Source organism: Nostoc sp., assembly GCF_036917655.1.
Lineage (GTDB): Bacteria > Cyanobacteriota > Cyanobacteriia > Cyanobacteriales > Nostocaceae > Nostoc.
Genome location: NZ_JBALCY010000039.1, coordinates 1 through 57,671 on the forward strand (window position 1 = coordinate 1; position 57,671 = coordinate 57,671).

The 57,671-nt window shown below is 42.0% G+C and carries 51 protein-coding genes, 1 tRNA gene and 1 pseudogene; 21 read left to right on the top strand and 32 right to left on the bottom strand.

Annotated features, from left to right (window positions below):
- Positions 1-2,979: hypothetical protein (locus V7K30_RS15320; protein WP_335000542.1), on the top strand; the 2,979-nt coding region annotated here is incomplete at its 5' end.
- Positions 2,980-3,048: 69 nt separating this feature from the next.
- Here V7K30_RS15320 and V7K30_RS15325 read toward each other — a convergent pair.
- Together V7K30_RS15325 and V7K30_RS15330 are read right to left on the bottom strand one after the other, a co-directional pair.
- On the bottom strand, positions 3,049-3,480 hold the full coding sequence (locus tag V7K30_RS15325; protein ID WP_335000544.1) for a hypothetical protein: 432 nt from the start codon (positions 3,478-3,480) through the stop codon (positions 3,049-3,051).
- Between the two features lie 1,085 nt (positions 3,481-4,565).
- The gene (locus tag V7K30_RS15330) at positions 4,566-4,973 is read right to left on the bottom strand and encodes a hypothetical protein (protein ID WP_335000546.1); all 408 of its coding nucleotides are present in this window, start codon (positions 4,971-4,973) and stop codon (positions 4,566-4,568) included.
- Between the two features lie 1,216 nt (positions 4,974-6,189).
- On the opposite strand from V7K30_RS15330, the gene ppk1 reads away from it, so the two are divergent.
- Both ppk1 and V7K30_RS15340 read left to right on the top strand, forming a co-directional pair.
- On the top strand, positions 6,190-8,370 hold the full coding sequence (ppk1, locus tag V7K30_RS15335; RefSeq protein WP_335000548.1) for a polyphosphate kinase 1: 2,181 nt from the start codon (positions 6,190-6,192) through the stop codon (positions 8,368-8,370).
- Positions 8,371-8,560: 190 nt separating this feature from the next.
- A complete protein-coding gene (locus V7K30_RS15340; RefSeq protein ID WP_335000550.1) occupies positions 8,561-8,977 on the top strand; it encodes a response regulator in 417 nt (138 codons plus the stop codon).
- A gap of 129 nt (positions 8,978-9,106) precedes the next feature.
- Here the strand turns inward: V7K30_RS15340 and V7K30_RS15345 are convergent, their stop codons facing one another.
- Positions 9,107-9,280: a hypothetical protein gene (locus tag V7K30_RS15345; RefSeq protein ID WP_335000552.1), complete on the bottom strand. Its 174-nt coding sequence runs from the start codon at positions 9,278-9,280 to the stop codon at positions 9,107-9,109.
- A 1,001-nt stretch (positions 9,281-10,281) separates the two neighbouring features.
- Between V7K30_RS15345 and V7K30_RS15350 the strand changes: the two genes are divergently transcribed.
- Entirely contained in the window at positions 10,282-10,851 is a 570-nt protein-coding gene (locus tag V7K30_RS15350) for a DUF2854 domain-containing protein (RefSeq protein WP_335000554.1), read from the top strand.
- 449 nt (positions 10,852-11,300) lie between these two features.
- Here V7K30_RS15350 and V7K30_RS15355 read toward each other — a convergent pair whose 3' ends face one another.
- Entirely contained in the window at positions 11,301-11,561 is a 261-nt protein-coding gene (locus tag V7K30_RS15355) for a chlororespiratory reduction protein 7 (RefSeq protein WP_335000556.1), read from the bottom strand.
- A gap of 597 nt (positions 11,562-12,158) precedes the next feature.
- Between V7K30_RS15355 and V7K30_RS15360 the strand changes: the two genes are divergently transcribed.
- Both V7K30_RS15360 and V7K30_RS15365 read left to right on the top strand, forming a co-directional pair.
- Positions 12,159-12,359, top strand: a complete 201-nt coding sequence (locus V7K30_RS15360) for a hypothetical protein (RefSeq protein WP_335000558.1) — start codon at positions 12,159-12,161, stop codon at positions 12,357-12,359.
- Positions 12,347-13,369 (top strand): PleD family two-component system response regulator, encoded by a 1,023-nt coding sequence (locus tag V7K30_RS15365; protein ID WP_335000560.1) that lies wholly within the window; start codon positions 12,347-12,349, stop codon positions 13,367-13,369. Before V7K30_RS15360 ends, V7K30_RS15365 begins: the two co-directional genes overlap by 13 nt.
- Before the next feature lie 52 nt (positions 13,370-13,421).
- Here V7K30_RS15365 and V7K30_RS15370 read toward each other — a convergent pair whose 3' ends face one another.
- Positions 13,422-14,627, bottom strand: a complete 1,206-nt coding sequence (locus V7K30_RS15370) for a histidine kinase (protein ID WP_335000562.1) — start codon at positions 14,625-14,627, stop codon at positions 13,422-13,424.
- Between the two features lie 573 nt (positions 14,628-15,200).
- Here V7K30_RS15370 and V7K30_RS15375 point away from each other — a divergent pair.
- Positions 15,201-15,377, top strand: a complete 177-nt coding sequence (locus tag V7K30_RS15375) for a hypothetical protein (RefSeq protein WP_335000564.1) — start codon at positions 15,201-15,203, stop codon at positions 15,375-15,377.
- Between the two features lie 614 nt (positions 15,378-15,991).
- Here V7K30_RS15375 and V7K30_RS15380 read toward each other — a convergent pair.
- Complete coding sequence (locus V7K30_RS15380; RefSeq protein ID WP_335000566.1) at positions 15,992-16,195, bottom strand: hypothetical protein; 204 nt, start codon at positions 16,193-16,195, stop codon at positions 15,992-15,994.
- Positions 16,196-16,208: 13 nt separating this feature from the next.
- On the opposite strand from V7K30_RS15380, the gene V7K30_RS15385 reads away from it, so the two are divergent.
- The 4 genes from V7K30_RS15385 (at position 16,209) to V7K30_RS15400 (ending at position 20,862) form a co-directional block, all read left to right on the top strand.
- Positions 16,209-17,603, top strand: a complete 1,395-nt coding sequence (locus tag V7K30_RS15385; RefSeq protein WP_335000568.1) for an S-layer homology domain-containing protein — start codon at positions 16,209-16,211, stop codon at positions 17,601-17,603.
- Positions 17,604-17,917: 314 nt separating this feature from the next.
- Positions 17,918-18,958: an SGNH/GDSL hydrolase family protein gene (locus V7K30_RS15390; protein ID WP_335000570.1), complete on the top strand. Its 1,041-nt coding sequence runs from the start codon at positions 17,918-17,920 to the stop codon at positions 18,956-18,958.
- A 13-nt stretch (positions 18,959-18,971) separates the two neighbouring features.
- Positions 18,972-20,015 carry a M42 family metallopeptidase gene (locus tag V7K30_RS15395; protein WP_335000659.1) on the top strand — a complete coding sequence of 348 codons (1,044 nt, stop codon included), beginning with the start codon at positions 18,972-18,974 and terminating at the stop codon, positions 20,013-20,015.
- Positions 20,016-20,493: 478 nt separating this feature from the next.
- Positions 20,494-20,862 (top strand): hypothetical protein, encoded by a 369-nt coding sequence (locus V7K30_RS15400; RefSeq protein WP_335000572.1) that lies wholly within the window; start codon positions 20,494-20,496, stop codon positions 20,860-20,862.
- Here the strand turns inward: V7K30_RS15400 and V7K30_RS15405 are convergent.
- Together V7K30_RS15405 and V7K30_RS15410 are read right to left on the bottom strand one after the other, a co-directional pair.
- The gene (locus V7K30_RS15405) at positions 20,859-23,843 is read right to left on the bottom strand and encodes a CHAT domain-containing protein (RefSeq protein ID WP_335000574.1); all 2,985 of its coding nucleotides are present in this window, start codon (positions 23,841-23,843) and stop codon (positions 20,859-20,861) included. The genes V7K30_RS15400 and V7K30_RS15405 overlap by 4 nt on opposite strands.
- On the bottom strand, positions 23,776-24,108 hold the full coding sequence (locus V7K30_RS15410; RefSeq protein ID WP_335000576.1) for a hypothetical protein: 333 nt from the start codon (positions 24,106-24,108) through the stop codon (positions 23,776-23,778). The genes V7K30_RS15405 and V7K30_RS15410 overlap by 68 nt, the downstream gene beginning before the upstream one ends.
- On the opposite strand from V7K30_RS15410, the gene V7K30_RS34260 reads away from it, so the two are divergent.
- Together V7K30_RS34260 and V7K30_RS15415 are read left to right on the top strand one after the other, a co-directional pair.
- Complete coding sequence (locus V7K30_RS34260) at positions 24,081-24,470, top strand: hypothetical protein (protein WP_442941069.1); 390 nt, start codon at positions 24,081-24,083, stop codon at positions 24,468-24,470. The genes V7K30_RS15410 and V7K30_RS34260 overlap by 28 nt on opposite strands.
- Positions 24,471-24,597: 127 nt before the next feature.
- Positions 24,598-25,035, top strand: coding sequence for a hypothetical protein (locus tag V7K30_RS15415; RefSeq protein WP_335000578.1), 438 nt, complete (start codon positions 24,598-24,600; stop codon positions 25,033-25,035).
- A 324-nt stretch (positions 25,036-25,359) separates the two neighbouring features.
- Here V7K30_RS15415 and V7K30_RS15420 read toward each other — a convergent pair.
- Positions 25,360-25,431, bottom strand: a tRNA-Thr gene (locus V7K30_RS15420).
- A 33-nt stretch (positions 25,432-25,464) separates the two neighbouring features.
- Between V7K30_RS15420 and V7K30_RS15425 the strand changes: the two genes are divergently transcribed.
- On the top strand, positions 25,465-25,758 hold the full coding sequence (locus V7K30_RS15425) for a DUF3493 domain-containing protein (protein ID WP_335000580.1): 294 nt from the start codon (positions 25,465-25,467) through the stop codon (positions 25,756-25,758).
- 137 nt (positions 25,759-25,895) lie between these two features.
- Here the strand turns inward: V7K30_RS15425 and V7K30_RS15430 are convergent, their stop codons facing one another.
- Both V7K30_RS15430 and V7K30_RS15435 read right to left on the bottom strand, forming a co-directional pair.
- Entirely contained in the window at positions 25,896-26,597 is a 702-nt protein-coding gene (locus tag V7K30_RS15430; RefSeq protein WP_335000582.1) for an ankyrin repeat domain-containing protein, read from the bottom strand.
- A gap of 129 nt (positions 26,598-26,726) precedes the next feature.
- Entirely contained in the window at positions 26,727-28,418 is a 1,692-nt protein-coding gene (locus tag V7K30_RS15435) for a DUF1565 domain-containing protein (RefSeq protein ID WP_335000584.1), read from the bottom strand.
- A gap of 784 nt (positions 28,419-29,202) precedes the next feature.
- Between V7K30_RS15435 and V7K30_RS15440 the strand changes: the two are divergent.
- Positions 29,203-29,672 (top strand): annotated as a pseudogene (locus tag V7K30_RS15440) (alpha/beta hydrolase).
- On the opposite strand, the gene V7K30_RS15445 reads toward V7K30_RS15440, so the two are convergent.
- From V7K30_RS15445 to V7K30_RS15485, 9 genes are all read right to left on the bottom strand, one after another.
- Positions 29,669-29,866, bottom strand: coding sequence for a hypothetical protein (locus V7K30_RS15445; RefSeq protein ID WP_335000588.1), 198 nt, complete (start codon positions 29,864-29,866; stop codon positions 29,669-29,671). The pseudogene V7K30_RS15440 and the gene V7K30_RS15445 overlap by 4 nt on opposite strands.
- A 183-nt stretch (positions 29,867-30,049) precedes the next feature.
- Positions 30,050-30,670 (bottom strand): low-complexity tail membrane protein, encoded by a 621-nt coding sequence (locus V7K30_RS15450; protein WP_335000590.1) that lies wholly within the window; start codon positions 30,668-30,670, stop codon positions 30,050-30,052.
- A gap of 105 nt (positions 30,671-30,775) precedes the next feature.
- Positions 30,776-33,928, bottom strand: coding sequence for a translation initiation factor IF-2 (infB, locus tag V7K30_RS15455; protein ID WP_335000592.1), 3,153 nt, complete (start codon positions 33,926-33,928; stop codon positions 30,776-30,778).
- Positions 33,929-34,063: 135 nt separating this feature from the next.
- Positions 34,064-34,372, bottom strand: a complete 309-nt coding sequence (locus V7K30_RS15460; RefSeq protein ID WP_335000594.1) for a hypothetical protein — start codon at positions 34,370-34,372, stop codon at positions 34,064-34,066.
- A gap of 36 nt (positions 34,373-34,408) precedes the next feature.
- Positions 34,409-34,678, bottom strand: coding sequence for a YlxR family protein (locus V7K30_RS15465; protein ID WP_335000596.1), 270 nt, complete (start codon positions 34,676-34,678; stop codon positions 34,409-34,411).
- Between the two features lie 148 nt (positions 34,679-34,826).
- On the bottom strand, positions 34,827-36,101 hold the full coding sequence (gene nusA / locus V7K30_RS15470; RefSeq protein WP_335000598.1) for a transcription termination factor NusA: 1,275 nt from the start codon (positions 36,099-36,101) through the stop codon (positions 34,827-34,829).
- A gap of 226 nt (positions 36,102-36,327) precedes the next feature.
- Positions 36,328-36,789: a ribosome maturation factor RimP gene (rimP, locus tag V7K30_RS15475; RefSeq protein WP_335000600.1), complete on the bottom strand. Its 462-nt coding sequence runs from the start codon at positions 36,787-36,789 to the stop codon at positions 36,328-36,330.
- Between the two features lie 678 nt (positions 36,790-37,467).
- A complete protein-coding gene (locus V7K30_RS15480; protein ID WP_335000602.1) occupies positions 37,468-38,922 on the bottom strand; it encodes a hypothetical protein in 1,455 nt (484 codons plus the stop codon).
- Positions 38,923-38,990: 68 nt separating this feature from the next.
- Positions 38,991-39,203 carry a hypothetical protein gene (locus V7K30_RS15485; RefSeq protein WP_335000603.1) on the bottom strand — a complete coding sequence of 71 codons (213 nt, stop codon included), beginning with the start codon at positions 39,201-39,203 and terminating at the stop codon, positions 38,991-38,993.
- Between the two features lie 388 nt (positions 39,204-39,591).
- Between V7K30_RS15485 and V7K30_RS15490 the strand changes: the two genes are divergently transcribed.
- Positions 39,592-40,269 (top strand): peptidoglycan-binding domain-containing protein, encoded by a 678-nt coding sequence (locus V7K30_RS15490; protein WP_335000605.1) that lies wholly within the window; start codon positions 39,592-39,594, stop codon positions 40,267-40,269.
- 31 nt (positions 40,270-40,300) lie between these two features.
- Here V7K30_RS15490 and V7K30_RS15495 read toward each other — a convergent pair whose 3' ends face one another.
- Together V7K30_RS15495 and V7K30_RS15500 are read right to left on the bottom strand one after the other, a co-directional pair.
- Positions 40,301-41,194, bottom strand: a complete 894-nt coding sequence (locus V7K30_RS15495) for an SDH family Clp fold serine proteinase (protein ID WP_335000607.1) — start codon at positions 41,192-41,194, stop codon at positions 40,301-40,303.
- Positions 41,195-41,330: 136 nt separating this feature from the next.
- Positions 41,331-43,220: a serine/threonine-protein kinase gene (locus tag V7K30_RS15500; RefSeq protein WP_335000609.1), complete on the bottom strand. Its 1,890-nt coding sequence runs from the start codon at positions 43,218-43,220 to the stop codon at positions 41,331-41,333.
- 289 nt (positions 43,221-43,509) lie between these two features.
- On the opposite strand from V7K30_RS15500, the gene V7K30_RS15505 reads away from it, so the two are divergent.
- The gene (locus tag V7K30_RS15505) at positions 43,510-44,418 is read left to right on the top strand and encodes a Tll0287-like domain-containing protein (RefSeq protein WP_335000611.1); all 909 of its coding nucleotides are present in this window, start codon (positions 43,510-43,512) and stop codon (positions 44,416-44,418) included.
- A gap of 46 nt (positions 44,419-44,464) precedes the next feature.
- Here V7K30_RS15505 and V7K30_RS15510 read toward each other — a convergent pair whose 3' ends face one another.
- From V7K30_RS15510 to radA, 7 genes are all read right to left on the bottom strand, one after another.
- Positions 44,465-45,718: a serine/threonine-protein kinase gene (locus V7K30_RS15510; protein ID WP_335000613.1), complete on the bottom strand. Its 1,254-nt coding sequence runs from the start codon at positions 45,716-45,718 to the stop codon at positions 44,465-44,467.
- A 601-nt stretch (positions 45,719-46,319) separates the two neighbouring features.
- Entirely contained in the window at positions 46,320-47,174 is an 855-nt protein-coding gene (locus V7K30_RS15515) for a Uma2 family endonuclease (protein WP_335000661.1), read from the bottom strand.
- Positions 47,175-47,547: 373 nt separating this feature from the next.
- Entirely contained in the window at positions 47,548-47,802 is a 255-nt protein-coding gene (locus V7K30_RS15520; RefSeq protein ID WP_335000615.1) for an HNH endonuclease, read from the bottom strand.
- Positions 47,799-48,032, bottom strand: coding sequence for a hypothetical protein (locus tag V7K30_RS15525; RefSeq protein ID WP_335000617.1), 234 nt, complete (start codon positions 48,030-48,032; stop codon positions 47,799-47,801). Before V7K30_RS15525 ends, V7K30_RS15520 begins: the two co-directional genes overlap by 4 nt.
- Before the next feature lie 106 nt (positions 48,033-48,138).
- The gene (locus tag V7K30_RS15530; protein ID WP_335000619.1) at positions 48,139-48,309 is read right to left on the bottom strand and encodes a hypothetical protein; all 171 of its coding nucleotides are present in this window, start codon (positions 48,307-48,309) and stop codon (positions 48,139-48,141) included.
- 485 nt (positions 48,310-48,794) lie between these two features.
- On the bottom strand, positions 48,795-49,523 hold the full coding sequence (locus V7K30_RS15535) for a Uma2 family endonuclease (protein WP_335000621.1): 729 nt from the start codon (positions 49,521-49,523) through the stop codon (positions 48,795-48,797).
- A 123-nt stretch (positions 49,524-49,646) separates the two neighbouring features.
- Entirely contained in the window at positions 49,647-51,173 is a 1,527-nt protein-coding gene (gene radA / locus V7K30_RS15540; protein WP_335000623.1) for a DNA repair protein RadA, read from the bottom strand.
- 170 nt (positions 51,174-51,343) lie between these two features.
- On the opposite strand from radA, the gene rpaB reads away from it, so the two are divergent.
- Both rpaB and V7K30_RS15550 read left to right on the top strand, forming a co-directional pair.
- A complete protein-coding gene (gene rpaB / locus V7K30_RS15545; RefSeq protein WP_335000663.1) occupies positions 51,344-52,072 on the top strand; it encodes a response regulator transcription factor RpaB in 729 nt (242 codons plus the stop codon).
- 91 nt (positions 52,073-52,163) lie between these two features.
- Entirely contained in the window at positions 52,164-52,802 is a 639-nt protein-coding gene (locus tag V7K30_RS15550) for a cofactor assembly of complex C subunit B (protein WP_335000625.1), read from the top strand.
- Positions 52,803-52,822: 20 nt separating this feature from the next.
- Here V7K30_RS15550 and V7K30_RS15555 read toward each other — a convergent pair whose 3' ends face one another.
- A complete protein-coding gene (locus V7K30_RS15555; protein WP_335000627.1) occupies positions 52,823-53,746 on the bottom strand; it encodes a M48 family metallopeptidase in 924 nt (307 codons plus the stop codon).
- Between the two features lie 539 nt (positions 53,747-54,285).
- Between V7K30_RS15555 and V7K30_RS15560 the strand changes: the two genes are divergently transcribed.
- Together V7K30_RS15560 and V7K30_RS15565 are read left to right on the top strand one after the other, a co-directional pair.
- Positions 54,286-54,804, top strand: coding sequence for a DUF456 domain-containing protein (locus tag V7K30_RS15560; RefSeq protein WP_335000629.1), 519 nt, complete (start codon positions 54,286-54,288; stop codon positions 54,802-54,804).
- 664 nt (positions 54,805-55,468) lie between these two features.
- On the top strand, positions 55,469-56,104 hold the full coding sequence (locus V7K30_RS15565) for a PEP-CTERM sorting domain-containing protein (protein WP_335000631.1): 636 nt from the start codon (positions 55,469-55,471) through the stop codon (positions 56,102-56,104).
- Between the two features lie 159 nt (positions 56,105-56,263).
- Here the strand turns inward: V7K30_RS15565 and nblB are convergent, their stop codons facing one another.
- Together nblB and V7K30_RS15575 are read right to left on the bottom strand one after the other, a co-directional pair.
- The gene (gene nblB / locus V7K30_RS15570; protein ID WP_335000633.1) at positions 56,264-56,932 is read right to left on the bottom strand and encodes a phycobilisome degradation protein NblB; all 669 of its coding nucleotides are present in this window, start codon (positions 56,930-56,932) and stop codon (positions 56,264-56,266) included.
- Between the two features lie 206 nt (positions 56,933-57,138).
- Positions 57,139-57,603, bottom strand: a complete 465-nt coding sequence (locus tag V7K30_RS15575) for a CBS domain-containing protein (protein WP_335000635.1) — start codon at positions 57,601-57,603, stop codon at positions 57,139-57,141.
- Positions 57,604-57,671 lie beyond the last annotated feature (68 nt).

Genomic DNA, 57,671 nt, shown 5'->3' on the forward strand with positions numbered 1-57,671 from the left:
TTACAAAAAACCAAACAGTTATCCGAATTAGCCACAATTAATGTCATCGGACAAAATCATACAGCTGCTAGTGATAATAGTTCGCCCAAGTCGGATAAAGTAGATAACATCCAAAGTAAACCTTTATTAAAAGAAACTTTAAAAGATCCTAACTCTCACTTACAAAAAACCAAACAGTTATCCGAATTAGCCACAATTAATGTCATCGAACAAAATCATGCAACTGCTAGTGATAATAGTTCGCCCAAGTCGGATAAAGTAGATAACATCCAAAGTAAACCTTTATTAAAACAAACTTTAAAAGATGCTAACTCTCACTTACAGAAAACCAAACAGTTATCCGAATTCACTATAGCTGATGTTATCCCAATTGAAGAGTATAAAATAGAGCCTATCAAGCCCCCTGATGAAGGTCAAGAAGAGACTAAACCGAATACAATTAAACCGAATACAATTAAACCATACACATCAACACAACAAATACTAATAGAAAAATTACGTAGTTCCAAAAAGCAACAACAAGCAAAACAAAAACAAATAATTCTTAATGCCCTTGCACTTAGTGCCAATAAGTATCCTTGGATTGTTAACCCAACAGATAACCTAACTTTTTCCACGGAATTATTTAAGCCAAATGAGGATGAAAATTATATAGATACGGATACAAGTGTAAGATTCTCTGGAGACAATCAGATTATTAATAAATTCACCTATGCTAAATTTCCAAAAGCTGACCAACTTTACTGGGTTCTCGATAACAATAGAATAGTAGTTGAAACTAAAGGCTCCCAAGTCGGTATTCTCTCTCAAGGAAGAGAAACTAACACTTATATCACCCAAAATGTTACCTCACAACAGGCATTCTGGGGATTACAAACTCTGTTCGCTATACCTACACATTTTCAGGATTTATTTGGACAAGTTGATACTACTAATTTTTCCATAACTTCAATAGCCGGACAATTGGTAAATCCTGAAGGGATACCTGCTGGCAGAGTTACTATTAATAGTGGAATTGACTTAAACAATCCTAATGTCACAGTTCTAACAAATCCTATTCCAAAGATTGGTAGTGGCTCTACTTTGAGTATTGATGGTGGGCAAGCTTTATTTCAAGCTTTAGATGCTGCCAATGCTCCTAAAATTCTGCAAGGCTTTCCAACCACGAATATACAGCCTTTACTAGATAATGGAAATGTCAAACTCAAGATAGGCGAAATTATTCCTAATAGTGCCCTAAAAGCTACTGGTATCTCCTGGGGAAATATCTTGACAGGAGAAGGTTTTGGTTTTACTGCTCCTGTCTCTTCTTTACCAGGTATTAAAGTTGCTCAACTTGGAAAATTTGATAACTTTGACTTGTTAAACGTAGCAGTCAATCCTTTTCTCTCTCAATCTGAGAAAGACTTTCATTATCTTAATTCTTTACAGTGGGTATCTTTAGGGAGAAGACAACCGGTATTTGAGACACTATCTCAAACTCAAGAAAGTTCTGATTGGCACAGGCTTTATGTTAGCCATCCTCATAATCGCAGCTTAATTCAATATGACCCAGTTGCAATTAAAGCTACTTACTCTAATATTTTCTCTGCTCCAGGATTATCTCTAACAGCTAAATTTAGCGATGCTAGTATTGATGCTATTCAATCAGTGAATTCTACATTAGGCTTGCTATTAGGTGGAGTTTTTGAAGCGATTAAAATCGATAATATTCAAAAAGGTCTAGAAGAAGCTAGACAAAAATTAAAGAATGGAGAAGGTTTTACTTCTTTAAATACAACTGCTACGTCTGAACAAAGAAGACAAATCAATAACAGGCTGAATCGCACTTTATCTTATGCCAATGCAGCCAGTGGACTAGAGCAGGTATCTGGAACTTACACATTTCCTAGTCAAGTAACTCCTAATAACTCTAGTATCTTGCAAATAAGAACGGGAAACCACAAACGAGCAGTTCAGTTTCTTGAAAGAGATATTTCTATTTTAAATGAAGGTAATACATTCTTTTCTGATCTCAGGCTCTCTAATAAAAAATTTGGACCTCTGACTTACATTGGTATTCCGATTCCTTTAAATGATACTTCGATTGTTCCTGTTAACGAATCCTCTGCTGCTGAAGTAATTTTGACAAACGCCCAAGGACAACAATTTGTAGAAAAATTTAATTCAGCAGATTCGACGATAGTACCGATACAGGTGCGAGCAGCCGATTTAGCATTCGATTATATGGAACTCACTAGAGTTGACAAAATAGGTGTTAGTTTTAATAGCTTTAATGGTTATCTTTCCTTGCCGACAGTTGAATTATTAGCAGCAGGTTCTTCTGGAAATTTTAACTATAGTGCCAATGTAGGAACTTGGTTTAATATAGATGCTAACTCGGCACCAGGCGTTTCTAATAATAATTTAGGCACGGAAGAACCAACTTTAGGTTTGTATACTAATATACTTCTTAACTATATTAAAACTGATGTACGGTTAAATTCAGCCAAAAAACCTGTAGCTATTAATACTTACGTACCATACTTGAGAGTTGATTGGAATAGTGCCTCTAATAAAAATAATCCTTTTTCTACTTATTTAAGTTATTTATATCAGCATCAAGAAAGGAATTTCGGTTTTTCTTTAGCTCCTGGCATCGCTTTTATTGAGAATAATAGTAATGGGGATTTTTTAGGTCTTTTCAATGGAGAATTTAGTACTAGTCATGGCTTGAATATTAAGACAAATTTAGAGATAGGGAAAGAGTGTTTCTTTGAATTTCAGGGTTTACATAGAGTCAGCAAAAATATTTCTGCTGGTGTCTATTTGAAAAATTATAGTATTAATAATCTGGGTTTGAGCAGCCGAGTTTCTGGCTTCAACTATGGAGTCATTATGAGGCATAATTTTCCAGATAATAGTGTGTTCATAGAAACTAAAGTTGGTACAGGCGAGAATGGATTTGACCTACAGCTTCAAGGTGGTTATCGATTTTGATAGCATCGTGAAAGATCCCTGACTTTTTTAGAAGTCGGGGATCTAAGGTTTTTAGTTTGTCAATTCTGTTTAATCTAAACCACCTAAGCCGTTATTACCAGTGCCCGCTCGGATTATAGTTGTTAAATCTTCAACAGAAGTAGTATTTTTTAATAAATTCGCTGTTGTATCAATAAATGAGCTTGGGTTAGAGAGTGTAGTAGTTTGAACTAATCCTGGGGTTATAGTCAGACTAGTTATGGTTTCGTTATTTCCACCTGCAATACCTCCATAGGTAGGAGAAATTGTTAAACCTCCGTTAAAGTAAGAGCCAGAAGGTAAAGTTACCTCACCACTGACACTGAGAAAAGTACCAGAAGGTCTAATAAGAGTAACAGCACCACGAGCAGTAGCCTGTTGTGCATTTGCTGGTGTGGCTAAAAAGTTTCCTACACTTATTAAACCTAATAGGCAGATACTTCCCTGAAGAATCATAGATAATTTGTTGGATAAGCTATTCATGTTTTATAAACTCCTCATCTTCTTCGCCTTAGCTTGTTTCCAGATTTTGCTTGGGAATGCAAAATTAACCTCGACTAGCAAAAGTAGAGGCGGAATCTTTCTTTATCTTTTTTTATTACTCTCGTCAGATAAAAATATAGAATCCCTGATATGAGCGTTTTGTTAACAATGAACATTTTGAGGGGTGGTATTGTTACGCAAGCGCTCGATTCATTATTTTCTGGGAGTTTCAGGGTTTATATTGATATCACCAAAGCTATGTAAAGGAGTGATGAGGAGTTTTAAAAGTCTTTGGCGAATAGAATTCGCTACTACTTACACAAATAAAGTCCACCTCCGTGGCAATACTTCTCGGATAAGGGTTGAGTCGTCCTAGATTCAGATCCCCCCGCCTCCTTTACCCCCTTTTTAAGGGGGTAAAGGAGGGTTATGAGCAAGCCTTTTTAAGGGGGGTTGGGGGGATCTGCAACAACTATTGCGCTAACCGAGAAGTATTGACCTCCGTGGACTAATGAAAAATCAAGAGTTTCATAACCTGCGGAGGCAGGTAAAGTCTCGTGTTGCCGCGACTTCTAGTCGCCAGGGCTAGTAATAAATTAGACTTTTCAAACAACCTCTTAGCTCGACTTTATCCATTTTCTATGAACGCGATACTTCTGCGGAGTCGTTACACGAACGCTAACGCTGAAACTTTTGTGGGACGGTAGTTTTACTTTTTCGATTTCACCGAGAATCAGAGACTTGGAAAAAATATTTGCGAAAAAGCCAGGGTTTTTGCCAGATAAATAAAACCGAGTTCTTAATTTTGGATAAAGTCGAGCTAAGAAGGAAATGTTCTTCATTTGCTACCGCGAATAATGGAGATGGAACCTCCCAATTGCCATTCCCAGTCGGAGACTCTTAACGAGGTACAAGACGAACAACAAGATTCCCGACTTTTTGAATAAGTCGGGAATCTGAGCCACAAAATAAATATAGGGAAGAGATATAGCATTGCTATTTCTCTTCCCTATGATCTATTGATTTATTCAACTGTTCTGTCAGTTGTTAAAAATTTTGTAAGTACTTAGGAGGCAAAATTCAATCTACTCTAGACCGCCACCAGCACCAGCTGCTCTGACAAGGGCTGCTAAATCTTCAACATTTGTAAAAGTACCAGCAGCAATCTGTGCTGCAATAGCTGCTGAAATTGTGGTAGGAGGTGTGGTTGAAGATGTTCCAGTTGTTGGGGTTAATGTGAGGCCTGTGACAATTTCTTGGTTTGTACCTGGAGCAGAATTACCATTAACGACAACATCTAATGCGGTAAAGTCCGTACCCGGAGCTGCAACCAACTCACCACTGACGCTGAGAGAAGAACCTGATGGTCTAACTATTGTAACCGCACCCCGAGCTGAAGCTTGATCTGCACTTGCTGGCGCAGCCAGGATATTACCAACGCCAACCAAACCTAGCAGACAAATGCTTCCTTTAACGATCGCAGAAATTTTCATGATTAACAAACTCCCCGTGTTTTTTTCTTTGCGTTCTCAATATAACTATTGCTACCAAGAAAAATATCAGTAATAATACCCGAATTTGTAAAAATCTCGACGGTCATAAATTAAAAAAACTAATAGACTAAATTTTTAATGCGTAACTGAACAACAGCAGCAAAATCATCATAAAAATAGAGATATAGCAAGGCTTGTATTTACTTAATATCTGTATTAAAAATGTGGCAATGCTTACCAAAGTTCGGATTTTGGAAAACCAAATCCAGAAGCATTTTAGGTAAGACTTTAGACCGATTAATACACCATAAATCCCTGTAAATACCGCTTAATAATTCATTAAATATTGTCATAAATGCCTATGTCATATCTTTGCTAAATCTTAAGTGCATCTTCATGGGTAATATAGCGCTTCTAGGTTGAGTAAGTTACAAGAACCCCACCCCCAACCCCCTCCCCGCTCTTCGAGAGGGGGCTATGATGTAACTTATCTGATTAGGAACCGCTATATGCTCTGGGCAACGATTTAAATCCCCAGACTTATAGCGGTTTTCATGTGGATGCAATATTTTGTAGGGGCGCACAATTGTACATTGATGTCAACTTAACGTAAAAACCTAGTCTGATAAGAAGAGTGAAAATTTTTCGATGTACTAACTAGATTTTGATCCCCCTTAACCTCCTTAAAAAGGGGAGAACTAGAATCGAGTGCCCCCAATTTATCGGGGATTGGGGGATCTAAAACGACGGCAAATTGCGTGTTTGAGCTTAGAGGATGTTTGAAAAGTGTTTTGCTGTTACTTTAGGCACTTTTAGATCCCCCTAACCCCCCTTAAAAAGGGGGGAACCGGCATCAAAGTCCCCCTTTTTAAGGGGGATTTAGAGGGATCTGGAACTTTTGATACCAACAAGAGGACTTTTCAAACATCCTCTAAGAGGACTTTTCAAACATCCTCAAAAAGACAGCAAAACCCTAAAAATTTCTTGGTAATGTTGGCTTTCGTTTCTACGCAAGTTTATTTTTTAGTATTTAACTGAAGTTATTTAAATACAAATAGATTTTTGATTTAAGCATTATCTCTGCCCTTTACCAGTAGCGAGGTAGAGAATCAGTACAGCCAAAAATTGCCTCAACGTTATGCTCAAGCACCATTTAACTTACTATGTTTATTGTCCCCCAGTTAAATAGTTCACATCTGCCTGCCCTTACGTCATTATGGCAAAATCTAAGAAAAGCTCTACCCCCATCAATCTCAGCGATCCACAATATTATCTTAACCGAGAGTTAAGCTGGTTAGAATTTAATGGCAGGGTGTTACATGAAGCCTGTGACGATCGCACACGCCTTCTCGAACGCCTCAAATTTTTGGCAATCTTCAACTCTAATTTGGATGAGTTTTTCATGGTGCGCGTTGCTGGTTTAAAGCAACAAGTAGAGGCGAAAGTCAGCCTGTTAACTCCCGATGGTCGGACACCACAACAACAGCTAGACGATATTATGTCTACCCTGACTCCTCATGTAAAGAAACAGCATCAACATTTTGAGCAAGTACTTCGTCCTCTACTAGCAAATCATGGCATCCATATTCTGGATTACATAGATTTGAATCAAAAACAGCGGACTCATCTAAATAGCTATTTTGAGGAACAAGTCTTTCCAGTTTTGACTCCTCTAGCTGTTGATCCCAGTCATCCCTTTCCTTTTATTTCCAATCTCAGTCTGAATCTGGCTGTTGTAGTCAAAAACCCAGACACCGAAGAAGAATTCTTTGCCAGAGTTAAAGTCCCCAGCGTTCTACCACGATTTTTACCAATACCGCCTGAGTTGCGAACTGTGGACAATGACAAACCTGCCCACTGGACTGGAGTCCCTTTAGAACAAGCGATCGCTCATAACTTGGAATCTTTATTTCCAGGGATGAACATTCAAGAATATCATCCGTTCCGCATTACCCGTGATGCCGATTTAGTCTTAGAAGAAGATGAGGCAGATGATTTATTGTTAGCGATTGAACAGGAACTGCGAAAACGGCGGCTGGGTGGGAGTCCAGTCCGGCTAGAAATTCAGTCCCAGACTCCTGAAATAGTGCGATCGCGATTATTGCATGATTTGGAATTAACAGAAAGTGATCTTTACGAAGTAGACGGTCTTTTGGGGCTGCGAGATTTAATGTACTTCATGGCATTGCCACTGCCAGAACTCAAAGATCCACCACGCCAATCTGTTGTACCATTACGCCTGCAAAGGCTGAGGGAACCGACTTTAGACCCAGATGCGCTGGAGACGGACGAAGGAAAAGACTTTTTTGCTGTGATTCGGGAAAAGGATTTACTAGTACACCATCCCTATCAATCCTTTTCGGCTACAGTGGTACGCTTTATTACCCATGCTGCCTATGACCCGAATGTATTAGCCATCAAGATGACTCTTTATCGGACTTCTGGTGACTCGCCCATCGTCAACGCTTTAATTGCCGCCGCCGAAAATGGCAAGCAAGTATCTGTACTGGTGGAATTAAAGGCGCGGTTTGATGAGGAGAATAATATTTACTGGGCAAAACGACTAGAAAGAGTTGGAGTTCATGTAGTCTATGGTTTAGTGGGGCTGAAAACCCACAGTAAAACCGTCATGGTGGTACGGCGCGAAAAAGACCGGATACGTCGCTACGTGCATATTGGCACAGGTAACTATAACCCCAAAACAGCACGGCTGTATACAGATTTGGGATTGTTCAGTTGCCGTGAAGAATTGGGTGCTGACATCACAGATTTATTTAATTTCTTGACAGGATACTCACGGCAAAAGTCTTATCGAGAGTTGCTGGTTGCGCCTGTGAATATGCGCGATCGCTTTTTGGCACTAATTCACCGCGAAATCGAAAATGTTCAAAATGGATTTTCTGGACGCATTGTTGCCAAAATGAATGCCCTAGTCGATCCAGAAATTATCGCCACTTTATATGAAGCTTCCCGCGCCGGAGTGCAAATCGACTTAATTATCAGGGGCGTTTGTTGTTTGCGCCCAGGACTCAAAGACATTAGTGAAAACATTCGCATAATCAGCATTGTCGGTCGCTTTTTAGAACACTCTCGTATTTATTATTTTCATAACAATACACAGGAGGAAATCTATATCGGCAGTGCCGACTGGATGCGCCGCAACCTAGATCGCCGAGTGGAAGTAATTACCCCAGTGAAAGACCCTGATATTGCCAAAGATTTGCAAGAAATTATGGGAATTATGCTCGCAGATAATCGCCAAGCTTGGGAATTACAAGCCGATGGCACTTACATTCAACGGCGTCCCTATGATGATTCTCCAGAAGCTAATTCACAAAAAATTATCATGAATATGGCATTACGCTCAACTGGTGTAGCCTCAAACCTGATTGATTAAAAAATAAGTTATTTCTATCTTGACAACTAGCTCAACTTAGTTTCTTTAGAAAACTTGAATTTTTTGAGAAGTTATCTAAGTTGTTTGTCATGGGTTCACACAAGTTATTCAACCATAGGATAGAGTTAGTGCTGGCACTTGTTCTCATAAACTGGAGAGGTTGTTCTGAATAAATTTGTCTTTCCCCTCAATGTTAATGTTATCCTGTGAGCTTTCTACCTTGCGTCTTCTAGTAGTTGATGACCACGAACTGACTCGTTTAACCTTACAATTAGTTTTTTCTTGCCAGGAAAATATTCAAGTAGTAGGTTTAGCCAGTAATGGTGAAGAAGCTATAGAGATGGTTAAACGTTGCCATCCTGACGTGATTGTTCTAGATTTACAAATGCCAGTCATGGATGGCTGGAGTGCGTCTAGTCACATTAAAGCTATATCTCCGAACACCCAGATTCTTGCTTACTCCTCAGTGGAAGACGTAAATTTTCAGGGGACAAAGGTAATGTCTAGCTTTGATGACGTTTGCAAGAAAGATGTACCTACAAGTGAGCTTATTGCCTTAGTTAGGCAGTTAGGTCAGCGTGCAGGAGATGGTTCAGTTGCAGGATAAATGATACAGCTATGTTGCTTCGACAACTCAGGCTTAGTTCAATTTTGGGGATTTAAGGACATAATATTACTGAGGAGCGTCGGTATAGCCCGAAGTTGACGGTTAAACCGACGCAATTTTTGATAATTTCTACCCTACTGGAATGGTGCGTCTAAATTCATCAATTAATTCATCCAGTTCTTCTAAAGCCTGATTTACATCAACTCTCAAAGTTCCCAGGTTTGGTTGCTCCAGTAGACTTAACAGGTACTCGCGTTTACTTTGAACTGCGACAATTCGTTCTTTTATAGTCTGTACATCCATTATTTTTTTCCTATCTTTAACTACCTTTAAATTTAAAGTTAACTCAAAATCCAAGATTCTGGGGCACTATACGCCCTTAGTAGTCCACTACACTATATTTTCCTTCCTTAGAAACTCTCCGTGTCTCCCCTACCCCTGCTCTTAAAGCAGTTTTGATTTATTTGAACCACATATGTTGTAAGGGCACAGCTATTGCTCATGCTTATCAACTTAAACCCAAACCCCTTTAAAACCCAATACGCTTGGGTTAAAGCCAAAAACCAAAATCCAGCGTAGGTTGGAGAGCCACTGCGCCCTTGCGGTTTCCCGACTTGTACCCCTACGGGGAAGCAAGCTACGCGCAGCGTCTCCCTTAGGAGAAGCAAGTGGCGTTTGAAGAACGAAACCCAACATTTTTTGTGGTTTGTTGGGTTTCACTTCCCTACGGGACGCTGTTCGCGAAGGTTCAACCTAACCTACAACTATACCTTAGAGGTTGTTTGAAAAGTCCTCTTGTCGGTATCAAAATATTTTAGATCCCCCTAAATCCCCCGATAAATTGGGGGACTTTGACTCCGGTTCCCCCCTTTTTAAGGGGGGTTAGGGGGGATCAAAATGCCTAAAATCACAGCCAAATACTTTTCAAACATCCTCTTAACCCAAGCGTATTGCTTTAAAACCTTGTTTCCAGTCGGAGACTGGGAACGAGACAATCTCTAAAAGCTTGTTCTAGAAAGGCTTTTCACTTAAGTTGATACCAATGAGCATTACTTTGCCCCTACAGCGTGGTCTATTTACCTGAAAATAGGTGTAAGCAAGCTACGCGCAGGGTCTCTGATAAGAGAAGTTCTGAACTAAGGAAGCTAGAAGTTACTGACTTCTCTTTGTGTCAGTCTTAACCTGACAATTTTGAGTTGGTTGAATACTACCGCCTGGGGATGATGTTCTTCCCTAATTTGTTACTCATAGCCGATGATAATAAAACTGAGGTATTTATTCAGACTTTATACTAATTTAAGCTCATGCTACGCCAAATCTCTTTGGGAACACTCGGTTTAACTATCGGCGGCATATTAACCATCATTGGCTTCGTCGCCTATGCTGTTAATAATGCCACACTCAATCTTGTCGGATTTTTTTACGGAATTCCTCTATTGTTGGGAGGGCTAGCGCTGAAAGCTAATGAACTTAAGCCAGTACCATTTAGCCAAACTACGTCACCGTCAGCATTGATACTGCGCCAGCAACAAGCAACTGATACTCAAAATAAAATTCGCAAAGACATCACCCGATATTGCTACGGTCAAGATGCTCATTTAGATACAACACTTTCTTTTCTGGGTTTGAGTCCCACAGACCAGGAACGGCCAACAGTTACAGGGTTGCGAGAAACAGAAGTCAATGGAAGTTATGCCCTAATTTTAGAATTTGATTCACCGCTAATACCAATTGATGTGTGGCAAAAAAAGCAGGAAAAAATGACCAACTATTTTGGTCCTGGATTAAAGATTCAAATAACGCAGCCATCTGAAAATACAATTGAGCTAGCGCTAATCAATACTCAAAAAGAGTCCCTAGTCAGTAGTCAATAGTCAAGAACAAAAATTATCATTACCCAAACTCTATTCTTTTATGGCTTGTCGTTACCCAAATTTTTGTAACAGTCAAAGTGAAGCGCTAACCGACATCCCGCATATAACTTAAGTTCTGGACTAAGAAGCTCTCTGTCCACTAAGCGTGGACTGAAATTTTCACTTTCACAGAGGATAGCCATATACATCGCTTAAAATATTGTATTTAGTCCACGTTTAGTGGACTTTAGTTATTAGCCTCGGAATTTATTCCCAGGCGGGATAACAACGAAGCGAAAGATTTAAAAAAATGTTGGTAATGACAAGGTTTTTAAGTATTGGGTTTCCCCCCTGCTCGCTCCGAAGTTCTGATGCCTGTCTTGAGAAGTGACGCTCCTGCGTCGGAAGGCTCCGTTCAGACAACTCTGGGCTTCTTGGTTAACTCTTCCTCTTAAGCACTCACCAAAAAGTTATTTTTCTAAACGAACTGCATACCACTGCAAATATTGCCCAGGAGCAATATCTAATTCGCAGCTGGTGTCGAGCAAATATTGTGCTTGAGCTTCGACAGTATCAAACTTTTGTAAGTCAGGCGGCAAATCTTGAATTATGAGTTGTTGGAGAGTTGTTTTGAGCTTTTCTAATAACTCTGATGGGGTCAGAAATTTTTCTGGTTGATTTGTTTCTAGAACAACAAAGTGATCTTGCTGATACATTAATGGGTCTGGCATTTTAAAGATTTAGTGAATGTAAATAGGGTTTGATTTTTTTGTCAGAACTTCTGGTTATTTGTGGAGCCAAAAAGATGGTGATTTTATGTGCTGTCTGTGAAGTAATTATAGGATTTAGTTGTTAAAAATAAATATTAATCTTAATTTAGTATATCTTTTCTATATTCATTTAATCTTAGCTAGTAAATTGCTGTCTTTCAGAAGTAACAGCCTCTTTTTTGATTTAACTAAATATACTTAATTTATTAACCCAGAGTAACTGGTAAATAAAGCTTTACACCAAGTTTGATCTCAATCTTATGTAATTATACTAAACCTTCGCAACCCTTACCGAAGAGACTAAATAAATTTAAGTCAAGTGATATTAATATTTAATATTAGCTATCTTCTGAACGCACTTTGGCAATTGTTTTGCCCTGTCTCACTAGGTTTATAAACTAACTACAGAACTAAATAATTAAAGTGGGCATTTGCAATTCTCAAAAAAATCGCAATTTGACTTTAACAATGGGGAAATATAAAAGTAACATTTCCTCCCATAACCATAGCCGAACAAAAAGGTAACAATTGCCTTCGTGTTCCAATTATAGATCGTCTATGCAACTTAGTTATCTACCGCTTACTTGGCTCAAGAACATTGAGCAGTCTATTGTCAAAAAACAGTTGATTGTGAAGCCAGACACACCTTTGCCGCAAATCCTGGCATTGATGAAAAGAGCGATCGCCCCCATGCGATTGAGTTGCACAGCCTTTTTCAGGATAGTCCCGCAAGTGGAAGGCAACTCATGTCAGGCATAAGCCCATTTTCTGTTTCTAAGCAACCACCACTGATTTTAGTGGTTGATGACGAGAAAACCACCCGAGTCTTGTTGCGTAAAGCTATGGAACAAGAAGGTTATCGAGTGGTCGAGGTTAATGATGGTAAACAATGTTTAGATGCTTACGAGACTATCAAACCAGATATAGTTTTACTAGATGCTGTAATGCCTGTGATGGATGGCTTTACCTGCTGTAAGCACCTGCTTCAGATTGCCAGGAATAATAGAATATCAGCCGTTGCAACCTATGATACTGACTCGATCCTTAACAATACTATCATCCCCATGTGGGATCGCACTCCGATATTGATAATCACATGCTTGGACGACGAAGAATCCGTCAACCGTGCTTTTGAAGCAGGGGCGACTGATTACGTCACTAAGCCAATTAACTTCGCTGTATTGCGCCATCGGTTGCGCGGACTGCTAAAGGAAGCGCAACTTTACAAACAATTAGAGGCAACAAACCAAGCTTTGCAGCACCTTGCCAATGTAGATGGCTTAACTGATTTGGCAAATCGTCGCCGCTTTGACGATTATCTGCATACTCAGTGGATTAATCTCATACAAGACGAATCTCCCTTGTCAATGATTTTGTGTGATATCGACTTTTTTAAATTCTATAACGATAAATATGGCCACCCGGCTGGGGATATCTGTTTACAAAAGGTGGGTGCTCTCTTAGGTCTTAAGGCACAAAAACATCATGATTTAGTAGCGCGTTATGGTGGCGAAGAATTTGCTGTGATTATGCCATACACCCCTGCATCTGGAGCAGTTCACGTTGCCGCAGCGATACAAGCGGGTATCAAAGATTTGCAAATTGTTCATGACGGATCTGTGGTGAGTCAGTATCTTACCCTGAGTATGGGCGTGGCGACTGTTGTCCCCACTTGGGAATCCTCACCTTCAGATTTAATTGTGCGGGCAGATAAAGCACTTTACCAAGCTAAGGCCGGGGGACGCGATCGCTTTATCTCAAGTTCTTAATTGTCATTAGTTATTAGTTATTTGTCATTTGTGAATGACCAATAACTAATAACTAAGAAGGATAAACTGGCAGTGTGAAGTGGAACCATGCTCCGTTATTGGGGGCAGAGTCTACCCAAATTTGGCCATAATGTGCCAGGACGATGCGTTGGCATAAACAAAGACCAATGCCGTAACCTTCTGTACCTTCATCCCGTTGAAGGCGGAAGTGGTTTTCAAAGATGCGATCGCGATTCTCTACAGGAATACCAGGCCCAGTATCGCCAATACTAAACTGAACTTTTTGGGTAGTGCGGTGCAATCCGGCAACGCTAATCTTGCCACCTTCTGGGGTGTATTTGATGGCATTATCCAACAGATTCATTAGCACTTGGCGGATGCGTTCTGGGTCAGCATATACGTATGGCAAGTCATTGGGAATATCCGTTTCTACCTCTTGGGCTTTGGCGGTGTAGCGATCGCACAATTCTTCCAGTACATCTAAGCAAATTTTACCTAGCTGTACTTTTTGTGGTAAAATTGGAAATTCTGTATCTTTGCCACGACCTACCTGCAAAAGGTCGGCAATCATCCGATCAATGATCTTGGTTTGATTCCGGGCTTGTTTTAATAGATGCGCCGTCATGGATGCTTTGAGGCGTTGGAACTGGCCTGTCTCTAAATTGTAATTAGATTGAAGAGTTTCTATGGCGATCGCAGCGGCAGTTAGCGGATTGCGGAGATCGTGCGCCAGCATAGCAATCACTCGGTCTTTAAAGTGTAGCTGCTCTTGGAGGTTATCTTTTTCCTGTTTCAAGCGAAAAATTTCGTCTGAAAGTCGGATTAGTTCAGCAGAAACAGCAACTGAATGGATAGTGGATTTGGGTGATGTCGCCCTAGCATTGTCGTCTATACGTTCTTGCAAGTCTTCCTGTAATTTTAAGTAAGCGTCTACAGCAACTTGCCAGCGAGGCCACGAGTTTTTCAATTGCGCTATTATATTACTCCCAGCCAAAACCTGTCTTGGTTCTGGATGGATTTTGATTAAAGCTGGCGTTGCTACCAATCTAAAGTGTTCTGCTAAGTAAGGTTGTTGTTCAACATCGATAGTTTGAAGTTCAAAACTATACTCAGCCTGCAATTCTTTTAAGTAAGCACGTATTCGCTGCACCTGTTGTCGGGACTTTGGGCGTCCATCGACAAACACTAACAGCTGGAGTGGAGCCTCAGAATAAATAGGCTGATCCTGGGAAACTTGCATGTAATCGTGTTTCAGCACTGGTAACAACCCGGTGACGCTTTACAGAAAGTAAAATGGACTGACGGTTGTCGATGGTCGTTGTTTTTCTTGAATTTAATATCTATTTTAGATTTTCATACTCCTATCAGTTCTGCATTTTTGACATCAGACATATCTTTTTCAGCCTTTTGCTCCTTTTTGGCTAACTTCATCTCAAGAAACACTCTTGCCCTTGAATATAAGTCTTAATTTGCCCTGAATCAAAATTCTCGCCAGAGCCAGCAGGTGAAAGGTTTAATACTATGTCAAATCGGCTAGTGCAACACCATGTCAATTCGAGTACTCGCTTTGAACAAGTGATCACCCAAGCAAATGCAGATGCTAATTGTATCTAATCTATCAGGAAGCTGTTAACTGTTCAGACCAAGTTTGTAGAGGGTTTTCTCAACCGCCAGTGCATCCGATGAAGTGTCTTTTTTGCCTCTACCCAATCATTAGTAGGATTGGGAAACAGCTATAACTAACTTTGTACTGCCTCTATTACTTGCCAAGCGCACCCTATGCCCAGCTCTGGTAAAAGAACTGCTGCCCTATGCGAGAAGAACAGGGGCGATGCCTACGGCGGTAAACTACGCACTTTTAGAGTCAGCATTCACTGCTTTCGAGGCTGCCAAGAAACTCTTGACTACAGCACAAGCAGCAGTTTCCCTAGAAAATCAATTTAAAGATACTAGGGAAATTGCTGTGACACTTGATTGCTTTGCCTACGACCCCAGTCGCCAAGAATAATCAACTTACGCTAAGTTCCTGGAATTGCTTAACACTGGCATTTTCCAGCTATTGCCTTACTCAGCTTACCATCCTCAGATGAATAATTTCCAGAAATCGATTGGAAGCCAGCGTTAGCGAACTTTATCCATTCCCCTCCTTGGGTGAGGCTAAGGGGGGCTTTAGTTCTAGTCTATCACTTGAGTTGCGATCGCATTACAACTAGTGCATCTGGAAGGAGATTAAAGCTTTTTGCTAGCTATGGTGTTATTTGGCGAGTTCTCAATCACTTATCAGCTCTACCAATTGAATATTTAGAGAACTATCTGAAAAATTGACAGACCACTAGAGTCTGTCACATTAATTTTGATCAGTTCGTAGTGGGTGGCTTTAGCCCTCATCTAAACTACGAACTCCCTTAACCTGTGATAATCCCTGTGGTGGAGTACTAGCTGATAGCACCCAAATCCGAAAACTCTTATCTAGCAAGTATTCCAGATTTATTTGTGTTTTTTTTCTGAAAATGTTAGTTTGCCAAAATTTTAGGGAACTCTATAAATAAGCATGGGAATAAAACCTAATGGCTGTAAAACAAAGACAAACACGGTAGCTTTTGCTACCGTTTACTAATTTTTTCAGATATCATCTTCACTAACAGAGACATTTACGAAGAAGACGCCGTGAGTCGGTAGTGTCTTTGAGTGATAGAAGAGGCAGAGGAACAGAGCAGCAGAGGTGACATTCGATTCTCTCTGCTTTCCTGCTTTTTCTTTACCTAATACCCAATCCCCAATCCCATTTAATGAACAGTCTGCGCTAGGGTAAGAATTGAAACTCAATTTGTGATTTCCTGTGCTTCCCTGTAAACGTCCAGCTGTATTTCTAATTTGGGCTGTTCTACTCACTTCGTTAACAGCCTGTGCTAATAGTCCAGTCGCCAAAAACCTTGAGCAATCTTTGGCGGCAGATCCGAAGCTGCAAAGTAATCCAGTTGTCTTTGGAGAATCTCAGGGTAAGCAACCGCAAGCACAGCAAAACGAATCAACAGTTCAGTTACCAGCTGATTTTCCCAAAGATATCCCACTATATTCCAATGCCAAACTACAGGAAATTACACCTGCTAGCGGCTCAGAAAACAGAGTCTCAACTCGTTGGTTGAGTTCTGACCCCAGCAATTTTATTGCTAGCTTTTATCGCAGTCAGTTTCAAGCAAATAACTGGCAGATTTTGCAACAGCCAACAGATGATGCGGGAGGTGCTTTTGAGGCACGTCGTAACGATTTGCTGTTGAAGGTTTCCATTCAGCCTAAATCAGTTACTAACGCTACACCTAATCAACCTCAAACAGCCACTGAATTATTGATTGAGTATGTACCGAATAGTAGCGCAACGGCACAATCGACCCCAACTAAAAATTCTAACGAAACTACTAACGCCGTTCCTCAACCAGACAATCCACAGTTCATAGGCCCAGTACCACCCGCAAACTTGGCAGCACAGCCACCAAGCACGGCTAATAACCAAACAACTCCTACAGCCAAAGCCGAATCTCAGGAATTCAACGATCTGAATAAGGTACCGCAAGAATGGCGGCAACATATCCAAGACTTAGCTGCATTAGGTGTTTTGTCTCTAGAACCAAAGGCAACCAAGAGTAATTCTACTACCACAACTAACCAGTTTGAACCAGGTAAAATCGTTACACATCGGGAATACGCCCGTTGGCTAATTGCTGCTAACAATGCTATGTATGCCAGCAATCCAGCTAAACAAATTCGCTTGGCATCAGAAAGCACTCAACCAGTTTTTAGTGATGTGCCCGCAAAAGACCCTGATTTTCCAGCAATTCAGGGATTAGCCGAAGCTGGGTTAATTCCCAGCCCCTTGTCTGGAGATTCTACAGTAGTTTTGTTTCGTCCTGATACACCCCTAACGCGGGAACAGTTGCTGCTGTGGAAATTACCTCTAGATACTCGCCAAGCTTTACCCTCTGCTAACTTAGATGCGGTCAAACAAACCTGGGGCTTCCAAGACGCAGCGCGAATTGACCCCAAGGCTTTAAGAGCAGTGTTGGCTGATTACCAGAATGGCGAACAATCGAATATTCGGCGGGTATTTGGCTATACGACTCTGTTTCAACCCAAAAAACCAATAACTCGTGCTGAGGCTGCTACGGCTTTGTGGTATTTCGGCAGTCAAGGTGAAGGTGTATCGGCTGCTGAGGCTTTGAAATTAAAGCGAAATTAAAGCGATGTCTATGAAGGGTTAGGCCATTCTGTTGCAGTTAGTTCATCCATAGCATAAAAGTGGCCAATACCCACGCTTTAGTATGGAAACTTTGCTATTTCTTTGTAATGTACCGATTTTTATCAAGAAAATGTAAATCTAAGTATTTTCAGCGTTTTTACCCGTGTTTGATAAATTTTTGAGGCATAGTTAAGTAAAACAACGTAAATTAACTCAATAGACGTACTTAGTTTTGAAGTAACTCGAAAGGCAAATTGTCATATCGCCCCTTGATTACTTTTAAACAGACTAAAAATACCACGGGTAAAACAAATATGAAAAAACAAGCTGTAGCAGCCGGATTTGTTCTATTTTCTTTCATGTTACCGCCCAAAGCCTCAGCTGCGAGTTTTGATCAGCTTTATGTCTTTGGCGATAGTCTTTCCGATACAGGCAATATATATAATGCTACGGCTAAAACATACCCTCAAAGCCCACCTTACTTTGAAGGACGTTTTTCCGATGGGCCGCTCTGGGTGGATTATCTCGGAGATCAGCTAGGATTAAAGCCCACTTTATTGACTACTATTCCTTCCACACCTCCTACCCAAGGGATAAACTTCGCTTTCGGTGGTGCTAGCTCTGGTTTAGGTAATGCTGTCGTTCCCAATCCAAATTTACCGGGAGTACTCAAACAAGTCCTTGGTTTTGCTGGAACTCTGAAAGCAAATAATCAAACTGCTGACCCAAATGCACTTTATACATTGTGGGGAGGTGCGAATGATTTCTTTTTTCTTAACCCCAAAGACTCGACTACGCCAATCAGTAATATATCTGTGGCGTTGAATACTCTGGTAGGAGTCGGCGCGAAAAATATTTTGGTGTTTAACTTGCCAGATTTGGGAAAACTACCAGCAGCTAAAATCAACGATCGCAACCCTACAACTCTTAGCAAATCGACTAGTGAGTTTAACTTGGGTTTAGCACAAACTGTGAGCGCTTTGAGTCAAAATCCGAATCTCAACATCATCTCTGTTGATACTTATTCTTTATTTAATCAGGCAAGTGCATTGGGTTTTACGAATGTAACCGAGTCTTGTCTATCTAGGCTAGATATATGTAACCCAGGTAATAACAAGTTTCTCGTCTGGGACGGTTTCCACCCAACGACCGCTGCTCATAAGGTGATAGCAGATGTTGCACTGGCGGCGATTGAGGCTAAGTCTGTTCCTGAACCTTCGATAAACTTAGGGATTTTAGCCCTTGGTGCTTTTGGTGCGGTAGGAGTGCTGAAGCGTCAACAAAAAAGGTCAGCACTTGTATCAGCAGGTCGCGTTGTTGATGCACAATTGTCTCATACAACAGTTGAAAATTAAACTAACTGTATTGATGTGGGATTACGATCGCTTATTTGAAATTATTGAAGAATTAGTGATGCACCATTCTCCGAGTGGTGCAGAAACTGAGATTAACCAGTTGTTGATGCAACGATTTACGGCGCTGGGTGTGGAAGTATGGTGCGATCGCGCCGATAATATTATTGCGAAAATTCCAGGGAAAAGTCCAGACCGAGCGATCGCTATCACGGCACACAAAGATGAAATTGGCGCAATTGTCAAGAGTCTCGGTGATCAAGGTCGTGTCAAAGTCAGCAAACTCGGCGGTTCTTTCCCGTGGGTTTACGGGGAAGGCGTTGTCGATTTACTTGGAGACAACGAAACTATCAGTGGAATTCTCAGCTTTGGTTCCCGCCATGTTTCCCATGAATCTCCTCAAAAAGTGCAGCAGGAAGATACTACTGTGAAGTGGGAAAATGCCTGGATTGAAACGAAGCTGACATCTGCTGAATTAGAAGCAGCTGGTATTCGACCTGGAACTAGAATGGTGATCGGTAAGCATCGCAAGCATCCAATTAGGTTAAAGGATCATATTGCCAGTTACACCTTAGATAACAAAGCTTCTGTTGCGATTCTGTTAGCTTTAGCTGAAAACCTAAAACAGCCAGTTGTTGATGTTTATTTAGTGGCATCAGCAAAAGAAGAAGTGGGAGCAATTGGGGCGCTATTTTTCACCCAAAATCAGCGTTTGGATGCCTTGATTGCTTTAGAAATTTGTCCATTATCTGAGGAATATCCTGTTAAAGATGGGGAAATTCCTGTACTTTTATCTCAAGATGCTTATGGAATATATGATGAGGGGCTAAATGGACAACTGCGCCATAGTGCCAAGCAGTTGGATATGCCAGTGCAGTTAACAACTCTGAGTGGATTTGGTAGTGATGCTTCAATTGCGATGAAATTTGGGCATGTTGGACGTGCTGCTTGTTTGGCGTTTCCTACCCAAAATACACATGGATATGAAATTGCTCATTTAGGAGCGATCGCTAATTGTATCGATTTGTTAAAAGCGTTCTGCGAAACTGAGTTTGAGTGATAAATCAGTATGGAAGTGCGTTAGCGTTCGCAAAGCGTCTCCGTCAGGAGAAGTTCCTCCTCTGGAGGTTTGCCATCAACTCAAGCTTTTAGCGAAGTGTCCAAATTGTCAAGCACCTTTCAAAATACCTGCACTGTGGGAGGATAGGTGCTGTCATAAATGTAGGGTGCTGTTTTGCGCCGCACACCAAAATTACTCCTACTGTTGATGTAATGTCAGCGTCATATCTCACGCGATGTGCAACTTATTCTTGGAACCCCTCTCCAAACCTCTCCCCGTTGGCGTTAGCCTGTCGTCAGACAAGGGTCGAGAGGCTTTAAGTCTTGCTCCCCTTCCCTCTCTTCGAGACGCTGCGCGAACGTAGGGAAGGGGCTGGGGGTTAGGTTTGAGAGAAAGTTGCACACCGCGTTATCTCTAAATTCGGCATTAAATGTATAATTGCTGAATATTTGGTATATTTATTGGTTAAAACTATTAAATGATTACTCTTACACCAGAGGAAATTAGTCAGTTTCGCAGCCAGTTGGCGGATAAACCCCAGGCTTTAGCAGCTTTGGATACCATAGAAGAGTGTGAAGGCTATTTAGAAGATGCTGTTCCACTGCTGGTTATGCGGGAAACTGCACGGGGAGCAGATAAATCGTTAAATGATTTGCTTGAAAAATGCCGTCAATTCATTTGTCAAGAGGAAATTAGAGAATTTTTGGAATCTGGATTAATTGCTCCAATTATAGAACCATTGGCTGTTAGTGCAGGCATTCCTCTGGGTACTGCGACTGCACTTAGCATATTGGTGTTTAAACTAGGTGCGAGAAAGTTTTGTAACGTACCGGAATCTGGTGCTTAAAGCCCAGAAGCTGTAAATCCAGCCCAGTAGTAGGGATTTGCAAAAGGTAGGGGTTGACGTTGCTTAATTAGTTTCAAAGATTCTTTAAATATGATACGTTGTCCTACTCTTAGTTGAGCAAGGACTTTTTCAATTTGAGGTTTGTGTTCCTCTAAAAATCTGTCTAATTCTTTAATAGTCAGATTTCGCAGCCAGTTTTGAGCTTGTTTCAGGGCGATCGCAATATCTCCTGCTTCCAGGTTATCAGGTTTGACTAAGTTTTCGTAGAATTTAATCATTAAAAAGCTGGTGGATAAGTCATCTACTTTCCAGAGAGAACTAACGACACTGGGACTACCTGCTAATAGAAAACCGCTAGGTAAACCAATATATTCATCGCTAGTATTTGTATAATCAATCAATCCAGTTTCGCAGGCGGAAAGGGTGACGAGGCGACATTTATCTAATTTGAGAGTGAAGATTTTATCTAAGGTAAGGCATTTGTCTAAATCGTTGGTTTCCCCTGCTCGCACATTCAGATAACGTTCGGAGTCGGGTTTTGTTGGTGTGTCTGCGATAGGTGCATCTGCCAAAATTAGGGCTGATTTACCGGGATTTGCTAAGTTAAAATACCCGTGGCAGCTAAAGTGGGCGCAATGGTAAGTATTTAAGTCAGTATTATTAATTGCTGTGAGTGTCGCTGCTGTTTTTTTCAGGACATTAGCAGTATTAAAGTAGCTTTGAATAACTTGTACTTCTAAATCTGTATAGTTTAAATCGCCTGTGGGGTTTTGAATCGCAAACAGGGATTGAAAATCAGGACGTTGGCGCTGTTGTACCTGTTGCAGTAGTTGACAACTGGGTGCATAACTCACACCACCAGCAAATAAATCCAGAAGACAGCGCGAATTTTCAGCATTGTGATTGACTGGGAGTGCATGAAGGGGGAATAAATGCAGGAATCGATGGGGAATTAGGATGAGTTGATCGCAGTGCTTTGGTATCTGGTTTAATATTTCATCTATGTGCAGAATTGAGGCTAATTCTTTGAGTGATTCTCCTAAGTTATTAAGCCATTGGTGTTTTTGCTCATAGTATTTTTGTAAATATTTATCTATCCAATTATACAAAGCTTCTCGGTCTTCTGATTGGGATTGCCAAACTGTCACCTCTGTTGTTTTTGTGACAATAAAAGCCAGAATTTTTTCGTTGAGAATATACCACTCAATAATGGCTGTATGCTCATTTAAAGTAGGCTGGAATGAATCAAATTTGAAACCATAACCGACAGGTAAATAGCGGTTTTGCAATTCATTACGCTGCTGTCGCAATTCTTGGAGATGTTGTGCTAGGAATTGGGGATTTTCAGCTTTGCCATTTTGGATTTGATATTGTCCTACGGCTATTTCATCTCTGTATTTTTCTAGTTGAGTGAATACTTCTGGAGGGAAGATGGTTTTAGAGTCACGTTCGAGGATCTGTTCAACTAAATTGCGGGTTTTACTACGTTCAACATATTCAATTGCTTCGGTAATATTATCTAATTCCGTACAAACTTCTACTATGCGCCTATAAAGTTTGTTCCATTCTTCTGCTTGTTTGCGTTTGCTTTCATCGCCAGAAATAATTTCTCCTCGTAATGATTCGACTGTTCGGATGGCAGAATTAAAGGTGGTATAGGCTTTAGTTAACTGTTGTGCTTCTTGATAGAGAATACCAATATTACATAAAGTTAATACATAATTTTGCGGAAACCTGGCATAGGTGAATACTTCTAAAGCATTGGTACAGAATTCAATGGCTTTTTCAAAATTTGCTCTTCTATCCCCCTGTATTCTTTGACGGTAAGCGTTCCCCAAATTATTCTGCATCATTGCCCATTGTTCTGGAAAATCAGTGCGGCTAAATACTTCCAAGACAACACAAAAAATAGCGATCGCATTTTCGATATTTTCTTCTCTATCTTCCTTTATTCTGTCAAGGTAAGCATTTCCCAAATTATTTTGCGTTGTTGCCCATTGTTGAGGAAATTCAAAGCGGGTGTATACTTCTAAAGCGGCAGTATAAGCAATGATTGCATTTTCGATGTTCTCTGTTTTATCTTTCCTTTGTCGTTCAATATAGGAATTCGCCAAGTTATTTTGAATCATTGCCCATTCTGATGGTAATGTTGAACGTGTTATAACTTTTAATGCTGCGTCATAAGCTTTGATGGCACATTCCAAATTTTCAGGCCTATTTCCTTTTATTCTGTAAAAATAAGCATTCCCTAAATTACTGTGCGTTATTGCCCATTCTTGTGGAAATTTAGAGCAGGTTATTATTTCTAACGAACTGGTAAAATTTTTAATAGCGGATTCCTGATTTTCTACTCTATCTCCCTGTATCCTCTGAGAGAAAGCAATGCCCAAATTATTTTTTATCATTGCCCATTTTAGTGGAAGCGCAGTACGGGTAAAGAAGATATTTAGGACTATTTCATAGCCAGCAATTGCAATTTCTATGTGACTGGTTTTGTCTCCCACGAGTAACTCTAGAATCAGAGTACTCAAATCATTGATATCTGACGCGATAGATTTGGCTTCATCTGGTTCTGCTTGTATCAGTTTATTTTGTGCCCAAGCTCGGAATACTTTTGCAGAAATATTATCGATTTTTTTGATATCTGCTACAAGTCTTTGGGAAACTACTTGCACGTTATCTCTACTATCTGCTGTTACTTTCAGTACTTGCTCTAAGAAATCTAAGTATTCTTTTTCTATGGCAGTCGATGATAATTTAGTATAAACCCCAAGTTGCTGCCCTGCTATATTCATTAAACGATTAGCTAGGTCTAATTCGCTCTGCTTTAGCAGATGACTTGCTCTTTCCAGCATCTTTTGTACTAAGCCAGCATCAAGTAACTCTTGGTTTGCTGCTAAAATCTCTGATTCTTCACCACTGGGGGAATCTAACAGGCTGCGAATAAGGTTGAGATAAGCTTGCTGACGCTGTTCGTTCATGGGTAAGGGCGTGAGAAATCACACTATTATAGTGTGTGAAAAATTTAACACCAGTATCCCAGATTTCGAGCAAGTATAGAATTTCATCACAGGTGATGCGTTTCTGACGATGAAAGAACCTCGTGGATGGGCGATAAATCATCACAAAGACGCGATAAATCGCCGTCTCTACGAAAGATTGATTATTGTAGAGACGGCGATTCATCGCGTCTCTTGCCTTAACCGAACAGTATTGCGATGCCTGGGTTGGGCTACGCCAACGCATTTGTTATTTCGGGGTACGCGTTTGTTATTTCGGGGTACGCGTTTGTTATTTCGGGGTATGCGTTTGTTATTTCGGGGTATGCGTTTGTTATTTCGGGGTACGCGTTTGTTATTTCGGGGTACGCGTTTGTTATTTCGGGGTATGCGTTTGTTATTTCGGGGTACGCGTTTGTTATTTCGGGGTACGCGTTTGTTATTTCGGGGTACGCGTTTGTTATTTCGGGGTACGCATTTGTTATTTCGGGGTATGCATTTGTTATTTCGGGGTACGCATTTGTTATTTCGGGGTATGCATTTATTGATTTTGTGATTACTGTTGCTGATTGTACTTATTCTAAAACAACAAATCGATATGAAAAATGAGTAAAAACACAGGCAAACTCGTAATTATTTCGTTGAACTTTTAATGAAATAAATCCACAAAACTACCCATCTCAGGGAAAAGGATATTCCACTATGTTGAAAAAGGATTATAAAAAAAGGATGTCTCATGTCTTTAAAAACTCGTGGTTCTGCTGCTATTGACAAAGCCCAACTTCGTCTCGCCTTGCTTAAATCTATTGATGAAAATCTGGATTTAGGACATGGGTTAACTATTGAAGCCTACAACCATCTAATCAACACTACCCGTGCGATGGTAGAAGCTAATAATACGCTGGTGTCCAATCTGGAAGAATCGCGTAAAACAGTAACCCAGATGGATAAAGCCCTCTCCGAAATATCTGAACGAATGCTAAGTGGAGTTGCAACTGTCTACGGCAGAAACAGTATAGAGTATTCCAAAGCTGGCGGCTCTAATCGAAAACGAAATAAACAATCTAGTTCAAAAGTTACTCCACTTATAGCAGTTCTTACTACTCAACCTACTCAAGCTGCAATTGCCAATGCGTCAACTAACGGTAATAGCACAACTCCTTTGCTGCAATAATCCACCTGACTTGAAAATGGGAGTAGGGGTAGTTAAATCAGTACTGTCGGGTGCGTTATGATGAAATCCGTAACGCACCATTCGTAAGTATTTGGTGCCGTACTCTCGCCGATAATAGGGGTTTAAATCTATCTAAGCTCCATATATAAATTGTTGCTTTCCAGAAAGATGACAATAATTTGTCACCAATACATACCGAAGCGAATTACTAGGTTTGATGACAATAATTTGTCACAACGACATCAATGTGTCACCGACTACAGATAATTAGTCACTGTACATTAATTTATGTCAAACTTGACTATTAAATAATAATTTAATCAAAGCCGATGATGGGATTTGAACCCACGGCCTGCTGATTACGAATCAGCTGCTCTACCACTGAGCCACATCGGCGTACACAATCTATGAGTATAACACGATTTAATCATGGTAGATCAAAATCCTAAAAATCGGCTTAACCCTGAACAATATGCCAGCCTCAAAGCAGAAATAGCTGCTCCCTATCGCGGCTTACGACAATTTTTCTACATCGCTTTTGGTGCTTCTGGCTCACTTGGTGCATTTGTCTTTTTCTTCCAAGTGCTTGCCGGACGGGATGTTGAGAGTGCTTTGCCTAGTTTAGCTCTCCAATTAGGAATTGTTGCTCTAATGGTTTTCCTCTGGCGCTGGGAACAGCGTCGGGAACAACGTCCCCAGTCGGGTAAAAATCCTAATTCTTGAAGGGAGAAATTTTAGCTGTTAATTTTTTTACCTTGATGCCAGATTCAAATGCCACCAGTTGAAATTGAAACTGGGCATCGATAACCCTGTGTTAACATTATCGCCACAACACCCAGACTAGGGCAATTTAAAAAACGTTAATCAAACTTTTTAGAGTGTGGAAATAGCTCATCAATTGCTTGCTCAACTAACCTGAATACAGGTTCAGGATACTCCGATGCATTTTGGGTTACTTCTTCAAGGAACTGATAGCTAATGGTTTTAATATCAGCACCTTTCTCTAAGAGTAACTGAGTGAAGAGTGAATGCTGGCGTCTACCGAGAGCAAGTGTTAGAGGTGTAAGTCCATCATGATTTAAGTAGTTAACATCTGCTCCTCGCTCAATTGCTTGTTTGACCTCAGCAACTCTACTGAGTATGAGAGCATGAATCAAAACTTCATTTGGATGCAATTTTTCAAAGCCTTTCTTCCTCGCATTTCTTGCTTCTTGCCACCGGGGTATAGCCTTAGCAAATCCTTCTACCTGTTCTTTTGAGTCCCAATGTCGAATAGAAAACGATCCTTTTAGCTTTGGTAAATAGACATATCGTGCCCGCCAATTCGTTAGTCGCTTCTCATGGATAACCATTTTGACTAATCTGGATGAGCCACGATGACGACCTGCAACAACTATTTTCTCGTAACCATCACCCCAAGTTGGAGCAGAACAGTAAACCTTTGTATTTGGACTGAAATGCTTTGTCCCATACCGGATTTCATGGTTTTCACCAAACGGTTGCTCCGAAATAACATTTGCAACTAGATACCACTCAAGATATTTTTCAAATTGCTCAGTCATGCTTCACTTCAGATAGCCATTAAGGATAATTTTATCGCAAGTTACTGATTTGACAATCTGAGCAATGTATTTGGAAGCGCCAGACTAATAATTTGTTAGTCTGGCGCTTCCAATTTGCTAACTAGGCATTTACTGAACTGTTACCAAATAGGATGAAGGAATTGGTTGAGCGCGTCCAGCATTGACGAGTGCCTGGTAAACAAAGGCAGCAACTTCGGCTCTAGTCGCTTCACGATTAGGATTGAGCTGCTTCACTGTGGGATAGTTGATCACTAGTTGCCGTGCAGTTGCCGCAGCAACAGGTGCGATCGCATAATTAGGAATCTGGGCAGCATCCGTGTAAAAAGAAAGGATATTCTGATTACTCGTAGTTAAGCCCAAACCATTAGCTAAAGCGACTAACGCCTGCACTCTTTGAATTTGCTGCTGTGGCTTAAAAGTGCCATCGGGATAACCAGAAACAAATTGACCCTGGTAAGCAGATTGAATTGCAGCATAAGCCCAGAAATTGCTTGCTACATCCTTAAACTTAATGGCTGGGCGTTTGGCTGGTGGTGTTAGGGCTTTAGTGACAATAGCGGCGAATTGAGCGCGGGTTACAGGTTCATTGGGTTTAAAACTACCATCAGGAAAGCCAGCAATAATATTTTGCGAGGCTAAAGCTTGGATGTAGTTTTTTGCCCAGTAATTTGCTGGCACATCTTTAAAGGCACCAGTCCCTCCAGGAGGTACGTTAACACTTGCAGCAACAAAATCTACTGAGCCAAAAATCTTTTTCTGATCGATATCGTTGCCAACAGCGACAATTTTACCGGTTTTGGTGGCGTTGTTCACATCATAACGAGTGTTATTGCGGATAAGATTGCCACCAGGATTTTCGTTGGTGCCAAGATCAGGTAAAGCATTAACAGTTGCTACTACTCCATCCCGCTTATTGTTCTGAATGATATTCTTACGCAATACGGGCTTCGCTGACTCCGAGATAAAAAGACCATCTTGGTTTTCGATAATTTGGTTTTCCACAATTAGGGGTGTGGAAGTGCCACCGATCGCTAGACCAAAACCAGTATCCTGAAATAAGTTATTGCGAATTTCTCCTTGGGAAGTTTTCGTAATTGAAATCCCATTGCCTTTGTTTTGCACAAAGACGTTACTTTCAACTTTGGGATTGCCAGTACCCGTAACAAAAACGCCCTCTCTAAGACTGTTAGTAAAAGTATTGTTTTTGATAATGGGATTAGTTGACTCTACCCACACACCCGTACCCCGCGCATTTGGATTGGTGACGGTGACACCGGTGATCGTGGTATCTTGATCGGCAAGGATGGTAATATCCTGTCTGGCAAAGGAGCGACTAGTGTAGAAACCTCCACCTGTAATCAATATCGCCTGACCTTTACTAGCTTCATCACCCCGCAGTGTTACCCCTGGTTTCACCAACAACGGGAAGGTTTCGCCACTTTCTTTGTTATAGTTCCCAGGTGCTAATTGAATAACTGCACCTGGTTGGGCTTGACTGAGAGCAAAACTGATACTTTTGTAGGGTGCAGCTGACGTTGTACCAGCACCAGCACTATCTGCACCAGTTGTTGGATTAACGTAAATCACTGCGGCAGTTGCGGGAGCTTGCGCTGTGAGAGTTGGGGCAATACCTTCTGCGTGAGTAGCACCAGCATTAACCTCACCAAGTAGTATTGACCCACTAGAAACAACTAACAAAGCCGTTAGTCCGGCTCCTACGCGTAAAGTATAACTGAGATGACTGCTTGAAAAAAGGCGAAAATTTTTCGCTAGAGAAATGTGAAAACCCCGATCTTTCATTTTTTGAGTCTGTGATGTGCTGAATTACGGTATGTGGAACAAGGTTGAAGGTAGCGGCCTTGTAGCTGCTCTAAAACCCATGCAAAACTATACTGGATGATTAGCACTGATTCAGCTAAATTCCTTAGATAGATCACAGAACTTATACATTAGTTATATTGTTTTATTTAGAAAATTCTACTAGTACACTTTAGCGGAGGTTTACCTACCTTCAACCAGTTGCTCTGAGCAACTTGTCTTGTTAATTGAGATGGTAGCTGGATTTTCGCGATGCTCTAATAGGGGCTTTCGGGACGAGGCAATGTCTACGACAAGTCTCTCGCTGCCTTGTCTAAGCGCTCATCCGCCTCCGCTACGACTACTGAATTATTTATTTTTTGCTATTCCCTAAAGCCAGATGTCGTAACTAATTTTGCTGGAATATGATCACAGCAAAAGCAAACCTATTGGAAATCGGGAGAAATGCGTTTTCAATTTTTGGCGCGACGCATTGACAAAAAAGACAAAATATGTTGGATCGGAAAAACCACATTTGTCGTAGGGGCAATTCATGAATTGCCCCTACGACGTGGGTCTATGTGGCATCGAAGAATGATTAATAAAAGCCTAAAACGACCTATGCATGGTAAATGCATACCATGATTGATTTGTACAGTGCGTAAGTCCTATTTTTGACACTTTTTTGCGATCGCTATTTATCAAAGGATGATTCAGAAAAGCCTGAAATGACGCATTTTGGTTAATGCACAAGATAAGAAATTTGTACAGTGCGTAAGTCCTACTTTTGTCCACTCCTGTCTTTGGTGCGGAACGAGTAGTGCTGAAGTATGGTACTTCCGTGAATCACTTTCTGTGGAAGAACTATCCACCTTTGCCCAAACAGGTGAACTTTCACGTTCACTACGAGTTAATTTGGCTTTGGTGCGACAAGACCCCAAAGCCATTCGTCAATATTTAACGGAGTCGGTGAAGGTAAACCCTGTATTTTTAGATAGAGTGCTGAATAGCCAGATTGGTAATATTATTTTGGATCAAATTAGTCAAGTTATTTCTACACCGTCTCGCAGAGCAGACCGACAGGCTTTGCGAGCTGCGTTGGTACTTTCTGCGACTCAAGACGGGCAGGTGTCGCTGATTGAAATTATTAAGAATTATCCCACAAATGAAGTGGAAGTTGATGGCGATCGCTTGCAGGGTGCATACCGTCAACTCCGTCGCTTGCAAACAAGCTTACAAGATTTATTTGGTGTTTAGTAAGCTAAGGTTTCTAAAGTTTCCCTTAAATACCGTTGTACCTGCTGTTCCAGGCGAATTCCTTGTAATTGAGCATCGCGTTCTAGTTGCCAGCGTTGAAAACCGGAACTAGTAGAGATCGCGCATTTGAGGCTATGCCAAATTTCAGTATCAGCAGAAAATTGGCGATCGCTAGAAGCTGGAATTTGAGCCATAGTTCCTCATTCCTTTGTTTTAACTTCAATAGTAACTGGGATTGGGCAATTCAATTTTGGATTTTGGATTTTAAATTTTGAATTTAATTTCAATCTAAAATCCAAAATCTAAAATCTAAAATTCTTGCTCCCTGCTGCTTATTTCTAACCTCTTAAAGTAAAATAATATTACTTTGAGGGTTGCTACGAATCTGGATTAATCCTAAACAGGGATTGCAACAAGCGGGGCACGATTTGATTAACCCGCACCCCTAAAATTGTGAAATCCTGCTTAATCTTTTCTAAAGATAATGGCTCTATGCCAGCGAATTCTGTGTCATTAGTCACCAAAACTCGCATTACACTCACAGGTATTTGTAAAAATAGATTGCTACCCAAAAAGGCTAATCCCGCAAGCACTAGTGCAAGGCTGCGCCATTGGGGGAGGAATTTAGCTGAATTTGCTACTAATGGGGCAATTTGGTAAAGATGCCACAGCACCCAAACCGACAATACTGCTGCCACTAATGCCAGGATACGATTTAACTTTGTATTAATTAAACAGAGGATTTTTCGCTGCCGCTCAGTCAGATTTTCTGGCTTTAGGGCTATTCCTAAAAGAGCAAATATATAAAAAGGGCGACGTAACTGCATCCATAGCAAGGGGAGAATACCAATGGCGGCAACTAAGAATAGCTCCATCCAGACTGGCAAAAACGGCTCGCCCACAGACAAAAACAATAAGCAGAGGACTAAAAAAACAGGCAACGTCGCCAATCCAGCGACGTGAATCCACAAAATAGGTTCAGAGCGAAATGAATGCATATTATAAAAAGTTGTGAGTTAAGAGTTAGGAGTTAGGAGTTAAAGGCTGCTAACTCCTAACTCCTAATTTATCACTCCTAACTTCTAACCATTTTACCCTCAACACTATCTCGTTAAGGTGAGAGTGCGGCGCTTCGTAACCATTTGATAGGATTCGATGATGTCACCTTCAACCCAATCATTGAATTTATCCATGCCGACACCGCATTCATAACCGGCGTTGACCTCACGGGCATCTTCTTTCATCCGTTTTAGGGAGTCAAGGACGCCTTCAAAGATCACCTTACCGTTGCGTCGCACCCTGACTTTGCAGTTGCGAACTAGCTTGCCAGATTGAACGTAGCAACCGGCAACAGCACCGCGACCGACTGGGAAGACGGCACGGACTTCGGTTTGACCCAAGGGTTCTTCCACCAACTCTGGTTCCAAAAGACCTTCCAAGGCATCTTGGATATCTTCCAGGAGTTTGTAGATCACGTTGTATTCCCGGACATCCACACCCGCTTCATCGGCGGCTTGTCTAGCCCCACTGGCGAAGGTGGTGTTGAAGCCAATAATCACAGCGTTACTGGCAGCTGCTAAGTCGATATCTGTCTCGGTGATTTCCCCAGCAGTAGCCAACAGCATCCTGATTTGGACTTCGTTTTGGGGGATTTGCTTGAGCGCTCCCACAATGGCTTCCACGGAACCTTGTACGTCTCCCTTCAAGATCAAGTTGAGTTCTTTCAACTCGCCTTCTTGTGCTTGAGCCGACAGGGTTGTAAGGGTAACACGACCTTGCAACAGGCGGGATAGGCGTTGTCTGTCTGCGCGATCGCTAGCGAGTGCTCTGGCTTCTTTCTCATTCTGGAAGACCTCGAACTCGTCGCCTGCTGCTGGCACATCACTTAAACCTAGTACCTCGACAGCAAAGGAAGGAGAAGCAATGTCTACTCTCTTGCTTCTGTCATCCACCATCGCCCGGACTTTACCGAAGGCCGAGCCAGCTACTAATATATCTCCCACATGCAGGGTGCCATTCTGAATTAGCAGGGTAGCAACTGCTCCCTTGGCTTTATCCAGATGTGCTTCAATTACAGTTCCTTTGGCGGCACGATCTGGGTTGGCTGATAGTTCTCCAACCTCTGCTACCAAGAGAATCATCTCTAAGAGCGTATCTAGATTTTCACCTCTGATGGCGCTCACCGGAACCATGATTGTCTCACCACCCCAATCTTCTGCGGTCAGACCATACTGGGTCAGCTCTTGTTTCACCCGCTCTGGTTGTGCCCCTTCTTTGTCAATTTTGTTGATTGCAACGACAATTGGCACTCCTGCGGCTTGAGCGTGGCTAATGGCTTCAATCGTTTGGGGACGGACACCATCATCAGCAGCCACGACTAACACGGCAATGTCTGTTACCCGCGCTCCTCGGGCCCGCATTGCTGTAAAGGCTTCGTGACCAGGAGTATCCAGGAAGACTATCTGCTGCGGTTTGCCCTCATGTTCCACATCCACATGGTATGCACCAATGTGTTGAGTGATACCACCAGCTTCGCCAGCAGCCACTTTTGTTTTGCGGATTGAGTCGAGCAGGGTTGTTTTACCGTGGTCTACGTGACCCATAATTGTCACGACTGGTGGACGGCGGTGGAGATATTCTCGGTCTTCTGCGCCGACCATTTCCGTAATTTTCCGAGCTTCTGCTTCTGGCTCGGCGGTTTCGACTTCTATTTCTAGTTCTTTTCCTACCAGGGTAATTGTGGGAATATCCAGATTTTGGGTGATACTCACCGCCATGCCTTTGAGGAACAGGATTTTCACAATCTCTGTATCGGCAACGGCTAAAACGTCAGATAGTTCTTGCACAGTCAACGGCCCTGTAACCACCACTTTTGCTGGACGGTCACGTTTTGTCTCGGCTTCTTGGCGACGGTTTTGGTGATGGTCGCGGCTGGAACCAGACTTGGAACCAGACTTTCTCGCTCTTGCAGTTGGGGCGCTAGCAAGGGTTGCGCCTGGCATCTGTACAGGCCGAGTCGCTTTAGGTTTTGGAGGACGGGCGATGGAAAGGCTGACTTGGACGGTGGCTGGTGAGTCGAGATCGTCATCATCCAGCAAGTCTTCTTCAAACTCGTCATCAAGTATCGGCTTGATCCGCTTGCCTTTGACGCCAGCTTTAGCCTTCTCTTTAACTTCGTCAATGATTTCCTCTTCTACCCACTTTTTGCCGCCTTTGGTCGGGCGAGGCGGACTTGGGCGTTTCAAATCGAGGAGATCAGGTGCGACTGGTTCATCACCCAATCCTTGAGATTTGCCTGCTATTCCTGACATCTGTCTGGGTGGAGTAGCGATCGGCATTGCAGCTGCTACAGCTTCACCTGGACGGGCTGGCCTGGGTCGTTGCCCCTCTCCTAGTTGTGATGGTGCAGATGGTCTATTGCCCCTCTGCTCTGGTCTGGTGGGTGAAGGGGTAGGACGAGCCTGTCTTTGTGATGCAGCTTGTGGGGACTGGTCAGTTGGCAGTTTAGCGACTTTTGGCTTAATTTGATCGCGATCGCCTTCGACGGGTCGTAGTCGTTGGTCGCGTTTAAGGATCGGTTTGTCTGCCTGAGATACTTGCTGCTCATCTGCCACCTGGGCTTCTTCTGCCGCAGGTCTTGCTGGAGGAGCAACTAGTTGCGGTTTGATCGGTTTTTCCGATTTCGGTCTGGGTGGAACTATTTTTTCCGGTTTTTGGCCTGCTATTTTTTCCGGCGCCTGATTTTGATTTGGCGTTTCTTCCAAGTCTATGACAGGAGGTTGCTCTTGGGTCTCAGATTGATTCCGGGGTACAGGTCGAGTTGGTACCGTCGGCTTCATGGGTGAGACTGGTGTAGCGAAAGGCCGTGGAGGAGAGGGAGGATTAGCTTCAGACAAGGCAGCTTGGGTATTGTTAGCAAGTGACGCCTCTGGGGCGTTGGAGGTAGTATTTCTCAATATTTTGGGTTTGCGTATTTCCAAAATTTGCTGTTTGTGGGGTGCAGCAGGTCGCGCGAGTCCACCGTTTGGTGGTGAATTTGGTTTATGGCTGGTTGTACCTAGTTCCTTTTTGGCCGAAACATTCGTAGCTGCTAGTTTTTCTGCTGCTGTACGGATGTTTTCTGCCTCAGATTCTGAAATCGTGCTGCTATGGCTTTTGACCGCAATGTTGAGCTGGTCGCAAATTGCTAATAGCTCTTTGTTATCCAAATTCAATTCCTTTGATAATTCATAGATTCTAACTTTGCCGTTGTTCATCCACTCTTCCCCTTTAATTTACAGTTTTAGCGGATGGTTGCCTGGTTTGCGACATCTCCACCCTTGGATTACTGTTTTTAGACTGCCGTTTAGTTTTTGCCGGTGCCTCCAATCAGGAAAGAGAGATGTTTCGGTTTAATAATGGCATCCCCACCAGGAATGATGGTTGAGTGACACCCATAAAAATTTTTTAAATAAAAGATTTTTATAGGAACCCTTGACGCCGAACTGCGCCTGAGCGCTACCAGGTTGCCATTTTGTAGTTTCTTGTTTTGTTGATTCTGAGTCTTCCACAACACAATCGATTACATTTTGCTCTGGGAATGTTGCCTCGCCCCTCATTAATTGGAGAGCCGAATGCCTTTTACACCCATTTACTATTTTGGCACTAACCTTAACGATCAACAGAGAGTGTGATGAAAGCGCGACTTCGCCTTTCGACACAATTCCTCTGCTGATTACGTCACAAAGTTGTTCCAACTAAATTTGGTTTTGGGTATTACTGCTGGCTAGACGTTGCAACAAGCTTTGGTACAGTGTTTCTGGCACTGATGCATGTAGCGATCGCCCTAGTCGATTTTTTTTTTGAGCCGCTTGTAAGCAACCCGTTTCTGGACAAATATAGGCAGAACGCCCCATGCCCTGATCTAATTGTACCTTTCCCGATGGAAAGACGCGGACAATCCGCCAAAACTCATCTTTTGAGCCTACTTTCCGGCAACTAATACAGCGCCGATAATTTGGTTTCATCGATTCTCTGTGATTTCACTCCAGCATTCTGGGTGTAAAAAGAAGTTTATTATTACTATTTTTTACTTATACCAAGTAGCTTTTGAGAAAATAATCCTTGAGACTGAGACTACAATCAACAGTATCAAAACTTTACAAAATTAATCAATTATTCATCATCGTTACTGTCAAAACTATCCTCCTGTAATTCGTCCTCATTTTCATCCTCTAATTCTTCCTCAAAGTCAAGCTCATCTTCCTCTGGTTGATATTTTGCTCTGACAGCTGTAAATTTGGCATCCTCTCCTGCATAGTCATACTTAGCTTTGTCTTTGATGTCAATTTTCCAACCAGTCAGACGGGCTGCCAAACGGACATTTTGTCCTTCTTTCCCAATGGCCAAACTCAGTTGATCTTCAGCTACAAGTACATGAGTTTGCCGAGATTCTGGGTCCATGAGGCGCACTTCATCCACTCGGGCTGGACTTAAGGCATTAGCGATATATGTGGCTGGGTCTGGCGACCAACGAATTACATCTATTTTTTCACCGCGTAATTCGTTGACTACCACTTGAATTCGCGATCCCCTGGCTCCGATACAAGCGCCTACTGGGTCTACATCGCGATCAAGAGTATCTACTGCTATTTTAGTCCGGGGGCCTACATAACGGGAAGGGGGGTTTGCCTCCCTCGCTACGGCAACAATCCGTACCACTTCATCTTCAATTTCTGGGACTTCGTTGGCAAACAGATAAACCACCAAACCAGCATCAGCACGAGACACAAGCAACTGTGGCCCTCGTTGCTGACCTTGGGAGACTTTTTTGAGATATACCTTGAAGGTGGCATTGGCCCGATAATTATCGTTAGGCAGTTGTTCCCGCTTTGGTAATTCAGCTTCTACTTCTGGCTGACCAAAGCCACTGCTAACTGCCAGAACTACTGATTGCCGTTCAAACCGCAGGACTCTTGCTTGCAAAACAGTTCCTTCTAAATCTTGGAACTCTTCTTGCACCATCTGGCGCTGTTGATCCCGTAATTTTTGTGCAAGTACCTGCTTGGTTTGCATCGCCGCCATCCGACCAAATTCTCCTTGATCTGGGGTAACATCCAGCACCACAGAGTCTCCTAACTGCGCTTCGGGAGCTACTTGTTGAACTTCGTCTAGGGAAATTTGATGGTCTGTGTTATTGACTTCTTCGACAATGGTTTTGGTGGAAAGAACGCGAAATCCTTCTCCTTCAATATCTAGTTCTACTTCAAAATTCTCAAAATAATCTTCGTCAAACTGTTTGCGCTCTAAATTTTGGGCACGACGATAACGTTCGTAGCCTTTGAGTAGTGCTTCTCTAATAGCTGATTGAACTGCAAGACGGGGTAAATTCCGCTCGCGACTTATACTTTCAATTAATTCTTTTAATCCAGGTAAAGTAACCATTGACATAAGCAATCTCCTTTAAAAATTAGGGAGTGGGAGAGACGCGATTAATCGCGTCTGTACGGGAGTGGGGAATAGGGACTAAAAACTATGCATTATATAGAGCTAGGGATTAAAGAATAGCTTTACACTTCTCTAATCTCTAGCTCCTAGTTCATAACTTCTAGCCCCTAAGCTCTAGCCTTGAGCGAATCGCACTCTAGTCTCTAACTCCTAAGCCCTACCCCTTTGTTCATCGGCGCTCGTCTAGCTGCACCTTAGTAATTAGGGAGCGGGGAATTTCGACTACACGACCTTTTTGGTTTAAGTAAAGTGTTGTCTCATCCCGGCGAATCAACTGACCAATCCACTCTTGTTGTCCGTCGTAGGGGGGCGTTGTGGAGATAATTACAGGAAATCCTTTAAAGGAAATAAACTCCCTGTCTGTTACCAGTTGCCGCGAAATACCAGGACTAGACACTTCCAAGACGTAGGCATCTGGAACGATTTGGGCAGTATCTAAGGAGGCTTCTAAAGCACGGCTCATCCTCTCACAATCATTCAACCCAGTGTCTTGCTGAGGATTGCGAATGTCTACCCGCAACACTGGTGGACTTTGGTTAGTGTGAAAAACCACGCCAACCACTTCCAATCCCAGTTCTTCTGCCACTGGTGTCGCCAAATCAATAATTTGTGGAATTAAAGGATGAGCCATGAGAGATTTCAATAAAAAAAGTGGGCATCGACCCACTTCCTGCGATAGATATATCTTCCAAGAAGTCTTGTGACGAACCAATGATGATTCGCCTAATTCGAGTTTAGCGCATTTCTTTTATAAAGCTCTCGGTAAGCGTAAAACGAGCGCGTCTTCTCCCAAGGGGAGACGCAAGCGCGAACAGACCTGAGATATAAGCGACTCGTGTGAACGCCACTTGCTTCACGTAGGTGTTGCCCCAAGACCGCCGTGGCTCCTTTAGTCACCTACGTTTTTCTTGATTCTCCCCTATTTTGTAGTATATTTAAGATGGTAAACAGATTCACGTAACAAGAAATATAAGACTTCAAAAAACAAGTTTTCTAAGCGGTTACACCCTACTTAAACGTAGATAGCGTGAAGAAAAAGTAAGTTTGCGAAGTTTTCTAGAAAGGTGAAAAGTTTTCAAAAGTAACGGGAAAGCAAAATTTACTTAAGCTGACTCACTATACGGTGTTTGACCATCGTAGCGGGAGTTAGGTTCGCCTAACTTTGTCTGTAGAATCTCAGTGGCTAAAGCTACAGAGAGTGTCAAAGTCTACGCATTGGCATAGGACAAACAGGGCAATTCAATTTTGGATTTGAAATTTTGGATTAAATTTGAATCTAAAATCCAAAATCTAAAATCTAAAATTCTTTCTACCCTTCCCGTATTCCTGGCAGAGTAGTGCCTTTATCCACTACTGCTGGAACTGATACTTGTGTTCTTAACTGCCTGGTTTGCTCGATAATTTGGTCTATGTCTTCTTGGGACAAACGCTGGACGTAGTTGAGTTTGATTTCCTCTAAGAAGTCAAAAAGTAAACTCTGAATTTCTGAAAGTACGTGTTTTTCCTTTATTTCCGCTCCCAAAGCGTCGCTGAAGCTTTGTACGAGTTGACTGGTGAGTTTTGCGCCAACAGGGTCTTCAACAGCGCTAACTAAAGTTTTGTAAAGATTAGTTGTGATTTGGGTCGCTAATTGTTCACTTAACTGGGTTTGGGCCTGTCCGACGCCAGGGAGGTTCTGGAGATTGCGGTAAACGGGGACTTGATGGAAGACGGTTTCGATATTGTGGCGTAAAATGGCAACGATCGCAGGTTGGATATCGGGTAGCACTTCGTAGACAATTGTTTTTATCAAAAGACCTGCGATCGCTTCCACTTCATTCACATTATTAATATCTATGTAGGGACGTAAATTTTCCTGTTGCGAGAGCCAGCTCGTTAACTCACCGCGCTGAATTGAACCCTGAACCTGATTAATTACCCTCACCACGACAATTTCTGTAAGTTCTTCGGCAAAATTGGCGACAATCCCTTGATTAAGTTGCTTTCGCACTGGATGCAGATCCAATAACCGCGCTTGATCGAGGCGAATTAAGATCGGTATGATTCGCAACCCCCGCCACAATGGCAGTAGTAAAAATAAATCGTACCAACGCCACAATACTGCTTCCAACCAGCTAAAACCAGGATGTTGGCGTCTGAGCAAGAACGTGCGCCCCAGCAATTCTACGCCAAATAAAATCACAAAGGGTAAGTCAATAATCCAGAAATCATCAACAAATTCGCCACTTTCCCCGATTTTGCGGTAGTAGTTAGAAGCAATCAAAGGGCGGATTTTCTGGTTGAAAAAATTAATTTCTTGATCCCAGCCATTTTGTGATAAATACGGCTGACTCCAAAAAGTGGCAAAGGATTGTTTTGCAGATTCGTTACCGATGCGATCGCGCATCCGATTTTTGATTTTTTCCAGAGTACCACTCTTATTCGCTCCCGCAAACGGGTTAGTGTCAATCATCTCATTGCTAAGACGCCTTATTTGCTCTAGCCTGCTATTTACCTGAGGCGACTGTAAACTTGTTTGGTTAACTTTGACTTGCTGTTCTAATGCGTCTACTGTTTTCAGATAGTTTTCCGTGTCTCGATAGGGTTCAATACCTTTTATTGGGTCATAAATCTTGGTAATTTGGGGAAGTTTTCGCAAGTAGAAATCCCGCCAAGCTACGTAACTTAAATCAAACAAAACAAAACCTAAATTTACGGTGGCAGCAATTGCCATAAATCTTTCAAACCAAAGATTTCGCTGCTTAGAAGATTTTATGTTTTTCATTTATTGTCATATATTATACAGTATTTGGATATTTGGAATATAAGCTCTTTCCAAGCAATTACAGCAATTTACAGTTGAGTAGACCCCAGTAGGGGTTCACAGATGTGCATTGGTGTCAACTTAACCTGAAATCGGCGGTTAGAAACCGCGTCTACACAGTTTAAACCCGCTCCGTTCATGCAGCGTCGACCATAGAAGAATTTCTGTTCGCCTTTGGCGTTACGCCGGAAGCCGACGCTCAAACTTCTCTGTGGGTGGGTTTCAAACTCTTGATTTTCCATTAGCTCCAAGTCGGGAAACCCGCTGTTAGCGCCTGCCTCCTTTATGCTTCTTAACCCGTCCACCGCAGTGGCTCCCCATGAGCAACTGGCGTGCGAATGGAATTCGCCTTGGCTCTAAGTTGACACAGGTATGTGCGTCCCAACTGTTATTTAGTGTTCAAGGGGTGTATTCGATTCAAATGATAACCGTTGTATCTCTGCTAATACAAGATACTTCTTTGGATGGATGACACAAATTAGTTTTTGTAGATTTGGTTAAATTTGACAAAAATAAATCCCAAATTATTCAAAAATCATTAAAAAATAGCGAAAAAAGTTATTAAACAAACTTAAAATGCAGCTGTTAAGATTTATAATCCTGCTGATTTAATCCAAAGGAGTTTTAAATATGTGGTGTGGGTTTGGAAAATCAAGCGCGACCTTTGCTGTTACTTGCCTGATAACTGCTAGCGTAGTAATTGCAGACACAGGTTTCGCAGCCCCTCAACGTAGCTATACGCCCCAGCAATTCCGTACTGTATTGCGGGGGTTAGGCTATAACGTCAAGGTAACAAATGGTGCTTTGACGGATGAGGAAACTAAAAAGGCAATTCGTGAATTTCAGACAGGTTATAGGCTAAAACCAGTTGATGGGATAGCAGGGCCAAAAACCCAAGATTTTGCTGCTAACATCGTTCAAATTCTGCACAGAAATTTGAATGCAGTGGTGAAGCCAAATCCTCCCCTCCCGCGCGATCATTTTTATGGTTCCCGCACGGAAACAGTGGTGAAGGAGTATCAGAAAAAATATCAGTTGCAAGAAACTGGAATTGCTAATTTAGCACTCCGCCAAAAGCTGAATGAAGAAGCAAAGACAGTCTTCAGTCAGCCGACGGCTACACCGACGCCTAAACCAACAGCTAAACCGACGCCTAAACCAACAGCTAAACCAACAGCTAAACCAACAGCTAAACCGACAGCTACACCGATGGCTACACCGATGGCTACACCGATGGCTACACCGATGGCTACACCGACAGCGACACCGACAGCTACACCGACAGCTACGCCAACAGCTACACCCTAGTCGCCACGAAAAACTCCTACCCCAAAGCCCCTCAAGTCATCTGATTTGGTTCTTCTAAGGGTCTGCCCTTGGGTGTAGGTAGAATTGGACGGCGGTCATTGTAAGGCATAGGAATGTACTGTACGCTGGGTCGCCCTCCTTGTGACTGTGGGTAAAGATCCATGAGATCATAAATAGAATGGGGCAGTCCGACGGTTACGGGCAGCCCCATTTCTGTTGCTTCTTCAATAGTGATGGGATAGTCGTGGGTGACGCGCCCAGTTGTCAAGGCTTCGATAATCGGTTCGATATTTTCTGGCAGAACTTTTTGTTTGGGTATACTGTCTTTAAGCAGAGTTCGCACAAACCGCTGTACCTGCTGTATTGCTTTGCGTGAGAGGTCGGCCATAATTAGGGTTTGGTCATCAATCTCACTGATGGGTTTATCTTCAACTACTTTCAGGATACTTGCTGCGGGGTAATTACCCAATTGGGGATCAACTGGCCCTAAGACAGCGTTAGCATCCATAATAATTTCATCAGAGGCGAGGGCAAGCATGGTACCGCCACTCATGGCGTAGTGGGGGACAAAGACTGTAACTTTTGCTTGGTGGCGAATTAATGCTCTGGCGATTTGTTCTGTAGCCAAAACCAAACCACCAGGAGTGTGCAAAATTAAGTCAATCGGCACATCTGGGGGTGTGAGGCGAATTGCTCGCAATATTTGTTCTGAGTCTTCGATAGTAATGTAGCGAGATATAGGAATTCCCAGGAAGCTAAGGGACTCTTGGCGGTGAATCAGCAAAATCACTCGACTTTTGCGTTCCTGCTGGAATTCTTGTAAAGCACGCAAGCGCCGATATTCTATTTGACGTTTTTGCCAAAGGGGTTGCAAAGAAGTCAGAAGGAGAAAAATCCAGAATAAATCACCAATACCAAAGCCCATATAATTTATTGTTCAAAAATCACGGTTGCCGTCATTATTGTCACAAATTTGGGGCGATCGCAGTTCTATCTGTAGATTTAAAGTATCGAAGCACACTCAGCAAAAATATTATGAATTATGAATTATGAATTATTTATTATCCCCGTCGCCAAATCTTTATAGTATCGTCATCACTACCGCTAACTAGGGTTTGGCCATTAGGACTGAAGGCAACGCATCTAACATAGTTGGAATGCCCTGTAAGTGTGCTGATTTCTCTGCCACTGTGTACGTGCCACAGTTTGATAGTGCTGTCCCAACTGCCACTAGCGAGAAGTTGCCCATCCTGGCTAAAGGCGACTGACCAAACTGAATCAGAATGACCAATGAGAGTACGAATTTCTCTGCGTGTATTTACATGCCACAGTTTAATCGTGTTGTCACCACTGCCACTGGCGATAATTTCCCCATCCTGGCTGAAGGCGATACAGTTAACGAAGAAAGAATGACCTGTAAGTGTGCAGATATTTCTGCCTGTGTATACTTGCCATAGTTTGATGGTGTAGTCATTACTACCACTAGCCACAAGCTGTCTATCCTTGCTATTCGTTGTCGGCGTTCTCGGAGAGTAGGCGACTGACGAAACTGAGTCAGAATGACCTATGAGAGTTTGGATTTCTATGCCTGTGTGTACCTGCCACAGTTTTATTGTGCAGTCAGCACTGCCACTAGCCAGAAACTTGCCATCTGGACTAAAGGCAACGGAATTCACCCAATTAGCATGACCAATGAGAGTACGAATTTCTTTGCCTGTGTTTACATCCCACAATTTGATTGTGTTATCCCAACTACCGCTAGCCAAAATCCCCCAGTTCAGGTCTGCTATTCCCGCAGATTTGCCGGACTCCCCCTGATAAGAAAGGTATGAGGAGATTGGGCTAAAGGCGACGGAATGAACCATATTGGAATGACCAGAAAACCAACGACCCAGTTGACGCACTAGCTTGCCAGTACCCACTTGCCAAAGTTTGATCGTCTTGTCATTACTGCCACTAGCAATAAATTGCCCGTCTGGACTAATGGCGATCGCATGAACCATACTAGAATGACCTTTGAGGGTCTGTACACATTGCCAGTTTTGTTGATCTAATACAACAGGTCGATGTGGTTTAAGTCTAGGCGTTATCACTAAGGTAGATGATATTCCTGTTACATCCTCCCCAGTATCAGGCCCTAATAAATCCAACCACTCCTGCACAGACTGGGGACGATAGGTTGACTCCAAATCCATGCCGCACATAATAGCCTGATTGACTCTGTTGCTGATGTTAGGATTAAAATATTGTGGTGGTTCTAAATTAATATTGTGACGCCTATCATCTGCACTCGTCGGGATAACGGCGGTAAGCAAATTATACAAGGTAGCAGCTAAGGCGTAGATATCAATGTATTCTCCTCGTGGCGCTTCTGATTCATACTGCTCAGGTGGGGCAAAACCAGGAGTGCGATACACTGTATGCCTTTGGATCATATTGGGAATAAATTCTCTAGCGATGCCAAAGTCTATCAGCACTGCTTCTGATTTATCAATGCGGATCATAATATTACGTGGTTTGAGATCGCGATGCAGTAGTCCTTTAGAGTGAATTAGCGTCAAAGCGTCGCCAATTTGCCGGATGTACAGCAGCGCTTCTGCTTCTGATAGCACCCCCATCCGTCTCACGGACTGTGCTAAGTCTTCGCCTTCGATGTACTCCATCACCATGCAGGGCAAATTTCCCTCATCGAAGATGGTTTCTATCTGTACTATATGAGGATGGTGACACACAGCCAGCCGAACTGCTTCATCACGGAAGTCTTGCCGTAACTTGTTTCGGTGGAGTATCCAAGCGGGGTGATTCAGGATTTCTTCTTTGAGGGTTTTAATCACTCGCAGTTGATTCCGTTGATTTCTGGCAAGATAAGTAATGCCAATTCCGCCTTCGCCTAGTTGCCTTTCGATAATATAGCGTCCACCGAATAAAGACTTTCCTGCATTCCACACCATTAGTAATATTTGACAATTGCTGGTATTTATTTTGGCACGGGATCAGAACAGCCCACAAAAATTTTTGGAAATTCCATTTGAGAGGATGTTGTAGCTTTTTGCAACTTAGTTAGTTAGAGAACATTTTCATTAACCTCAATAATTACTAATATAAAGTTGGGTATACCCTAATAGTTTTAGCTAAACTATACTTTTACACCAAAATCTTTATTTGATTCTCATGTTAGAGTAAACGATGACTTTAGCCATATCTGGTCATAAGAATTTGACTTGTAGGTAATCTGAAATTATGCTAAAGAATCTCAATCTGAAACAAAAATTTACAATTCTGCTACTGGTAATTCTGACATTCGGTTTGAGCTTGAGTGGATTTGCTCTTTCTTCTCTGCTCAGGGAAAATGCTAAACAAGATATTAGCTCAACTGGTCTCATGCTCATGCAAACAATGAGTTCTGTTCGGAAATACACCAGTACTCAAGTGAATCCAGAGCTAGCTGATAAATTGGTAACTGAGTTTTTGCCGCAAAGTGTGCCTGCATACTCAGCACGGGAGGTATTTGAGATTTTACGGAAAACAACAGACTACCGTGATTTTTTTTATAAAGAAGCAACTCTCAATCCCACAAATCTTCGGGATAAGGCTGACGCTTTTGAGACGGAAATTGTAGAAAAATTCAGAAATAAATCAGACCTTAAAGAATTGAGTGGATTTCGCTCAATTCCTGGTGGGGATGTCTTTTATATTGCTCGTCCGCTGCCAATTTCTGAAGGAAGCTGTCTGATATGTCATAGCGTACCTGAAGCTGCACCTCAAAGTATGATTACTCAGTATGGTACAGCTAATGGATTTGGATGGAAGCTTAATGAAATTGTCGGCGCTCAAATTATAACAGTACCTGCGAATAACGTTATCAACAAAGCTAATAAGTCCTCCTTACTAATTATCCTAATTGTATCAACTATTTTTATAGTGACTATCTTATTAGTCAACTTCTTCTTAAATCGACAAGTTGTTATGCCTCTCAAACGCATGACTCGGATAGCCGAAGAAGTTAGTACCGGACATATGGAAGTTGAATTCGAGCAGATGTCGAATGATGAAATCGGTAATTTAGCTAAAGCCTTTAAACGGATGCAGTTAAGTTTAGAAATGGCAATGAAAAGAATCAAACGCACTCAGGGAGGTATAGGAGAATGAAAAACTAAAAATTAAAATTATCTCTAAATTCCTGGTGTCTAAATATCTATGAAAATAAGCTTTTTTTGAATTCAAAAGCTGCTTGAAAGTTAGGAATTTCCTTAGCTATGAGTTCAATAAATTGGTCAGCTGAAATGTAAGGATTTTGAGCTAATATTTCTTCCATAACGAAATTTGCCATTGGGCCAATGTGGTAGGCTAACTCGTGCTGACAACGTTTGAGAAATGCTGGTTGAAGTGAAGGTTGTGGTTGTTCAATTCGCCCAATTTGCGGGCTAGCAGGTAAACTAGGTGAACTAAAAATTGTTTCTCCAGGTTGGTTGTATGACGGCGATATTGCCGACATAGCCTGAAATTCAGGATTAAACACCGTGGCAGGCAAATCATCAAGTATGATTGCAGGAGATATTGCCACTACTGGTTCTCCAATCCGCTCTAAATCTATAAGAACTTCCTTGGCTGTTTGGTATCGCTTGTTAGGCCTATCTGCCAACATATGATCGAGTACTTGAGCAAAACTATCCGTAATGTAGGTATAATAACGCCAATTCCATTCTAATGAATACTGATCTATTAGTAAAGATGGATCTCTACCTGTGAGTAGCACAATAGCTGTTACCCCCAAAGCATAAAGATCACTAGAGGCGGAACATAAACCCAAGCTAATCTGTTCGCGGGGAGCATATCCCACTTTGCCTACAAGGGACATTTTGCCCACAAAGGTCACTTGGTGGTTGTTGGAACTTCTCCCCTCATTCATGTCAGCAATTTGCTTGCCTACACCGAAATCAATCAGCACTGGCAAATCCTTGCCATCAGGTAACATGATGTTGTCAGGAGAAATATCTCGATGGATGATGTTGTGCTGGTGGACATATTCCAAAACAGGCAGCAGATTCTTTAGCCACTCTATAACTTCCTCTTGAGAAAAATTTCTTCCTTGACGTTGAAGTTCTCCTAGCAGCCTAGAATATGTTTTACCATCAACATACTCTTGTACTAGGAATAACCGACCATCTCCTTCAAAGCAAGCCAAAAACTTGGGAATTTGAGGATGTTGCAATTGATGAAGAATTTTTGCCTCTCTTTTAAATAAGTTGCGATATTGTTCAAGTCCACTCTCCCCTGTGCCAATGGGCGCAAACTCTTTGAGAACACAAGCTTCATTAAATCGACGAGTGTCAAACGCCAAGTAAGTTCGCCCCAATCCTCCCTGTCCCAGAAGTTTTTGGATAATATAGCGGTTATCGATTAGAGTTCCAGCAGCTATTTCTGGTCTGGTCATAGGGGACTGTGACATCTCATCGCACTCCTAGCGATTTTATTGTTGATAGATTATCTAGTTTGCTGAAAGTTAGAAACTCTAGCAGATAAAGGCTGATAAAATCCCTAAAATTGAGGTTAGCACCACTATCAACGCAAGGAAATACACTTTTCTACAATCTTTTGACGGTGTTGTGTGACCAAATAGACAATTTTTATCTGAGTAGTTTGATCATACTACTCATACTTAAGTATTTTAGCAGCCAGAACATAACCAGTGTCTGCGGTAATATCTGCGAGTGCTTTGGGCATCGCCTTTTGGATTCGCTGTTGAACCTTATCTTACCCCTAGTAACCCAATTGGCACTGAGCTTTGGAAGAGTAAGGATATAGCGTGATCTCATAGTTTTTCATAAAAACTGACATTGCTATATACTTCCCGAAAAAAATATTATATGTATTTCATGTACTGAACATGCGTTAGCGCAGCTCGTCGTAGACATCGCTCTCAAAAATTAATCTTTCTGGGAGCAAATATTGTTATTAAATAGCTGCTTCGGTATCGGCTATTAAAGCTTTCGGTACAATGATTCCTCAAAGTAGAAAATTATGCTGCGTACCAGAAAAGCCTCCTGAAGCTACAATAATTCATCTAGTTCATCAGGATTCACACCTAACTGACGTAAACGTTCTGCTAATTGTTCTGCTTTTCGTTTGGCTTGAGCAGCTTCTTGTTTAGCTTCCGTAGCTTCTTGTTTAGCTTCTGTAGCTTCTTGTTCAGCAATCATAGCTCGTTCAGTTGCAGCAGCAACTTCTTCTGTGGGTGCGGGAATTAATTCTCCTTCTAAAGTGAACCACCTTAACCACAACATTTCAATATCTTGAAATGAACCCAGCCATAAGCCTAAACTTAAATCTATCTCTGGCATTAGTAGGCAGCCATTAGTCAAATTCATCGGTTCATAGTGACCGCCTACTAACTGAAAAGCCCGAAGTTCATTAGTGTAGCGACTAAAAACAATATAGTAGGGAATCCGCAAAATTCGTTCATAAACTTCCCATTTGCTAGGAGGTTTATCTGCTGCACTTATTCTTGTTGTGCCTAAATCTTCGTCTTCCGTACCTGGAGATAATAACTCAACAACCACAAAGGGATTTGCTGGCTCTTGCCAAGTTACATAACTTAACCGTAAGTCCTGCCCTTTGTATAATTTTCCTACCCCTATTACACCAAACCAATCTGGGCGTTTATACCACAAAGGATGCTCTAAATCATAGTAGAGATTGAGGTCAGCAGCACTGTAAACTAACTCTGGATTACAGTTAGCTGGCTGAAAAGTTAAGTATAAAAGTAAGGGCTGTAAAAAGTGAAAATCGTCTGGCAAACCTGGTTCCTCTGGGTTATCACTCGGTAAATCATACATTGTTGGTAGAGTTTGCCAAGGAGGAAGCGCCGGATCAGATTGAGGGATGTAATGGGGAGAAGAAGTCACTTGAATTGGCTTATTGCTCAGTCGTTCTTGTAAAAAGATGCGCTCTTGTGGGGTGAGAGATTCGATAATTTGTACCAGTGAATCGACCAATCGGGTGTTCATGGGCTACTATTTCCGCTTTCTAAAATTATCCTAAAGGGTGCTGCGATCGCTCTGGCTATTATTTTTATTGATTACTTTGCCCTTGGTGGATCTTCATTAGGAGGATGTAAGCCAGCTTGAACCCAAAAACCCCGCGCACTCCGAATCGAGTCATTTCTGGATAGCGTTCATCGTTAATATCAAGTCGCTTGCAGGTTGCTCTACCAGTGGGAGTAACTCCGACAATTGTCCTACCATTTGCTGACCAAAGAAAATGCTCTTACCAAATTTGTTAGCGAGGATTAAATAGGGGTACTATTGCTTTAGTTTCTGAGTCATATCCAGCGACAAAGTTGTAGCGACGTTCATTACAACGACGACAAGCCAAGGCTAAATTATTAAGTTCATCAGAACCACCAATAGACTTTGGTATCAAATGGTCTACTGTAAATCTTGTTGTGGAAATGCGTTCTGGAGAATGGCAATACTCGCACAGATAATTTGCTCGTCTTCGGACAATTTCTTTAGTAGCATCATCAATCATCATTTATGAGCTACTAGCATCGCATTTATATGGGTGAAAATCCTATCTAATTCTCCAATTTCTTCAAGCTCGATAACTTCTTCTGAAGTTAGTAAATCAGCCTTTTTGCGTTCTAAAAGTTCTTCCATCCGTGCTTGCAGTTCATCATTAAATTTGAACAGGTGAAACTTATCCAGCTTTTCTATTCTGATACTGCCAAGAAAGGATGAAGGTCTAGCAATTACAGTTGTCATACTTAGGGCGATACAATTTATCAATATGTGTTTCTATTGTAGTGTTTTAATAGCTATTAACATTGCCAGAGGTTGCATTCTGAAGCACGCCGATGCGAATACTAAACTACAAGACAGTACTAATTGTCCCTGATTTAATTTGAGATTGATTAGGCATTACCAATGGTGTCTGCGATCCATCTTCATTTTCTCGCGCGATGACAATATGTTCACGTTCCCGAATTAATGCGAAACCCCAATAACTCAAATGCTTTGATAACTCTTTTTTTAGGCGCATCAATAGGAAATTTCGGCATTAAATAGCCACCTCTGCTTCTGTCAGAAATGCCTCAATTACTGGTGAGTCATCTTCGAGCATTTCTTTGCCAAATATCTCGATATAGCAGCGAATAGCTGACTTGACATCGGTTAAGGCTTCCTGATAGGTGTCACTTTGACCAACTATCGCCCCTTTTATACCAAGAGGATAGGCAATCCGTCAGAATGTTTTTCGACAATAATTTTGATTTTTTTCATTAGTAGGGCGTTTAGCAAGGGAGATTTTAGGCGATTCTCATGGAGCCTACAATAAGCAGTATATTCAATCGTAATAAACCTATGGCGATCGCAGTTGTTAAACCCTCATCTTGTCTAACAACTGGTATTGGAGTCTAAAAATTCAACAATATAGCCCTACTTAATCATTTATGAAAAACAAGATCCCCAACTTCTCAAATAATTCGGGGATCAGTGCCTTTCAATTTTTCCTCAAAAAATAAGTCATCACACTTCTGGTTCAATCCCCGCCGCCCGCAATTGTGCTGCTAGTCGTTCAGCACGTTGGCGTTCTTGTTCAGCGCGTTGTCGTTGCTGTTCGGCTAATTCTCCACCCCAAAGCAGTAGGTTTCCTTGTTCATCCCACCACCGCAACCATTTTCCTGTACGGTTTTCACGAGTACCTTGCCACACCCCAATGTAAAGATTCATTTGGGCGATCCAGTAGCGTTGATTTTCATCAGGCTCTTGCAAGATGTACTGTTCTGTGCTTGGTAAACGATACATCTCGATACTGCCGCTATCTGGTTCAAAGATGATGTAGTTTGGTACTTTTAAGATGCGCTCGTAAAAAAACCATTTTCCTGGGGGATATGTCGCTTTGACAGAATACTCTGTCTCCTGTGTATCGGAAATAAATTCCATTACAATTACAGGAATGTCACCCTGTAGTTGAGGGGTGTAACTGCGTGTTACTTCTTCTCTATTAACGTTAATTTTGGGAATCAAAGCCCAATCAGGGGCTTTAATGACCATTTTGTTGTTTAGAGTGGCACAAATGCCGTAATTGCTTGTTGTCAGGGCGTTAGCTGAAATTTTTCCGGCTAATTGTAAGCTTTCTGTGAGTGCAGCCGCTAAGGCTGGTTGGTTGATGTTGTCCACTGGATCATTTGGGAGTTTGTAATCATTGGGTAGTTTTTCCCAAGTGATTTGGTAGTCTTGGGTGAGGGTTGTCATGGTGGGTTGTCCTTTGGGGTGTAAAAGGGACTGGGGACTGGGGATTAGGGACTGGGGATTAGGGACTAGGGACTGTTTTCTTAATACCCAGTACCCAATACCCAGTCCTGAAGCGGCTATTGGTTACTCATCTTCGTCAGGTTCTAAATCGTCGGCTGTCAATTCTTGATGCGGGATGGCGGCGATAATCGCATCTATTACTTTAGATACTTGTAATATCTCAATATTCAAGTCGGGAAATTTTGTCCCTTTTGGCACGATCGCTCTTTTAAATCCCAACTTAGCTGCTTCTTTCAACCGTAGTTCCATCTGGGAAACCGATCGCACTTGTCCGCCTAGCCCAACTTCACCGATCAATACTGTACCGGGATCAACTATGCGATCGCGGAAACTGGCAACGATCGCGATCGCTATTCCTAAATCTACTGCTGGTTCTTCCACATTCAACCCACCCGCAGAAGCAACGTAGGAATCTAACTTGGACATGGGAATTCCCACCCGTTTTTCTAAGACGGCGAGAATTTGTACCAAGCGGTTGTAATCAACACCAGTGCCAGCCCGACGAGGGGAAGGGTAGCTGGTGGGACTTACAAGAGCTTGCAATTCCACAACTATCGGGCGAGTGCCTTCACAAGCAACCACAATGGCAGTACCAGGAGCGGGATCGTCACGGTTGCCCAAAAATAGCTCTGAAGGGTTGGAGACTTCCCTTAGCCCCTCCGCTACCATTTCAAAGATGCCGATTTCGTGAGTTGCGCCGAAGCGGTTTTTGACTGTCCGTAATAACCGATGGGAGGCAAAGCGATCGCCTTCAAAATACAACACTGTATCTACTAAATGTTCTAAAACTTTTGGCCCAGCGATCGCCCCTTCTTTGGTGACGTGTCCCACAATTAGCATGGTGACATCTTCATGCTTCGCCACCTTCATCAGTGCTGCGGTACATTCCCTTACCTGAGCCACCGAACCTGGTGCAGAAGTCAGCGCCGGAAAAAACACCGTTTGGATACTATCAATCACCGCCACGTTTGGCTTTAGAGAGTCTATTTCCCGTAAAATTTCTTCTAAATCTGTTTCTGGCAGTACATATAAATCTGCACCTATACTGTCAGGATCTATGGGAAGTGTAGTCTCTACTACTACTGTTACATTCTCCTCATTCACCACACTTAGGGGTTTTGATACTCCTAAACGAGAAGCTCGTAATTTTACCTGCTGTCCCGATTCTTCACCAGTTACGTAAAGGATGCGGTATTTCTGCGCTAATTGATTTGATACTTGCAATAATAGAGTAGATTTACCGATACCAGGATCACCACCAATCAGCACCATAGAGCCGGGGACAATCCCACCTCCAAGCACCCGATCCAATTCTTCATAACCAGACTCCCATCGGGCAATTTGGCGATCGGTAATTTGATCAAACGTTAAAGAGGCTCGCGCTTTAGCTGGTTTCGTGTGAGATTTGCCATTGCTTTGAGTTGATTGCCAACTACTTACTCCCCCCCGACTGGGTACATCTACTGAGGATTGAATAGAAATTTGTTCTTCCAAAGAGTTGTAAGTACCGCAAGCTGGACACTTACCAAACCACTGGGGCGATTCTGCTCCACATTCGTTACAAGTAAAAAAGGTTTTTGGCTTTGCCATTCTTAAATCTTATTAAATAATCTTAATATTTACTTAATTCTTGAAAAAAACTAAAAACCAATAATAGTAGTATTTAGAGCTTTTTCCAAATCAATTGATGGAATGATATCTTAATATTATGGTATTAAAAATTAATCATGTAAATTTTTAGTCAAGGAGCGTTGAAAAACTTGGAAAGCCATAAAGAAAAAATCTTGGTGGTAGACGACGAGGCCAGCATTCGCCGGATTTTGGAAACGCGCCTTTCCATGATTGGCTACGATGTGGTGACGGCTGGCGACGGGGAAGAAGCTTTGGAAACTTTTCGCAAAACTGAGCCTGACCTGGTAGTTTTGGATGTAATGATGCCAAAGCTAGACGGCTATGGTGTATGTCAAGAATTACGAAAAGAATCAGATGTCCCCATTATTATGCTAACAGCCTTGGGTGATGTAGCCGATCGCATCACCGGGCTAGAATTGGGTGCTGATGACTATGTAGTTAAACCATTTTCCCCCAAGGAGTTAGAAGCTCGAATTCGCTCGGTGCTACGGCGGGTAGACAAAACCAGTGGATCTGGCATTCCCAGTTCTGGGGTAATCTATGTCGCGAATATTAAAATCGATACGAATAAGCGACAAGTCTACAAAGGCGATGAGCGTATTCGATTGACAGGTATGGAGTTCAGCTTATTAGAGTTGGTAGTAAGTCGTTCTGGAGAAGCTTTTTCCCGTTCGGAAATTTTGCAGGAAGTTTGGGGTTATACACCAGAACGTCATGTGGATACCCGCGTCGTGGATGTGCATATATCCCGTTTACGGGCAAAGTTAGAAGATGATCCTAGCAACCCAGAATTGATTCTCACAGCGCGAGGTACTGGTTATCTTTTCCAGCGGATTATTGAACCAGGGGAGGAGTGAAAATAGTTAGGAGTGAGGAGTGAGGAGTTAAAAACTTTCTTCAACTCATAACTCATAACTCATAACTCATAACTCATAACTTTACCCAAGGATGACTAAACCTGATCCTAATCGAGTTTTGCGGCGTCTACCCATTGTCGTGGGTGGGCTAGGCGCTGTGCTTTTGCTGATTAACCGTTTATTGACACCGGAACTAACTCAATCCCAATCGCGTGGTGATGTGGTGGGCGTGATTTTGAGTGCGGTGTTAATTTTGACTGGTTTAATTTGGCAGGAAGTTCAGCCGCGATCGCCTGATATTGTAGAACTAATTGGAGAAGAAGGTTTTGTACTAGCAGCAGATTTACCAGAAGCCGTGAAAACAGAGCTAGCCTGGGCATCTCATTTATTGTTGACTAATACAGTAACGCGATCGCTTGTGGTTTTTTATCAAGGTAAAGTTTTGTTGCGTCGCGGGATTCTGGGTACTAAATCTGAGGTTGTACCAGGAGTAATCTTAAAACAGGTACTCGAAAAACAAAAGCCGATTTATCTAGTTGCACTAAAAGTATATCCAGGTAGGCTTGAATTTGATTATTTACCAGAAAATACTCAAGGTATAATTTGTCAACCTATTGGCAATCAAGGTGCGCTAATTTTGGCAGCGAATGCTCCTCGCAGTTATACCAAACAAGATGAAAACTGGATTGCGGGAATTGCTGATAAACTTGCTGTTACTCTTAATACTTAGGTTTTTTGCTAGTTTAGAAGTCACCAAGAAGTCAAAAAATTCCACCCTTCCTTTTCTTCCGGTGTCTTTCCTTCTTTTTCTTCCGGTTCTTCCGGTTCTTCCGGTGCCTTTAAATTTGTCTGTTGAATTAAATTCTCATATTCTCCTGAATCAACCCATTTTAATAACTCGCCAGCCCGCATAACTACCCAGGAAAGCCCAGATTCTGTATAGCTTAATATTTTTGTCACCCTATCAACAGTATCAAAGCTATTGGATGCAAACTCACGGGCTTGGACGAGGAAATCTTCGATTACAGCATTAGTCAAGTACTCGTCTGGTAAACCCGCAAGTTTCATCAGGGTAGTAGTTGCTACGTCAATATCCTGACAAGCAAGCATTCCAGCCCGATCAGCAGTGAACCTAGCCATCATCCGCCAATTATACAAACCCAGTTCCATTCCACCAGCGACTAAGCCACCTACCCCCAGTGTGGTACTGCTCAACAAATTTTTCAAAGTTGGCATAACAATTGCCATTTGGTGAAAAACCATATGCTGACTCTTAATCCGAGCGACTTCGTGTCCGAAAACGTAAAGTAACTCATCTGCGTTAAGCCACTCCATTGCATCTAAATTAATACCGACAAGGGGTTTTTCTACCCCAACAATGTAGGTTTGAATGTGACCTGTGCCTTGAAACAGATACAGTTCAGGAAGTGGAGCAACATCAAGAATTTGGCAGGTTTCTACAAATGCTTGATGTAATTGGGGAAAATTACGGGGCGAAATTCTGATTTCACTACCAAGGCTTTGCAACCTGAGTAAGCGATCGATGCCGTATTCGTTAATTTTCTTGAGTAGCAAGGAGACACCAGGCATATTTTGCAAAGAAGCCAAAGCTTTGCGATCAAAAGGGTGTTCGTAGGCTGCTGAACTCAGTCCAGTTAAAATTTTTCTCGTCATTAATTTTGAGTTTTGTCTTGGAGTGTTTGGCAAGTTCAGTTACTCAGTACGAACGGCTTGTGCTTTCACTACGCCTGTGGCTAGGGGTTTGGGTAATAAACAAACCGCAAGGAAGGCGCTTGCTATTCAGTTTCTTGAACAGTGTAAATTGTATCTGCCCAGCAACTCAATTAATCCCCACTACCGACAATTACCAAGACGAGCCAAGAGCGATCTAGAGACAGATTTTACCAGATTGAACTAGAAAAACATATTTGGTTCAAGTTAAAGTCTAGGCATTTGTTACCATCTGGCCCAGATAGAATATACAGTATGGGCGCACAGCTGTCATGCGTATAAACTTAACGTTAAAAGGGCGGTTAGAAACCGCGTCTACACAGGCAAAACCCTTAATTTCTCGTTACCCCACGGAGGTGTAGCTCCTGCTTGTGTAGCCGCGAATTCCATTCGCCCTGGCTCCAAGTTGACACCAATGTACAACTGTGCATCCATAATAATGACTAACTGACTCGGAAATTTGGAAATTTACAATTTTATCTATGCAAATTACTTATTGGCTATTAATTGCCGTAATGGTTGTGGGTGTTATCGGTGCCGTAGTTCCAGCCATTCCTGGTAGCAGCTTAATTTTAATTGCAATTATCGTCTGGGGAATCGTTAGTAGTTCCTTTGCAGCTATCAAGATTCCACTAATTGTGACAGTTATAGTTTTACTACTCAGTGTCGGAGTGGACTTTTTAGCTAGCTATGTGGGAGCAAGACAAGCTGGAGCTAGCAAGTGGGGGCAAATTGGCGCAATTGTCGGTTTGGTCGTGGGATTTTTGGGATTATTACCAACGTTGCCTTTTGGGGGGCCACTGTTAGGAATTTTGCTAGGGCCGCTTTTGGGAGCAATTATTGGTGAATACCTTTTCCGCCGTGAATTCGGGTTGGCGGTTAAAGCGGGCATAGGAATTGTAGTCGGATCTTTGATTGGAAATTTGATTCAAGGATTGTTAGCGCTCGCAGCAGTCGTAGTTTTTGTTGTGACAACTTGGCCACAGGTATTTGGCTCTTAGCATTTCAAAAATCTGAAACATTTGAGAACAGAAGTAATAGCTAGCAGTCAGGCTATTTATCACAGACATTTAATTAGTTGACAAAAATTTTCCACCTTACACCAAGACAGCGGTTTCTCCCATTTCTTTTAGAGACTGGAGGAACCGCTATTTAGTGGATTACGGTTTAGATAAATCCCTTTTGTTTTAATACTTCTGAGATAAGCGTTCTTCATCTCCCTTGTAGTCTGGGTAGAGGGTACGGTGACACCCTTAAAAAAGCTTGGCGAATCTTCAAGAACTGAATATAGATACATTGCTTACTATATTTATCTAAAAACTAGTTGAGTAATATTCAAAAATAAAAAGCACTAATTTGATTAAGTGTACTGAAGTTTTCTTGATTAAATTCAAAGCTATTGCCCATACTTTCAACCCTATGAAATGACAAATATACGAAGACCAGCTATAGAAGAAATTAAAATTTTATGAAGACTACTCAGCAATTGAAGATGTGATGAAGACCACTAAGTAAATCTTGCCGACTCAGGGTCTATGTGTTTCTATGGAAATAAGAAATACCTCATACAAGTTTCACTTTCACTGACAGTATTTTAAACAAATTACTGATAGTACAAGTAAAGCAATAAATTTCTTTCTTCAAAGTTATTATTAGGACTCTCAAATGATCATCATTAGTTTGAAATCTAAATTACTAAATGCTACTATAGCTGCTACCGTTGCACTTCCATTAGCTGCTGCTGCGTTGTTTACTTCTGCTGGTTCTGCACAAGCATACACGGGTAGCTTTAACTATATTCCCTCTTATAACAGCTCTACTAATGAGGCAACTGATGTCACTCTTAGCCAAAACTCTGTAAACTTTCTTCCCAATCCAGGAGCAATTTTACTTACACACCGGACAGGAGATTTTGCATCTAATTCTACAGGTTTTATCAAAAGCTTCCAAACAAATCTATCCATTTCTTCCGCGTTTATTGATGTTGGTGCTTTGGACGGAAATAAACTGCTTAGTTTGACTAGTCTCGATCCAGCAGTTTTTACTTCACAACCTGGAGGAACAGATATAAACTTGGCTTTCAAGGGACTCTTTGAGGATGGAAGTAAAGCAGAAGGATATATCACTTTTGCTATTCAAGATACTGCTGCACAAGCAATTTACAAGAATGGGGGAAAAATTTCTGGAACTTTCACAGGTCTTGCAGTAACTTCAGTTCCCGAACCAGCTGTATTACTAGGCTTGGGTGCAGTAGGCGCAGTAATGGCTATGTCTAGCCGCCGCAAAAGTTTCGTTCAATAGACCTATCCTAAATATAAAAAAGTTACTTTTAGCAACTAAAAGTAACTCTAATTTATCTATTCGATCTGGCTGGAATGCAAAACTTTCCTAACCAGGTCGAATTTTTTATCATGTCAGACAAATCTATTTAAGGATGAATTTTCTTAACCTGAGATAGACTTAAACTGATTGCAAAGAATTTTTGGCTTCAGTTGCGATCGCTTCTACTTGATCGTCAACCAGAGTTTCTAATATAGATTTGGCTTCTGCACTACCTAAACGAGCCAAGGCTTGTACAAGTCTGTAACGAATTTGCCAATCTGGATTGGTAGCATAGGGAGCCAACAGGGGAACTGCTTGTAAATCTCCCAAGTCACCCAAAGAACTAACAGCAGCAGTTTGGATTAATTCGTTTTCTGATGAGAGTGCCTCTTTGAGTAGTTCAAAGGCTCGTGGATCGCCCAACTCTCCTAATGTGGCAATGATACTGAATTGTATTAGCCATTCATCGGTTGTACGGTAAAGCTGTTGCAAGTCTTCAAAAGCTTCATGTAACTTCAGAGCACCCAAACAGTCTGCTGCTGCTGCTTGGACATCTACTTCGGAGTCATGAAGCAAGCGATCGCGCAAGATATTCAAGGATAACTGTAAATCCTGCGTTCCGAGTGTATCCATTTGACTCACCGCCGAGTAACGGACACGGGAATTGCGATCGCCAATAGCAGTTTGAATTAATTCAAAGCCAAGCGCAGGTTCCAGTTGGCGGATTTGATTTACTGCACGTAAGCGATCGCCTAAATCCTCAGAACTGAGCAATTGCTTAACAGACTCCGGAGTAATACTACTCATTTAGTTATCCTTGATTTTCAAAGGTGTAAAAAACAGTCATTAGTCAATAGACCTCTTGCAAAAGTCCCTAACACCCCACCCCGCTTGGGGGGAGGGGAGCGTTTGCTTTACTCAAATGCGGGGTGGGGTTCTTAATTTTTGATTTATGCAAGAGGTCTAATAGTCATTAGTCAAAAGTTTTTTGACTAATGACTAATGACAACTGACTAATCTTGACTGGCTGCCATTGCCCGAATAATATCACCACGAGTGAGGATACCAATTACTTGACCCGCACCCTCAAGTACCGGCAAGCGGTGAACGCTGCGATCGTGCATGATTGTAGCGGCTTCCCTTAAACTTTTATCAGGGGAAATAGTGATCGGGTTTTTACTCATCACCTCCCCAACAGTTTGCCCTAGTGCCTTATGCAAGTCACGTTCATATGTAGCAGGATTTTTTAAATAGATAACACTATCAAGAAACATAATGTACGCAGGTGGAGTAACACCAGTTTCTTGCCACATCAAATCGGTTTCTGAGATAATGCCCACCAATTTACCGACATCATCCACAACAGGTAGTCCGCTGATGTGGCGTTCTGCGAGAATTTGGATAGCTTCCTTGAGTGGAGTTTCTGCCCGAACAACAATAGGATCGCGGCTCATCACATCGGCAACGGTTTTAGGCATTTGTTTGCTGACACCTTTAATCAAAGTCTCTGCGCCTATTGTAGAAAATTGCGGGACTCAACCTGATG

What these genes read in the sequence shown, in the direction of transcription:
- V7K30_RS15375 (WP_335000564.1), top strand. Translation starts at nt 15,201, where the DNA reads ATGCCTACGGCGGTAAACTACGCACTTTTAGAGTCAGCATTCACTGCT.
- V7K30_RS15485 (WP_335000603.1), bottom strand. Translation starts at nt 39,203, where the DNA reads ATGGAAAATCAAGAGTTTGAAACCCACCCACAGAGAAGTTTGAGCGTC.
- rimP (WP_335000600.1), bottom strand. Translation starts at nt 36,789, where the DNA reads ATGGCTCATCCTTTAATTCCACAAATTATTGATTTGGCGACACCAGTG.
- V7K30_RS15325 (WP_335000544.1), bottom strand. Translation starts at nt 3,480, where the DNA reads ATGAATAGCTTATCCAACAAATTATCTATGATTCTTCAGGGAAGTATC.
- V7K30_RS15520 (WP_335000615.1), bottom strand. Translation starts at nt 47,802, where the DNA reads ATGATGATTGATGATGCTACTAAAGAAATTGTCCGAAGACGAGCAAAT.
- V7K30_RS15525 (WP_335000617.1), bottom strand. Translation starts at nt 48,032, where the DNA reads ATGACAACTGTAATTGCTAGACCTTCATCCTTTCTTGGCAGTATCAGA.
- V7K30_RS15480 (WP_335000602.1), bottom strand. Translation starts at nt 38,922, where the DNA reads ATGAAAAACATAAAATCTTCTAAGCAGCGAAATCTTTGGTTTGAAAGA.
- nblB (WP_335000633.1), bottom strand. Translation starts at nt 56,932, where the DNA reads ATGAGTAGTATTACTCCGGAGTCTGTTAAGCAATTGCTCAGTTCTGAG.
- infB (WP_335000592.1), bottom strand. Translation starts at nt 33,928, where the DNA reads ATGAACAACGGCAAAGTTAGAATCTATGAATTATCAAAGGAATTGAAT.
- V7K30_RS15535 (WP_335000621.1), bottom strand. Translation starts at nt 49,523, where the DNA reads ATGACAACCCTCACCCAAGACTACCAAATCACTTGGGAAAAACTACCC.
- V7K30_RS15530 (WP_335000619.1), bottom strand. Translation starts at nt 48,309, where the DNA reads ATGCGCCTAAAAAAAGAGTTATCAAAGCATTTGAGTTATTGGGGTTTC.
- V7K30_RS15340 (WP_335000550.1), top strand. Translation starts at nt 8,561, where the DNA reads ATGTTAATGTTATCCTGTGAGCTTTCTACCTTGCGTCTTCTAGTAGTT.
- V7K30_RS15500 (WP_335000609.1), bottom strand. Translation starts at nt 43,220, where the DNA reads ATGGTGTGGAATGCAGGAAAGTCTTTATTCGGTGGACGCTATATTATC.
- V7K30_RS15450 (WP_335000590.1), bottom strand. Translation starts at nt 30,670, where the DNA reads ATGCATTCATTTCGCTCTGAACCTATTTTGTGGATTCACGTCGCTGGA.
- V7K30_RS15360 (WP_335000558.1), top strand. Translation starts at nt 12,159, where the DNA reads ATGCAACTTAGTTATCTACCGCTTACTTGGCTCAAGAACATTGAGCAG.
- V7K30_RS15565 (WP_335000631.1), top strand. Translation starts at nt 55,469, where the DNA reads ATGATCATCATTAGTTTGAAATCTAAATTACTAAATGCTACTATAGCT.
- V7K30_RS15415 (WP_335000578.1), top strand. Translation starts at nt 24,598, where the DNA reads ATGTCTTTAAAAACTCGTGGTTCTGCTGCTATTGACAAAGCCCAACTT.
- V7K30_RS15425 (WP_335000580.1), top strand. Translation starts at nt 25,465, where the DNA reads ATGGTAGATCAAAATCCTAAAAATCGGCTTAACCCTGAACAATATGCC.
- V7K30_RS15510 (WP_335000613.1), bottom strand. Translation starts at nt 45,718, where the DNA reads ATGTCACAGTCCCCTATGACCAGACCAGAAATAGCTGCTGGAACTCTA.
- V7K30_RS15555 (WP_335000627.1), bottom strand. Translation starts at nt 53,746, where the DNA reads ATGACGAGAAAAATTTTAACTGGACTGAGTTCAGCAGCCTACGAACAC.
- V7K30_RS15465 (WP_335000596.1), bottom strand. Translation starts at nt 34,678, where the DNA reads ATGAAACCAAATTATCGGCGCTGTATTAGTTGCCGGAAAGTAGGCTCA.
- V7K30_RS15330 (WP_335000546.1), bottom strand. Translation starts at nt 4,973, where the DNA reads ATGAAAATTTCTGCGATCGTTAAAGGAAGCATTTGTCTGCTAGGTTTG.
- V7K30_RS15390 (WP_335000570.1), top strand. Translation starts at nt 17,918, where the DNA reads ATGAAAAAACAAGCTGTAGCAGCCGGATTTGTTCTATTTTCTTTCATG.
- V7K30_RS15395 (WP_335000659.1), top strand. Translation starts at nt 18,972, where the DNA reads ATGTGGGATTACGATCGCTTATTTGAAATTATTGAAGAATTAGTGATG.
- V7K30_RS15355 (WP_335000556.1), bottom strand. Translation starts at nt 11,561, where the DNA reads ATGCCAGACCCATTAATGTATCAGCAAGATCACTTTGTTGTTCTAGAA.
- V7K30_RS15350 (WP_335000554.1), top strand. Translation starts at nt 10,282, where the DNA reads ATGCTACGCCAAATCTCTTTGGGAACACTCGGTTTAACTATCGGCGGC.
- V7K30_RS15400 (WP_335000572.1), top strand. Translation starts at nt 20,494, where the DNA reads ATGATTACTCTTACACCAGAGGAAATTAGTCAGTTTCGCAGCCAGTTG.
- ppk1 (WP_335000548.1), top strand. Translation starts at nt 6,190, where the DNA reads ATGGCAAAATCTAAGAAAAGCTCTACCCCCATCAATCTCAGCGATCCA.
- V7K30_RS15410 (WP_335000576.1), bottom strand. Translation starts at nt 24,108, where the DNA reads ATGCGTTGGCGTAGCCCAACCCAGGCATCGCAATACTGTTCGGTTAAG.
- V7K30_RS15550 (WP_335000625.1), top strand. Translation starts at nt 52,164, where the DNA reads ATGACTAAACCTGATCCTAATCGAGTTTTGCGGCGTCTACCCATTGTC.
- nusA (WP_335000598.1), bottom strand. Translation starts at nt 36,101, where the DNA reads ATGTCAATGGTTACTTTACCTGGATTAAAAGAATTAATTGAAAGTATA.
- V7K30_RS15430 (WP_335000582.1), bottom strand. Translation starts at nt 26,597, where the DNA reads ATGACTGAGCAATTTGAAAAATATCTTGAGTGGTATCTAGTTGCAAAT.
- V7K30_RS15445 (WP_335000588.1), bottom strand. Translation starts at nt 29,866, where the DNA reads ATGGCTCAAATTCCAGCTTCTAGCGATCGCCAATTTTCTGCTGATACT.
- radA (WP_335000623.1), bottom strand. Translation starts at nt 51,173, where the DNA reads ATGGCAAAGCCAAAAACCTTTTTTACTTGTAACGAATGTGGAGCAGAA.
- V7K30_RS15405 (WP_335000574.1), bottom strand. Translation starts at nt 23,843, where the DNA reads ATGAACGAACAGCGTCAGCAAGCTTATCTCAACCTTATTCGCAGCCTG.
- V7K30_RS15365 (WP_335000560.1), top strand. Translation starts at nt 12,347, where the DNA reads ATGTCAGGCATAAGCCCATTTTCTGTTTCTAAGCAACCACCACTGATT.
- V7K30_RS15435 (WP_335000584.1), bottom strand. Translation starts at nt 28,418, where the DNA reads ATGAAAGATCGGGGTTTTCACATTTCTCTAGCGAAAAATTTTCGCCTT.
- V7K30_RS15575 (WP_335000635.1), bottom strand. Translation starts at nt 57,603, where the DNA reads ATGCCTAAAACCGTTGCCGATGTGATGAGCCGCGATCCTATTGTTGTT.
- V7K30_RS15495 (WP_335000607.1), bottom strand. Translation starts at nt 41,194, where the DNA reads ATGGGCTTTGGTATTGGTGATTTATTCTGGATTTTTCTCCTTCTGACT.
- V7K30_RS15490 (WP_335000605.1), top strand. Translation starts at nt 39,592, where the DNA reads ATGTGGTGTGGGTTTGGAAAATCAAGCGCGACCTTTGCTGTTACTTGC.
- V7K30_RS15560 (WP_335000629.1), top strand. Translation starts at nt 54,286, where the DNA reads ATGCAAATTACTTATTGGCTATTAATTGCCGTAATGGTTGTGGGTGTT.
- V7K30_RS15505 (WP_335000611.1), top strand. Translation starts at nt 43,510, where the DNA reads ATGCTAAAGAATCTCAATCTGAAACAAAAATTTACAATTCTGCTACTG.
- V7K30_RS15345 (WP_335000552.1), bottom strand. Translation starts at nt 9,280, where the DNA reads ATGGATGTACAGACTATAAAAGAACGAATTGTCGCAGTTCAAAGTAAA.
- V7K30_RS34260 (WP_442941069.1), top strand. Translation starts at nt 24,081, where the DNA reads ATGCCTGGGTTGGGCTACGCCAACGCATTTGTTATTTCGGGGTACGCG.